At 70.4% G+C, this 57,236-nt stretch carries 54 protein-coding genes (2 of these 54 cut by a window edge); 33 read left to right on the top strand and 21 right to left on the bottom strand.

What is annotated here, in order from left to right:
• A protein-coding gene (locus VF584_10210) for a hypothetical protein (GenBank protein HEX8210537.1) crosses the window boundary here: on the top strand, positions 1-891 show its 3' portion. It extends 3 nt beyond the left edge of the window; 891 of the gene's 894 nt are visible here — the last part of the coding sequence; the start codon falls outside the window, past its left edge; it ends in the stop codon at positions 889-891.
• Between the two features lie 381 nt (positions 892-1,272).
• Here VF584_10210 and VF584_10205 read toward each other — a convergent pair whose 3' ends face one another.
• The gene (locus VF584_10205) at positions 1,273-1,953 is read right to left on the bottom strand and encodes a hypothetical protein (protein HEX8210536.1); all 681 of its coding nucleotides are present in this window, start codon (positions 1,951-1,953) and stop codon (positions 1,273-1,275) included.
• Positions 1,954-2,068: 115 nt separating this feature from the next.
• On the opposite strand from VF584_10205, the gene VF584_10200 reads away from it, so the two are divergent.
• Both VF584_10200 and VF584_10195 read left to right on the top strand, forming a co-directional pair.
• Positions 2,069-3,007: a hypothetical protein gene (locus VF584_10200; GenBank protein HEX8210535.1), complete on the top strand. Its 939-nt coding sequence runs from the start codon at positions 2,069-2,071 to the stop codon at positions 3,005-3,007.
• The gene (locus VF584_10195) at positions 3,004-3,864 is read left to right on the top strand and encodes a metallophosphoesterase (GenBank protein HEX8210534.1); all 861 of its coding nucleotides are present in this window, start codon (positions 3,004-3,006) and stop codon (positions 3,862-3,864) included. The genes VF584_10200 and VF584_10195 overlap by 4 nt, the downstream gene beginning before the upstream one ends.
• Here the strand turns inward: VF584_10195 and VF584_10190 are convergent.
• Entirely contained in the window at positions 3,839-4,846 is a 1,008-nt protein-coding gene (locus tag VF584_10190; GenBank protein HEX8210533.1) for a hypothetical protein, read from the bottom strand. The genes VF584_10195 and VF584_10190 overlap by 26 nt on opposite strands.
• 440 nt (positions 4,847-5,286) lie before the next feature.
• Between VF584_10190 and VF584_10185 the strand changes: the two genes are divergently transcribed.
• Complete coding sequence (locus VF584_10185) at positions 5,287-6,090, top strand: gamma-glutamyl-gamma-aminobutyrate hydrolase family protein (GenBank protein ID HEX8210532.1); 804 nt, start codon at positions 5,287-5,289, stop codon at positions 6,088-6,090.
• A gap of 147 nt (positions 6,091-6,237) precedes the next feature.
• Here VF584_10185 and VF584_10180 read toward each other — a convergent pair whose 3' ends face one another.
• Positions 6,238-6,453 carry a hypothetical protein gene (locus VF584_10180; GenBank protein ID HEX8210531.1) on the bottom strand — a complete coding sequence of 72 codons (216 nt, stop codon included), beginning with the start codon at positions 6,451-6,453 and terminating at the stop codon, positions 6,238-6,240.
• Entirely contained in the window at positions 6,450-7,244 is a 795-nt protein-coding gene (locus VF584_10175; GenBank protein HEX8210530.1) for a hypothetical protein, read from the bottom strand. The genes VF584_10180 and VF584_10175 overlap by 4 nt, the downstream gene beginning before the upstream one ends.
• 158 nt (positions 7,245-7,402) lie before the next feature.
• Here VF584_10175 and VF584_10170 point away from each other — a divergent pair, with 158 nt between their 5' ends.
• The 3 genes from VF584_10170 to VF584_10160 are packed head-to-tail and all read left to right on the top strand — an operon-like array spanning position 7,403 to position 8,867.
• Positions 7,403-8,140, top strand: coding sequence for a DsbA family protein (locus VF584_10170; GenBank protein HEX8210529.1), 738 nt, complete (start codon positions 7,403-7,405; stop codon positions 8,138-8,140).
• On the top strand, positions 8,137-8,625 hold the full coding sequence (locus VF584_10165; GenBank protein ID HEX8210528.1) for a vitamin K epoxide reductase family protein: 489 nt from the start codon (positions 8,137-8,139) through the stop codon (positions 8,623-8,625). Before VF584_10170 ends, VF584_10165 begins: the two co-directional genes overlap by 4 nt.
• Positions 8,626-8,654: 29 nt before the next feature.
• A complete protein-coding gene (locus VF584_10160) occupies positions 8,655-8,867 on the top strand; it encodes a hypothetical protein (protein HEX8210527.1) in 213 nt (70 codons plus the stop codon).
• Positions 8,868-9,034: 167 nt separating this feature from the next.
• Here VF584_10160 and VF584_10155 read toward each other — a convergent pair whose 3' ends face one another.
• The 3 genes from VF584_10155 to thyX are packed head-to-tail and all read right to left on the bottom strand — an operon-like array spanning position 9,035 to position 11,062.
• Positions 9,035-9,733, bottom strand: a complete 699-nt coding sequence (locus VF584_10155; protein ID HEX8210526.1) for a thioredoxin domain-containing protein — start codon at positions 9,731-9,733, stop codon at positions 9,035-9,037.
• An 8-nt stretch (positions 9,734-9,741) separates the two neighbouring features.
• The gene (locus VF584_10150; protein ID HEX8210525.1) at positions 9,742-10,260 is read right to left on the bottom strand and encodes a DUF402 domain-containing protein; all 519 of its coding nucleotides are present in this window, start codon (positions 10,258-10,260) and stop codon (positions 9,742-9,744) included.
• Positions 10,261-10,279: 19 nt separating this feature from the next.
• Positions 10,280-11,062 (bottom strand): FAD-dependent thymidylate synthase, encoded by a 783-nt coding sequence (gene thyX, locus VF584_10145; GenBank protein HEX8210524.1) that lies wholly within the window; start codon positions 11,060-11,062, stop codon positions 10,280-10,282.
• A gap of 353 nt (positions 11,063-11,415) precedes the next feature.
• Between thyX and VF584_10140 the strand changes: the two genes are divergently transcribed.
• The 15 genes from VF584_10140 (at position 11,416) to VF584_10070 (ending at position 30,918) form a co-directional block, all read left to right on the top strand.
• Positions 11,416-12,324 carry an ABC transporter substrate-binding protein gene (locus tag VF584_10140; protein HEX8210523.1) on the top strand — a complete coding sequence of 303 codons (909 nt, stop codon included), beginning with the start codon at positions 11,416-11,418 and terminating at the stop codon, positions 12,322-12,324.
• Positions 12,325-12,397: 73 nt separating this feature from the next.
• A complete protein-coding gene (locus VF584_10135; GenBank protein ID HEX8210522.1) occupies positions 12,398-12,763 on the top strand; it encodes an SPW repeat protein in 366 nt (121 codons plus the stop codon).
• On the top strand, positions 12,741-13,823 hold the full coding sequence (corA, locus tag VF584_10130) for a magnesium/cobalt transporter CorA (protein HEX8210521.1): 1,083 nt from the start codon (positions 12,741-12,743) through the stop codon (positions 13,821-13,823). The genes VF584_10135 and corA overlap by 23 nt, the downstream gene beginning before the upstream one ends.
• Before the next feature lie 33 nt (positions 13,824-13,856).
• Positions 13,857-14,657, top strand: a complete 801-nt coding sequence (locus VF584_10125; GenBank protein ID HEX8210520.1) for a glycoside hydrolase domain-containing protein — start codon at positions 13,857-13,859, stop codon at positions 14,655-14,657.
• Between the two features lie 635 nt (positions 14,658-15,292).
• On the top strand, positions 15,293-15,460 hold the full coding sequence (locus VF584_10120; protein ID HEX8210519.1) for a hypothetical protein: 168 nt from the start codon (positions 15,293-15,295) through the stop codon (positions 15,458-15,460).
• Positions 15,457-17,715: a thioredoxin family protein gene (locus tag VF584_10115; protein ID HEX8210518.1), complete on the top strand. Its 2,259-nt coding sequence runs from the start codon at positions 15,457-15,459 to the stop codon at positions 17,713-17,715. Before VF584_10120 ends, VF584_10115 begins: the two co-directional genes overlap by 4 nt.
• Complete coding sequence (locus VF584_10110) at positions 17,712-18,392, top strand: redoxin domain-containing protein (protein ID HEX8210517.1); 681 nt, start codon at positions 17,712-17,714, stop codon at positions 18,390-18,392. Before VF584_10115 ends, VF584_10110 begins: the two co-directional genes overlap by 4 nt.
• A gap of 91 nt (positions 18,393-18,483) precedes the next feature.
• Positions 18,484-20,664, top strand: coding sequence for a carboxypeptidase-like regulatory domain-containing protein (locus VF584_10105; GenBank protein HEX8210516.1), 2,181 nt, complete (start codon positions 18,484-18,486; stop codon positions 20,662-20,664).
• Between the two features lie 260 nt (positions 20,665-20,924).
• Complete coding sequence (locus tag VF584_10100; GenBank protein HEX8210515.1) at positions 20,925-21,368, top strand: ATP-binding cassette domain-containing protein; 444 nt, start codon at positions 20,925-20,927, stop codon at positions 21,366-21,368.
• Positions 21,335-21,556 carry a hypothetical protein gene (locus VF584_10095; GenBank protein HEX8210514.1) on the top strand — a complete coding sequence of 74 codons (222 nt, stop codon included), beginning with the start codon at positions 21,335-21,337 and terminating at the stop codon, positions 21,554-21,556. The genes VF584_10100 and VF584_10095 overlap by 34 nt, the downstream gene beginning before the upstream one ends.
• 372 nt (positions 21,557-21,928) lie before the next feature.
• The gene (locus tag VF584_10090) at positions 21,929-22,483 is read left to right on the top strand and encodes a GNAT family N-acetyltransferase (GenBank protein HEX8210513.1); all 555 of its coding nucleotides are present in this window, start codon (positions 21,929-21,931) and stop codon (positions 22,481-22,483) included.
• A 746-nt stretch (positions 22,484-23,229) separates the two neighbouring features.
• Positions 23,230-23,559 (top strand): PadR family transcriptional regulator, encoded by a 330-nt coding sequence (locus VF584_10085; GenBank protein HEX8210512.1) that lies wholly within the window; start codon positions 23,230-23,232, stop codon positions 23,557-23,559.
• A gap of 8 nt (positions 23,560-23,567) precedes the next feature.
• Complete coding sequence (locus VF584_10080) at positions 23,568-26,207, top strand: ABC transporter permease (GenBank protein ID HEX8210511.1); 2,640 nt, start codon at positions 23,568-23,570, stop codon at positions 26,205-26,207.
• Between the two features lie 250 nt (positions 26,208-26,457).
• Positions 26,458-28,620: a S9 family peptidase gene (locus VF584_10075; GenBank protein HEX8210510.1), complete on the top strand. Its 2,163-nt coding sequence runs from the start codon at positions 26,458-26,460 to the stop codon at positions 28,618-28,620.
• A 519-nt stretch (positions 28,621-29,139) separates the two neighbouring features.
• Positions 29,140-30,918: a serine hydrolase domain-containing protein gene (locus VF584_10070; protein HEX8210509.1), complete on the top strand. Its 1,779-nt coding sequence runs from the start codon at positions 29,140-29,142 to the stop codon at positions 30,916-30,918.
• Between the two features lie 401 nt (positions 30,919-31,319).
• Here VF584_10070 and VF584_10065 read toward each other — a convergent pair whose 3' ends face one another.
• Positions 31,320-31,793, bottom strand: a complete 474-nt coding sequence (locus VF584_10065) for a hypothetical protein (GenBank protein ID HEX8210508.1) — start codon at positions 31,791-31,793, stop codon at positions 31,320-31,322.
• A 128-nt stretch (positions 31,794-31,921) separates the two neighbouring features.
• Here VF584_10065 and VF584_10060 point away from each other — a divergent pair, with 128 nt between their 5' ends.
• The 3 genes from VF584_10060 to VF584_10050 all read left to right on the top strand — a co-directional run bounded on the left by VF584_10060 (position 31,922) and on the right by VF584_10050 (position 37,739).
• The gene (locus VF584_10060) at positions 31,922-34,900 is read left to right on the top strand and encodes a BTAD domain-containing putative transcriptional regulator (protein HEX8210507.1); all 2,979 of its coding nucleotides are present in this window, start codon (positions 31,922-31,924) and stop codon (positions 34,898-34,900) included.
• Positions 34,897-37,215, top strand: a complete 2,319-nt coding sequence (locus VF584_10055; GenBank protein ID HEX8210506.1) for a prolyl oligopeptidase family serine peptidase — start codon at positions 34,897-34,899, stop codon at positions 37,213-37,215. Before VF584_10060 ends, VF584_10055 begins: the two co-directional genes overlap by 4 nt.
• Before the next feature lie 230 nt (positions 37,216-37,445).
• Positions 37,446-37,739 (top strand): hypothetical protein, encoded by a 294-nt coding sequence (locus VF584_10050; protein ID HEX8210505.1) that lies wholly within the window; start codon positions 37,446-37,448, stop codon positions 37,737-37,739.
• 385 nt (positions 37,740-38,124) lie between these two features.
• On the opposite strand, the gene VF584_10045 is transcribed toward VF584_10050, so the two are convergent.
• Complete coding sequence (locus VF584_10045) at positions 38,125-38,655, bottom strand: LEA type 2 family protein (GenBank protein ID HEX8210504.1); 531 nt, start codon at positions 38,653-38,655, stop codon at positions 38,125-38,127.
• Positions 38,656-38,972: 317 nt separating this feature from the next.
• Between VF584_10045 and VF584_10040 the strand changes: the two genes are divergently transcribed.
• The 3 genes from VF584_10040 (at position 38,973) to VF584_10030 (ending at position 41,813) form a co-directional block, all read left to right on the top strand.
• Complete coding sequence (locus tag VF584_10040) at positions 38,973-39,965, top strand: ferritin-like domain-containing protein (GenBank protein HEX8210503.1); 993 nt, start codon at positions 38,973-38,975, stop codon at positions 39,963-39,965.
• A gap of 12 nt (positions 39,966-39,977) precedes the next feature.
• A complete protein-coding gene (locus VF584_10035) occupies positions 39,978-41,018 on the top strand; it encodes a DUF3618 domain-containing protein (protein ID HEX8210502.1) in 1,041 nt (346 codons plus the stop codon).
• A 288-nt stretch (positions 41,019-41,306) separates the two neighbouring features.
• On the top strand, positions 41,307-41,813 hold the full coding sequence (locus VF584_10030; GenBank protein ID HEX8210501.1) for a DinB family protein: 507 nt from the start codon (positions 41,307-41,309) through the stop codon (positions 41,811-41,813).
• Positions 41,814-41,816: 3 nt separating this feature from the next.
• Here the strand turns inward: VF584_10030 and VF584_10025 are convergent, their stop codons facing one another.
• The 10 genes from VF584_10025 to hemQ all read right to left on the bottom strand — a co-directional run bounded on the left by VF584_10025 (position 41,817) and on the right by hemQ (position 51,005).
• A complete protein-coding gene (locus VF584_10025; GenBank protein HEX8210500.1) occupies positions 41,817-42,203 on the bottom strand; it encodes a hypothetical protein in 387 nt (128 codons plus the stop codon).
• 384 nt (positions 42,204-42,587) lie between these two features.
• Complete coding sequence (locus VF584_10020) at positions 42,588-43,175, bottom strand: 3D domain-containing protein (protein ID HEX8210499.1); 588 nt, start codon at positions 43,173-43,175, stop codon at positions 42,588-42,590.
• Between the two features lie 73 nt (positions 43,176-43,248).
• Complete coding sequence (locus VF584_10015) at positions 43,249-44,547, bottom strand: AI-2E family transporter (protein ID HEX8210498.1); 1,299 nt, start codon at positions 44,545-44,547, stop codon at positions 43,249-43,251.
• A gap of 7 nt (positions 44,548-44,554) precedes the next feature.
• Entirely contained in the window at positions 44,555-45,067 is a 513-nt protein-coding gene (locus VF584_10010) for an NUDIX hydrolase (protein ID HEX8210497.1), read from the bottom strand.
• On the bottom strand, positions 45,060-46,067 hold the full coding sequence (locus VF584_10005; protein ID HEX8210496.1) for an aspartate-semialdehyde dehydrogenase: 1,008 nt from the start codon (positions 46,065-46,067) through the stop codon (positions 45,060-45,062). The genes VF584_10010 and VF584_10005 overlap by 8 nt, the downstream gene beginning before the upstream one ends.
• A complete protein-coding gene (locus tag VF584_10000; protein ID HEX8210495.1) occupies positions 46,067-47,335 on the bottom strand; it encodes an aspartate kinase in 1,269 nt (422 codons plus the stop codon). The genes VF584_10005 and VF584_10000 overlap by 1 nt, the downstream gene beginning before the upstream one ends.
• Before the next feature lie 117 nt (positions 47,336-47,452).
• A complete protein-coding gene (locus tag VF584_09995) occupies positions 47,453-48,550 on the bottom strand; it encodes an MlaD family protein (protein ID HEX8210494.1) in 1,098 nt (365 codons plus the stop codon).
• A complete protein-coding gene (locus VF584_09990; GenBank protein HEX8210493.1) occupies positions 48,547-49,347 on the bottom strand; it encodes an ATP-binding cassette domain-containing protein in 801 nt (266 codons plus the stop codon). The genes VF584_09995 and VF584_09990 overlap by 4 nt, the downstream gene beginning before the upstream one ends.
• The gene (locus tag VF584_09985; GenBank protein HEX8210492.1) at positions 49,344-50,123 is read right to left on the bottom strand and encodes an ABC transporter permease; all 780 of its coding nucleotides are present in this window, start codon (positions 50,121-50,123) and stop codon (positions 49,344-49,346) included. Before VF584_09985 ends, VF584_09990 begins: the two co-directional genes overlap by 4 nt.
• Positions 50,124-50,198: 75 nt before the next feature.
• A complete protein-coding gene (gene hemQ / locus VF584_09980; protein HEX8210491.1) occupies positions 50,199-51,005 on the bottom strand; it encodes a hydrogen peroxide-dependent heme synthase in 807 nt (268 codons plus the stop codon).
• A 282-nt stretch (positions 51,006-51,287) separates the two neighbouring features.
• On the opposite strand from hemQ, the gene VF584_09975 reads away from it, so the two are divergent.
• A complete protein-coding gene (locus tag VF584_09975) occupies positions 51,288-52,772 on the top strand; it encodes a nitronate monooxygenase (protein ID HEX8210490.1) in 1,485 nt (494 codons plus the stop codon).
• 131 nt (positions 52,773-52,903) lie between these two features.
• Here VF584_09975 and VF584_09970 read toward each other — a convergent pair whose 3' ends face one another.
• Positions 52,904-53,083 carry a hypothetical protein gene (locus tag VF584_09970; protein ID HEX8210489.1) on the bottom strand — a complete coding sequence of 60 codons (180 nt, stop codon included), beginning with the start codon at positions 53,081-53,083 and terminating at the stop codon, positions 52,904-52,906.
• Positions 53,076-53,534, bottom strand: coding sequence for a hypothetical protein (locus VF584_09965; protein HEX8210488.1), 459 nt, complete (start codon positions 53,532-53,534; stop codon positions 53,076-53,078). The genes VF584_09970 and VF584_09965 overlap by 8 nt, the downstream gene beginning before the upstream one ends.
• A 190-nt stretch (positions 53,535-53,724) precedes the next feature.
• Between VF584_09965 and VF584_09960 the strand changes: the two genes are divergently transcribed.
• The 4 genes from VF584_09960 to VF584_09945 form a co-directional block, all read left to right on the top strand.
• Entirely contained in the window at positions 53,725-54,465 is a 741-nt protein-coding gene (locus VF584_09960; GenBank protein ID HEX8210487.1) for a cytochrome c biogenesis protein CcdA, read from the top strand.
• A gap of 82 nt (positions 54,466-54,547) precedes the next feature.
• Positions 54,548-55,204 carry a response regulator transcription factor gene (locus tag VF584_09955; protein ID HEX8210486.1) on the top strand — a complete coding sequence of 219 codons (657 nt, stop codon included), beginning with the start codon at positions 54,548-54,550 and terminating at the stop codon, positions 55,202-55,204.
• Between the two features lie 121 nt (positions 55,205-55,325).
• Positions 55,326-56,582 (top strand): beta-ketoacyl-ACP synthase II, encoded by a 1,257-nt coding sequence (gene fabF / locus VF584_09950; GenBank protein HEX8210485.1) that lies wholly within the window; start codon positions 55,326-55,328, stop codon positions 56,580-56,582.
• 126 nt (positions 56,583-56,708) lie between these two features.
• Positions 56,709-57,236, top strand: the 5' end (the start) of a protein-coding gene (locus VF584_09945; protein HEX8210484.1) for an Ig-like domain-containing protein. It continues 1,326 nt past the right edge of the window; the window shows 528 of its 1,854 coding nt (coding positions 1-528); its start codon is at positions 56,709-56,711; the stop codon falls past the right edge of the window.

Below are 57,236 nucleotides of genomic sequence, written 5' to 3'. Positions count from 1 at the left end.
GCGATCTGGGACCGCAACGACGACGGGAACCGCGGCAACATGGGCGGGCGCGCACGCAACCTGGCCGACCGCGCGGGGAACGCGATGCGCCAGGGGATGGACCACATGCACGACCGCGGCAACGGCGGCTACGACCGCATGAACTACCAGGGCCGCCCCAACGGCGGCTGGAACGGCGATTCGTACGGCGCCGGTGGCAACACCATGGGCTCCGGTACGCGCCCCATGGGGAACGAGTACGACCGCGACATGACCTACCGCGGCGTGCCGGGCGGCAACGTCAACGGCGGGATGGGGCGCAACCTGGGATACGGCTACGGCGCCGGCGACCGCGACGAGGCCGGGTTCGCCTCCATGAACTACGACCGCGAGTACGGGATGGGCGGCGGCCGGATGAACACCGGCTACGACCGCGGCTACGGCGCTGGGGGCGGGACGGGGTACGACCGCGGCTTCCAGAGCGCCCGCGACACCGACAACGGCGACCCCTTTGGCGACCGCCAGCAGCAGACCCCCATCCGGGTGATGCGTGGCCGCGAAGGGAACATGGGCGGCGGCAACATGGGGCGCGGCGACTTCGGGGATCGCGGGATGCCGGGGCGCGACCGCGGCGGCTACGACCGGAGCTGGGCCTTCGGCGCGCAGGGGATGGAGCGCACCGAAATCAACCGCGGGGACCGCAACAACCGCCTCTCGTCCGACCGGCTGGACCGCGAGGACGAGTCGTACCGCGCGTACCAGGACTACAGCGGCTACAGCCGCGGCCTGAACTACGAGCCGTATTACAACAGCGGCGAGTTCGGCGCGCAGGGCGGTGAGGTGGGAGACCCGGGGTTTGCGGCGAGGTACGACGCGAACTACCGCAACCGCAGGGATCGCGACTGGTTCTAGCGGGACAGGGAGCGGGGAACGCCCGCCGCGACAGCTGTCGCGGCGGGCTGAGTCGTTTGGGGGGCCCTCACCCGGCAGCTTACAGCTGCCACCCTCTCCCACAAACCGCCGTGGGAGAGGGGACGTGGGGGCGGTGCGGACCGGGGACGACGGTGTGGGGTTGGTGCACGGCGGCCACGCGGGGCCGCCCCTTCGTGGTTCGGCGTGTCAGGCGGAGGTCGAGACGGGGGCGAGGGAGGGCGCGATGAATCGCGCCCCTACCAGGGATGTCGTGGCAGGGGCGCGATTTCCAGCCCCCTCTCCCGATAACAGAGGGCGGAGCCCTCTCCTGTTATCGGGAGAGGGGGCAGTCGAGTGTAACGAGACGGGGGTGAGGGCCCTTCACCCCTGCCCCATCCGCCGCTTCAGCTCGGCGAGCTGGTCGTCGACGCTGGGGCGCGGAGGGGGGGGAGGCGCGCCGGAGAGGTCGTTGAGGGCGTCGGAGTAGGCGTTGTCGGAGGCGATGCGCTCCTCCATGCGCGACATGCTGTCCAGCGGGTCGGAGGGGTCGCGGCGGCCGGCGGCGTCGATGGCGGCGTGGGCCCCGCGGCGGCGGATCTCGGCCACCAGGATGAAGCGGTTCGCGTCCGCCTCCTTGTAGCGCCGCATCATCTCCTCGGATTCGGCGCGGCGAAGCTGGAGCTCGGCGTTGGCGGCGCGCAGCTTCTCCTCCAGCACCACGACGCGCTGGCGGTGGCGGTCCGCGAACTCCTTTGCCACGCGCGCCGTTTCCGCGTCGTTGATGCGCTCGGCCATCCCGCCGCGGCGCACGGTGTCGTCAAGGGCGCGGCGCTCGCGCTCCAGGTCGGCGGTGGTGGCCTGCACGTTCTTCTCGTACAGCGGAAGGGCGGCGCGCGCCTGCACCATCTCGCGGCGCATGGAGGCCAGCAGCCCCGCCACCTCGTCCTCGGGGTCGCGGCGCGCCGTCTCTTCCAGCAGGGCGCTCCAGCTCTGCGCGAACAGTCTCTTCAGGTCGTCCAGCATCGGCGGCGGGGAGCGGGAGGTGGCGATGGCGCGGGCCACGGAATGTCGGGGAGCGGGGGGCACCGGGGCAAGGGGTTGGCGGGGGCCAGCTTGGAGCCTCGTGGGCCTGATCCTTGCCTTGACGCCCCTCCCGACGACCACCCGAGGATTCCCAATGGCCAAGACCGAACCGGTTCCCATCCGCCTCCCCCGCATGGGGAACCTGTCCAAGGAAGAGCAGAAGTCCATCACCCACGGCGGCTTCTGGATCCAAGAGGCGGAGCGGGAGATCTACAAGCGGGCCCTGGCGGCGCTGAACGAGGCCGGGGTCCCGTACGTGGTCGCCGGCGCGTACGCCATCTACGAGCACACCGGCATCTACCGGCAGACCAAGGACCTGGACCTCTTCTGCGAGCCGGAGGCGGTGATGCAGGCGATGGAGGTCCTTCGCAAGGTGGGCTTCCGCAGCCGGCTGGAGCAGGGACACTGGCTGGCCAAGGCGCTCGACGACCCGTACTTCATCGACGTCATCTACGGAATGGGGAACGGGCTGGCGCTGATCGACCATGACTGGTTCCAGCACTCGTCGCCCGCCATCCTCGCCGCGACGCCCGTACGCGTGGCGCCGGTGGAGGAGCTGATCTGGCACCGGCTCTTCATCAGCGAGCGGCACCGGCACGACATGGCGGACATCGCGCACCTGATCCTGTGCAAGGGGCACCAGATGGACTGGCGCCGCCTGGTGGACAAGACGGGCGAGCACTGGCCGCTGCTCCTGTCGCAGGTGATGATGTTCCGGTACGTGTATCCCGGCTACAGCGACCAGGTGCCCGCGTGGGTGCTGGACGAGCTGCTGGAGAACGCGCGCTCCGCCGCCAGGAACCGCCCGGCCGAGGGCGACGCGCACGACGTGACGCGCGGCACCCTGATCTCGCGCTTCTCCTTCACCATCGACGTGAACGAGTGGGGCTTCCACGACCAGCGCGAGGAGCTGATCCGCCGCATGGAGCAGCACCCCTCCGTCACCGCGCTGGTGGCGAGCGACGTTTGGGACGAGCGCGCGTCGGCCGAGAAGAACGAGGCACACGACGACGCGGAGGAGGGCGACGGATGACGGCTCCGGCTACACCCGACTCCAACGGGCGTCCCGCGGAGCGGAGGCGCAGGACCGATCCGCGTCCTGGAGTCGTGCGCATCGCCGCCGTCGGCGACTTCCACTGCGGCGAGGAGGACGTGGGGAAGTACCGCGAGCACTTCGCGCGCGTCAACGAGGACGCCGACGTCCTGCTGCTGGCCGGCGACCTGACGCGGCGCGGCACCCCGCCCGAGATCAAGGTGGTGCTGGGCGAGCTCGCGGACGTACGCATCCCCATCCTGGCCGTCCTGGGGAACCACGACCACGAGAGCGGCCGCGTGGAGGAGGCGAGGGCGCTCCTCCGCTCGCGCGAGGGGCTGCACCTGCTGGACGAAGAGCCCTTCCAGCTCAATCCCCACGTGGGGATCGCGGGGGTGAAGGGCTTCATGGGCGGCTTCGGGCGGTGGACGCTGACCGCGTTCGGCGAGGCGGCCACCAAGGAGTTCGTGGGCACCACCATCGAGGAAGCACAGACGCTGGAGTTCGCGCTGCGCCGACTGTCGACACCGATTCGCGTGGTGCTTCTCCACTACTCGCCCACGGTGGACACGGTCATGGGCGAGCCGGAGACGATCCACGCCTTTCTAGGCAACGACCGCCTGGCGGAGCCGATCGACCGCTTCGGCGCCTCGGTGGTGTTCCACGGGCACGCGCACCACGGCACCTTTCGCGGCAAGACGGCGGGCGGCGTGCCGGTGTTCAACGTGTCGCTGTCGCTGGTGCGACAGGAGGGTGTGGGCGAGATGTACTTCGTGTACGAGATCGCCCTGCCGCAGGACGCCGCGGAGGAGATGGAGCCCGCCCCTGCTGCTAGCGGCGCTCCAGAAAGCGCATGAGCGCGGCCTCTTCCGCGTAGAAGCGCCCCGGCAGGCTCGCCTCGCCGGGGCGCATCTCTTTGCGCATCAGAGGCGCGATGGTCAGCCCGCGCTCGTACCGCTCGAAGACGGCGGGGTGGATGTACGAGCTGCGGCACACCGCCGGCGTGTTTCCCAGGTCCGCCGAGACCAGCTTGCAGGCGAGGAGGGTGTTCTTCTTTGCCTCCGTGGCGTTCTTGGGCGGCCCGAGCTCCGCCAGCACGACGGCCGCGCGCACGGTGCCGCCCCACGTCCGCAGGTCCTTGGACGTGAAGCGCTTCCCCACGATCTCCTTCACGTACTCGTTGACGTCGCGCGACGTCACGGGGTGCGCCTTTCCCTCGTCGTCCCGGTACTTGAAGAGGCGCGGTCCGGGGATCTCCAGGATCTCGCGCATCACCTCCACCAGCGGCGTGTCCGCCACCACCTGCCGCTGGTGGACGGCTTTCTTGCCGCGGTACTTGAAGACGAGGTTGTTCCCCTCGATGCGCAGGTGGTTCTTGCGCAGCGTGGCGAGGCCGAAGGTCTTGTTCTCGGTGGCGTAGCGCTCGCTCCCCACGCGGAAGGCGCCGCGCATCATCAGCCGCACGATGGTGGCCAGCACGCGCTCGCGCCCGACGCCTTCGCGCCCCAGGTGCTCGTCCGTGACCTCGCGCAGGTGCGGGATGCAGCGCGCCAGGTCGAGCAGCTTGCGGTACTTGCCGCGGGAGCGCTTGGCGGTGAACTCGGCGTTGTAGCGGTACTGCTTGCGCCCCGCCTTGTCGATCCCGGTGACCTGCACCTTGGCCTCGGGATCGGGCGAGATCTCCACGTCCGTCCACGCCGGCGGGATCACCAGCTTGCGGATGCGCTCCAGCGCCGCCTTGCTCTTGAGCGGCGCGCCGTCGCCTCGCAGGTAGCTGAACCCCGTCTCGGGGGTGCCGACCCTGCGCCAGGGCCGCTCTTTGGTTGCTTTCTTGGGCATTTGGCGGGTTGATGGATACAAGGAGCGGGCCGTGGGCCCTCACCCCCGGCTCGTTACACTCGCCTGCCCCCTCTCCCAATAACAGGAGAGGGCTGCGCCCTCGCTGTTATCATGAGAGGGGGCTTGGATACGCCGACATCACGCAGACGCCCTCGTAGGGGCGCGATTCATCGCGCCCGTGCCCGGCGCCGCTCCGCCACCCCGCGCGCACACCGATCCTGGTAGGGGCCGCCCCACGTGGCTGCCCGTGCCCACCCCCGCGCCGCCACATGCACCCCGCACAGATGCATGCGTGCGCCCCTCCCCCAGGTTGTTTTGGGGGAGGGGCAGCGAGGTGACGAGCGGGGAGGGGGCCTGCCACCGCCATCCCGGCCCCGTGTTTGCGCCAGTCATACCGCGTCGAACATCGTGCCGCCTGAAGAACCCGAAGAGAACAAGCCGTGGAAGACACAGATCTGTTGCTGAACCCGGAACGTCCGCTGATCGCCGTAACCACCTCGCTCGCGCCCGTGGGGGCGCACGGGCTGCCGGGGGTGAAGCTGAACGCGCAGTACATCGCATCGGTGGAGGGGCCCGGGGGCGCCACCCTGCTGCTGACCCCGGCGCACGACCTGGCCTCGGTGGAGCAGATCGTGGGAGTGGCGCACGGGCTGATGCTCACCGGCGGCGAGGACGTGGACCCGGCGCGCTACGGCCAGTCGCCGCACCCCACCGTCACCTCCGTGAACCCGGCGCGCGACGCGGTGGAGCTGGCGGCGCTGGCGGCGGCGGTGCGGCGCGGCATTCCGGTGCTCGGCATCTGCCGCGGGATGCAGGTGCTGAACGTGGGGCTCGGCGGCACGCTGATCCAGGACATCCCCTCGCAGCGCACCGGCGGCCTCCTCCACGAGCAGTCCGCGCCGGTGGACAAGGAGTGGCACCACGCCACCGTCGAAGAGGGGAGCGGGCTGGCCGCGATCTTTGGCACGCGCGCCCTCTTCATCAACTCCTTCCACCACCAGGCCGTGGACGCGCTGGGCGAGGGCCTGCGCGCATCCGCCTGGGCCGAGGACGGCGTGGTGGAGGGCGTGGAGGGGACCGGCGACACGTGGATCTGCGGCGTCCAGTGGCACCCCGAGCGCGGCGAGGCCGAGGCCCCGCAGGACCAGCGCGATCCCAACCGGCGGCTGTTCTGGGCGTTCGTCCAGGCCGCCCGCGAATTCGCCGCCGGGGCGGCGCGACCGGTGGGTGCGGCGGCGGGGTGAACTGCGGGGAATGGGGAATGGGGAATGGGGAATGGGGAATGGGGAGCGAAGGGACGGTGCGCCCCGCACGGATGCATGCAAACGCCCCTCCCCCAGGTAGTTATTGGGGGAGGGGCGGCGAGTGTAACGAGCGGGGAGGGGGCCCCTTCAGTCCAGCACCTCGAAGCTCTCCACCTCGTCCAGCGGAAACTCGTCGGACTCGCCGGTGGCGATGCGGCGGGCGCGGAGGATGTCGCGGCCGAAGCGGGCGCGCACGTCCTCCGGCACCACGATCAGCTCCGTGCCCCGCCGGTAGAGCTGCACCCGGGTGCCATCCATGATCGCGCGCTCCAGGCGGTCCAGGTCGTCCGGCGTCCACCTCATGGAGGGGGCGCCCGCCCGCTGTCCGGCGGCGGGAACTCGGCCGGCGGCGGCGGGCCCTGCGCCGGGGACGGCGCCGTCGTCTGCGTAGGTGGTGCGACCGGCGCATCGGGCGAGCTCTTCTCCGGGACCGGGTCGCGCGGGGGCGGCGGCGGGGTGCGCGGAGCGGCGCGCGCCGGGCGCGGCGCGGGGGCGGCGGGCGCGGGGATCAGGCCGCCGGGCAGCCCCTCGGGTCGCACCGAGATGTAGTAGTCGCGGATGAATAGCGAGTCGATCCGGACGAAGCCGCTGTCCGGCAGGTCGCCGAACTTCACCCCTGGCGCGGGGCGCGGCAGGTACACGTCCAGCGAGTCGATCCAGGCGTCGAACTCCGCGCGCGAGATCTTCTGCAGGTAGCCCTGCACGTCCACCCCGCTCCCGGGGTAGAAGGGGCGGATCGCCTGGCCTTTCGGCACCGGCTCCACGCGCACCAGGATCCAACGGCGCGGGTTCTGGGTGCGCACCCACACGGCGTTGCGCACCGTGCGGCTCTCCGCGATGCCGGTGAGGCGCAGCCGGCGGCCCAGCTCGCGGTCCTCCAGCGGGAGCGCGGACTCGAATGCCTCGCTCTGCATGGGAACCACCTGGGCGCGCTCGCCGCCGAAGTTGGCCTTGGCGCCCACCTGCTTCCCGGTGCTCATGGTGGCGTCGCCCAGGACGAAGGCCGAGCCCCACGCGATCAGGCAGAGGGTGACGATCGCCATCGTCCAAACCCAGAGCCGCTGGTTGCGGCCTCGTACGAGCCGGATGTCCATCGTGGTCCGCCGAAGGTTGCAGGGAGGCGCCGGAACCGGCGATCCGCCCCTGGTTTACAAGGCGCGTCGGCTTGCTCTGCCGCGCGCCGATCCGTTATCATGGACCGCCGCCGACGGCGGCCCATCGTATCATCGGACAATCCCACGGAGGAAGAAGCGTGCCCCGACCCGCCCCGGCGGCCAAGAAGCGCTCGCCGCTCACGCCGCTGTACCTGCTCCTGGGCCTCATCGTCGTAGCCGGCGCCGGGGTCCTGTTCACCCAGATGCGCAAGGGCGGCGAAGCTGCCCGGGCGCCCGTCGAGGTCGCCATCAGCCCGGCCGAGCTCCAGCGCCTCCCCGGGATGAGCATCGGCCGCCCGGACGCGCCGCTCACCATCCTGGAGTTCGCGGATTTTCAGTGCCCCGGCTGCCAGGGGTGGGCCACCTTCATGGAGCCGCTGATCAAGGAGCGCCTGGTGAACACGGGGCGCGCCCGCTACGTCTTCTACGACTTCCCGCTGGCGATGCACGCGAACGGCTTCATCGCCTCGCGGGCCGGCCGCTGCGCCAACGAGCAGGGGAAGTTCTGGGAGTACCACTCCGCACTCTTCCAGAACCAGGGGAAGTGGGCGTTCGAGGAAGACCCCGTCCCGCTCTTCACGGAGTACGCCGCGAGCGTCGGTGCGGACGAGGACCGCTTCGAGGAGTGCATCCGCTCGGAGCGTTTCGCCAAGGAAGTCTCGGAGAGCGTCAAGCTGGGCGAGTCGCTCGGGGTGGGGGGCACGCCCACCATCTTCGTGAACGGTCAGCGCCTGCAGGACATCCCAGGCAACTACAGCCAGTTCGCCGCCGAGCTTGAGAAGATCGCCCCGGGCTCCACCGGCGCCGCGGCGCCGGCCGACAGCGCGGCGCGGTGACGACCTCCGAGGCGGCGCGTCCGGAGGTGTACGGCGACGACTTCGCCGGCGCCTCCCCGCGCCCGCCGGTGGCGCGGATGGGGATCGCCGTGCTGTCGCTGCTGGGGATCTTCGTGGCGCTCTACCTGTCGATGTACAAGTGGGGGATGATGGGCCCCATCCAGTGCAAAATCGGCGGGTGCGAGACGGTGCAGAACTCGCCCTGGTCCGTGCTCTTTGGGCAGCCGGTGGCGGTGTGGGGGCTGGGCGCCTACATCACCCTGCTGGTGGTTTCGATGCTGGGGCTGCAGCCGCGCTTCGCCGATGCGCGGTGGGTGGCGCTGGCGCTCTTTGGGATCTCGGGCGTGGGGGTGCTCTTCTCCGCGTACCTGACGTACCTGGAGGCGGCGGTGATCCACGCGTGGTGCCAGTGGTGCGTGATCTCCGCGATCCTCATCACGCTGATCTTTCTCCTGTCGGTCCCGGGCCTGAAGAGGGCCCGGTGAGCGGCCTCGATCCAACCGCTGGAGGCATGATGCCGGAAGCGCCGGGCCCCACCGTTCCCGTCCGCCTTGTCTTCGCGGACAAGGGCACCTTTCACGCGGAGACGGTGCACGTGCAGCAGAGCGCCCTCAGCCGCTACGACCGGCTGATCGACCTGCTCCGCGAGGAGGACAGCGTGACGCAGCACATGTACCTCGACATGCAGCGCCTCGTCTCCGCCTACGTCGTCGGCGAAGAGCACTGATCCTCCTGCCGTCCGCAAACGCCCGCACCTGAGCGCAGGTGCGGGCGTTTGTGCATCCGCCAACAGCGATCTCACACAGAGACACAGAGGAAAACGGAAAGAAGGGACAGAGGATACCTTGTCGTTCCCTCTTGCAGTACCCTCTGTGTCTCTGTGTGAGGCCCTTTTCAGTTCGACGGCGCCGGCGCGGGACTCGCTAGCGCGGCGTCGAGCTCGGCCTTCATCTGGTCGAACGTGACGGCGCCGCCCAGGAACCGGGTGCCGTTGATGACGAACGCGGGCGTCCCGCTGATCCCGCCGCCCGACGCCTTCAGCGCGTCGCCGATGATGAGCTGCGCCACGCGGTCGTTGGCGGTGCAGTCGCGGTAGCCCGCCATGTCGAGGCCGATCTCCGTGGCGAGTGCATCGAAGCGCCGCGCCGCGTCGGCCATCCCGCTCCACTCGCGCTGCGTGGCGAAGAGGCGGTCGTGCATCGGCCAGAACTTCCCCTGCGCCCCGGCGCACATCGCGGCCTCGGATGCCGCGTAGGCGCGCGGGTGGTTGGGCAGCGGGTAGTTGATGAACACCATCCTCGCCTTGCCCGTGCGGATGTACGCGCTGTCGAACTGCCGGTACGTGGTCTCCGTCCACTGGCGGCAGAACGGGCACTGGAAGTCGGAGACCTCCACCACCGTCAGCGGCGCTCCCTGCACGCCCTTGGCGCGGTCCCGGTCGGCGCGCGGGAGCACGGAGTCCACGTCGGCGGGCACGGGGGCCGCCGCCGCGCCCGCGGAGGGAGCCGGCGGCCGGGCGCACGCGGCGCTCCCCGCCAGCGTGAGCGCGATGGCGGCCGCGAGGGCGCGGCGAAGTGCGTCGTTGCGATTCATGGGAGCCTTCATGTGGGTTGGGTGGCGGCGCGTGCGCGCTCCAGCGGCCAGTCACGGACCTTCGCGGGGGGCCAGCGCCCTTCCCTCGCCCGCTCCACCAGACCGGCGGCCTCATCGCGGGCGCGCGCGGCGGTCTCCGCGGTGGCCCAGCCGTGTCGCTCCGCCTCGGCCAGCTCGTCCTCGTCCAGCACCTGCACCCCGCCGTCCGCGCCCAGCCAGACGTCCAGGCAGAGGTCGGTCGTGCGCCAGCGGTCCCCCTCCATCTCCACCGGGGTGAGGACGTTGGCGTAGAAGCCGGTAAAGGTGCCGTCGCGCAGGTGGAAGCGGCCGATGTCGTGCCAGAGGCCGCGAAAGGTGAACCAGACCACGGGCGCTCCCGGTTCCAGGATCACCCGCGTCCCCGCTTTGACGGGCTTCGGGAGCTCGGCGGCTTCCAGAAAGGTGACGACGCACTCCCCGTCATCCTCCAGCACCCGCTGGCTGAAGCGCTGCTCGCGGTCAGGGAGGCGCCGGTATTCGATCTCCACCCAGCGCTCCCCCGCCACGTCAGACCTTGCTGTTGGGTGTCTCGACCGTCGCGGTGCCGTCGTTGTGCGGCACCAGGTGCATGTCGCCGAAGATGTGCGGCGCTTCGTCGCGCAGGCGGCTGAGCACGGCGCCGGCCAGGCGGCGGATCTCCACGTCGGCGGTGGCGCTGCCGCGCATCTCCACGAAGTGGCGCCAGGCGCGGGCGTTCCCCGTCATCACCAGCTTCGTCTCCGCGCAGTTGGGGAGGACGGCGCGGGCGGCCTGGCGCGCGCGCTTCTTTCGCATCGTCGCGGGCCCGCTGTCGCCCACCATCTCCGTCATCTCGTCCAGCAGCCGGCGGTACGCCTGCAGCGACCCCTCGCACGCCTGCTCCCACGCGCGGTACGCCTCCGTGCCCTCGTCGATCTCCGGGGGGATCACGAACGCGATGTCCGACTCGTCCACGTATCTCTGACTTAGCTGACTGTATGACATGCCGGCTCTGTGTCGGACGAGCTCGTGCGTAAGCGAGCGGCTCACCCCTTCGATAAGGAAGGTGAAGACCGCGTGCTCCAGAACGCTCCCGTGCTTCACCTGCAGGATGTTCCCCAGGTACGCCTCGTTCGTCGTGCGCCCGGCGATGGTGCGGTGTCCTCCTTCGAGGCCACTGTCCTCTCCGAAGGACAAATAGCAAAGCCGTCCCGCGAACTCCGCAAGCGCCTCGCCCGGCACGTCGCTGTCGCTCTCCCAGCGGATGTGTGGTGGCGGGATGAACTGCTGGCGCGCGATCAGAGTCACGCGCGGCGCGCGGATGATGTGCATCGGGGGAACCGGTGTCTCGGGGGTCGTCGCGGGCGAGCGCGACAAGGTAGGCGGGCGGGCGCGGAGCGTCAAACGGGTGCGCACCCGGCGGCGTGATAGCCACCAACGGTGCGGGCGGCGGTGCGGCGACGGGCACGGGCGGCCACGCGGGGCCGCCCCTACGGGTTTGGTGCGCAGAAGCGCAGACCGAGGTGGGCGGGCGGCGGGCAGACACGCAGGTCCCCCCTACGGCATCGGTGCGAACGGCAGGAGGTCGAGGCGGGGCGTTGGAGGGCGCGATGAATCGCGCCCCTACGACGGCATCGCGGTTCCGCCGAGGTGACGAGCGGGGGTGAGGGCCTTACCTTTCCCCCATGCGAATCGCCTCCCTTCTTTCCAGCGCGACCGAGATCGTGTACGAGCTGGGGCTCCAGGAGCACCTGGTCGCCATCTCGCACGAGTGCGACTACCCGCCCGAGGCGCTGCGGCTGCCCAGGGCCAGCCGCGTGCGCTTTGAGCCGGCGGGGCTCACCAGCGGCGAGATCGACGCGGAGGTGCGGCGCTGCATGATGGAGTTCGGCAGCGTGTACGCCGTGGACGTGGACGCCCTCCGCCAGGCGAAGCCCGACGTCATCCTCACCCAGGCCGTCTGCGAGGTGTGCGCCGTACCCACCGCCTCCGTCCACCAGGCGGTGGACGCGCTGCCGTCGCGGCCCACGGTGCTCTCGCTGGATGCGCACACGCTGGAGGAGATCCTCGACACCGTGGCACAGGTAGCGGAGGCGGCGGGCGACGCGCGGCGCGGCGCGGAGACGGTCAGGAGGCTGCGCGGGCGGCTGGACCGCGTGGCGGAGGCGGTCGCGGGGAGACCCCGGCCGCGCACGCTGGCGCTGGAGTGGCTCGATCCGCCTTTCGCGCCGGGGCACTGGATCCCGGAGATGATCGAGCACGCGGGCGCCGAGTCGCTGCTGGGGACGGCGGGCGGGCACTCTGTGGAGATCCCCTGGGCGCAGGCGGAGGGGCTGGACCCCGAGCGCCTCCTCCTGATCCCCTGCGGCTACGACCTTCCAGCCACGCGGGCGGACGCGGAGCGCTCACGGCCCAGGCTGGAGGCGCTCGCCCCGCGCGCGCTGGCGGAGGGTCGCGCGGCGATCGGGCACAGCGCCTTCTTCAGCCGCTCCGGCCCGCGCGTGGTGGGCGGCATCGAAGCGCTCGCCGCGTGGCTCCACCCCGGCACCCTGCCCGCGAGCGCCGCCGAGGGGCGGCTGGAGCGGTGGGCGTAGGGCGCGCCGCTTGCACACCGCGCGAACGCAGTGACGGGCATCATCCAACGAAACCACCGCCGGAGGCCGTGCCATGCGCATCCCCACCCGCGTACACGGGGTGCTGGACTACCTGATGGGCGCACTTCTCATCGCGGCGCCCTGGCTGCTGGGCTTCGCCACGGGCGGGCCGGAGCAGTGGGTGCCGGTCGGCGTGGGCGCCGGCGCCATCCTGTACTCCCTCTTCACCGACTACGAGCTTGGCGTGGTGAAGCGCATCCAGGTGCCCATGCACCTGCTGCTGGACGGGATCGCGGGGGTGGCGCTGATCGCGTCGCCGTGGGTGCTGGGCTTCGACGACAAGGTGTGGATCCCCCACGTGGCCGCGGGGGCGCTGGAGGTGGTCACCGCCTTCTTCACCAACACCATCCCCGCCTATGAGCGCCGACGCGCCCGCTGAGCCCGGCGAGGGCGGGCTGGACCTGTACGGGATGGACGTGGAGGAGGTCCGCGCCCGCTCCCGCATCATGATCTACGCGGACGAGGGCGAGGGGGTGCACGCGGTCCGCATGGATCGCGGCATCGAGCTCTACGCGCGCTGCCAGGCCGCCGCCTCGCCCACCGACGAGAGCACGCCGCTGGTGTGGGTGGACGTCGCGGCCCCCGGCGAGGACGAGGCGCGCTTTCTCCGCGAGACGCTCGGCTTCCACCCGCTGGCGGTGGAGGACACCGTCCGCGGCCGCCAGCGCCCCAAGCTGGACCGCTACCCGGGCTACTTCTTCCTCGTATTCTACTCCGCCGCCATCAACCCCGGGCGGGGGAGAATGGCGCTGCACGAGGTGCACGTCTTCATCGGGCGCCGCTTCATCGTGACGGTGCACGACCACGACATCTCGCCGCTCAGCGAGGTGCTGGTTCGGTGGCGCGCCAACGAGGCCGGCTTCCGCAACGTGGGGGCGCTGGCGCACGCCATCGTGGACACCATCGTCGACGGCTACTTTCCCGTGCTCGACCACTTCGCGGACCGGGTGGACGAGATGGAGAGCCGCATCTACTCCAACGCAAACGCGGGGCAGATCGCCTCGCTGGAGGAGGTGCTGGGGATGCGCCGCGAGCTCACCACGCTGCGCCGCGTGCTCGGCCCCGGGCGCGAGGTGCTGGGGACGCTGGTGCGGCGCGAGCTTCCCTTCCTCTCCCCCGACCTGATGCTGTACTTCCAGGACGTGTACGACCACTCCATCCGCGTGGTGGAAGAGACCGAGGCGCTGCGCGACCGCCTGGGGATGGCGATCGAGGCGCAGATGACCGTCTCCTCCAACCAGCTCAACCAGACGATGCGGCTGATGGCCGCCTGGTCCATCATCCTGATGGCGATGGCGTGGGTGGCGGGCGTGTACGGGATGAACTTCCGCGTGATGCCCGAGCTCCAGTGGCGCTACGGCTACTGGTGGGCGCTGGGGACGATGGTGGCGCTCGGCACCCTCATCTTCCTGTACTTCCGCCGCAAGCGCTGGGTCTGAAAGATGGGCGCCGTTTTTGCGCCGCCGGGCCGCATGCGAAACTACCTTGCTCCCGTCCTGGTGATCCTCGCGGGCGCCTGCGCCTCCGCGCCGTCCGCCGCGCCCACCACCGGCACGGGCCCGGCACCCGCGGCCCCGCGCACGGCATCGCCCAACCACCCCGGCTTCGACATCGGCCGCTACCCCGGCGACGACGCGCTGCGGGCGTGGCGCGGCGCCGCGCCGTACGAGTGGGTCGGCTACTACCTCCCCGCGCCGTGCCATCGCGATGCGTCGTGGAGCGGCAAGCGCGCGGCGCTCCAGGCGATGGGCTACGGCTTCGCGGTGATCTACGTGGGCCAGCAGCAGTTCGAGGGCGACACCGCCACCGCTGCCCCGGGCGCGCCGATCATCTGCTCGCGCACTCTCCTGACCGCCGAGCGTGGCCGCACGGACGGCGCGGATGCCATCGCCCGCACGGCGGCGGAGGGATTCCCGCCGGGAACGGCGATCTTCCTGGATGTGGAGCGCGTCTCGACCCTCACCCCGGAGATGTCCGCGTACGTCGGCGCGTGGACGAGCGAGCTGCGCCGCGATGGCCGCTTCCGCCCGGCCATCTACGCCCACCGCGACAACGCCGTGGCGCTGCGCGGGGTTGTGCAGGGAGCGGCAGATGCGCCCGTCCCGTTCTGGGTCGCCGGCGGCCAGGGCTTCGCTCTCGACCGCGCCCCGCGCGAGAGCGGCATCGACTTCGCCACCGTCTGGCAGGGCCTCCCCGCCCCGCGCACCTGGGCCGGCGTCACCCTGACCGTCGACGAGAACGTATCCACCACCGCCTCGCCGTCAGCGCCGTAGCTGGCCTCAACTGCAGCAAAGCGGCCCCGGTCTCATGGTAGACCGGGGCCGCGCGCATATACACTCGGGAAGCTCGTCACCCGGCACCGGCTCGCGGTTCGCTCCCGCGCGCCGAAGCACCTCCAGCGCGGCCGGAAGGTCGGCGCGCTCGGCCCGTTCGCGGAAACGACTAAAGCGGCACTGTCCGATAAGGGGATGACGAAATCCCAAAAACGAACGGTTCCACCCCCGCTCCCCGGGCGCCAGGGGGACGTAAACGATTCGCTGGCAAACACCTGAAGGTACTGCGGGCGTATGGCATTGACGGTGCCATGAGAGAGGGGGAGTTGGCGACCTGCCCCTGCCCGTGCCAGCAACTTCAGGGGCTCCCACAGGGGCACAGAGAGAACTACTTCCTGCCTTTCCTCCCTGGCTCTGTGTCTCCGCGTGAGATCGTTGTTCTGTTTTCCTCTGGGCCGCTGCGCTCGATCGCGATTGGTGCCGCGCACTGGACGCCGAGGAGCGCCCGTGAACCTTGACACCCCACCCAGTGCGCGGGTACCATGCACATGTGCTATTTTTTTAGCAGTCCGCGTCGCCCCGCCACGACGCCAGGCGCGGGAGAGCAGCGTCCCCACCACCTGCGTCGGTGAGCGATGAACGATCCTAACGGCCGGATTGGACGGAGAGACGCCCTCACGATGACGCTGGGCGCGAATGCCGGTCTCGCGCTGCGTCCCGGTAACCTCTGGCCCCACGGGGCGGGGTGGGACGACTTCCAGGCCACGAGGCTCGTCACCGATTCGACGAGCGGCAGCCAATGATCCGCAACCGTATTCTCCTCGCCGTCCTCGCGGCGGCGATGCTCCCGGTCTCGGCCCTGGCGCAGTCGCCGCCATCGCTGGTGCCCGCCGGACGCGGACGTCCCGTCGAGGTCGAGCTCCGGAGCGCCGCCCGGGCGGTGGCGCCGGGCGACACGATCGCCGTGGCGATCCGGCTGCGCCCGAACCGGGGGTGGCACACCTACTGGCGTCACGCGGGCGACGTCGGCAGCGCGCCGGTCGTCACCTGGCGCCTGCCGGACGGCTTCACCGCCGCGCCGCTCCGCTGGCCCACGCCGGAACGGATCGAGGCGCCGCCGCTCACCTCGTACGGCTACGAGCGCGAGGTGCACCTGCTGGGCACGGTGCACGTGCCGTCGTCCGCTCGCGTGGGATCGGCCGCGAAGCTCCAGGCAGCCCTCACGTGGGTGGTGTGCGCGGTGGAGTGCGTCGCCGGGGACGTCGACGTCGCGCTCACCGTGCCCGTCGCCGCCAGGACGATCGCCGACGAGCCAGTCGCCCGCGCGTTCGCCGCGGAGGCGGCGCGCATTCCGGCGCGGCGTGACGGCTGGACCTTCCGCGCGGCGGCCGATTCCACCCGCGTGCTGCTGCACGCGTACCCGCCCCAGGAAGCCGCGCTCGCCCCGGGGCGCACCCCGCCGCGCGCGCAGTTCTTCATCGACTCGGCGGGGGTGATCGACCACGCCGCGCAACCCCGGGTTCGCACGGTGCCGGCCGGCCTGGAGCTGCAGATAGGCCGCTCCGCGTTCGCGGCCGGGACGCCATCGCGGATCACGGGGGTGCTGGCGATCGATACCGCCGCCCGGGCGGGCGGCGGGGCGCCCCGCATGGTGCTGGAAGTCGATGCGCCCGTGGTCGCCATGGCGCGGCTCGCCGCCATCGCGCCGCCTGCCTCTGGCGCCGCCGCGGGATGGATGGCGCTGGCCGCCGCCGGGCTGCTGGCGCTGCTCGGCGGCACGCTGCTGAACCTGATGCCATGCGTGCTGCCCGTGCTCTCCATCAAGACGCTGGGGATCGCCGAAGCGGCCGCACACGACTCGCGAACGGCGCGGCGGCACGTGGCGTTGTTCGGGGCCGGCGTGCTGGTGTCGATGTGGGCGCTCGTGGGCGTACTGCTCGCCCTCCGCGCCGCCGGCACGGAAGTCGGATGGGGCTACCAGCTGCAGAATCCCGCTGTGGTCGGCGCACTCGCCCTCGTCATCTTCGCGGCGGGGCTCAACATGTCCGGCGTGTTCGACCTGGTGCCCGTGGGCGGGAGTCTCTCCGCCGCGGCGCACCGGGCGCCCCGCGGCGTGGAAGCCTTCCTGAGCGGCGTGCTCGTCACCGCGCTGGCGACACCATGCTCCGCCCCGTTCCTGGCGGCGGCGGTCGCGTACGCGGTCACGGCGGGGGTGGCCGAGTCGTTCGTGGTGTTCACCGCGCTGGGTCTCGGGCTCATCTGGCCGCTCGCGATGGTAGCCGCGGTGCCGCGCCTGCGCGCCTGGCTGCCCAGGCCAGGCGCGTGGATGGTCACGCTGCGCCAGGTGCTCGCCTTTCCGCTCTTCGCCACTGTCGTGTGGCTTGCCTGGGTGCTCGGCCGGCAGGCCGGGGTGAACGCGCTGGTCGCGCTGCTCGCCGCGTGCACCCTGCTGGCGTTCGGGCTGTGGGCGCTCGGCCGGTTCGGCACCCTGGCGGCGAGCGCGCGCCGCCGACGGTTCGCTCAGGTGCTGGCGATCGCCTCGGCCGCCGGCGCGCTGGCGCTCGTCACGGGTGCACGCGCGCAGGGTGCACCGGCGCCGGGCGCGGCGCGGGCGGGCAGCGAGGGCGCGCTTGCCTGGCGGCCTTACAGCGCGGAGCTGCTGGAGGCGCAGCGCGACAGCGGCCGCATCGTCCTGCTCGATTTCACGGCCGACTGGTGCCTCACGTGCAAGGTCAACGAGCGCGTCGCGCTGGGATCGCAGGCGGTTCGCGGGGCGATCCGCGACCGCGACGTCGCGCTGCTGCGTGCCGACTGGACCACGCGCGACCCCGTCGTGACGCGCGCGCTCGCGGCATTCGGGCGCAACAGCGTGCCGTTCGTCGTCATCTACCCCCGGGCGCGCGATGCGGCGCCCATCGTCATGCCTACACTGCTTACCTCCGGCCTGGTGACCGGCGCCCTGGAGCGCGCCGCGGCGTCACCGTCCCGAGTCCAGGCATCGGCCGCGTTCGCGAGCGGCCGAATCGTACCATCACCCACCCCCGGAGCAACTCCATGACCACGCGCAGATCCCCCAGGGTTCGCATCCTCGCCGGCGCCGCCGGACTCGCCGTACTTGGCGGCGCCGCACTGCTGCTGGCCAGCGGCGCCGCCGCGGGCCCTTCCGCCCCCCTGCCGGACCCCCTTACCCCCGGCGGCCCCGCACCCGCGTTCACGGCGGCCGACACGCGGGGCGGCTCGCACTCGCTCGCCGGCTACCGCGGCAAGTGGGTCGTGCTGGAGTGGTTCAACCATGACTGCCCGTATACCAGGAAGCACTACACCCGGGTGAGCGGTGGCACGGGGAACACGCAGGCGATGCAGCAGGAATACACGAGGCGCGGGGTGGTCTGGCTCTCGATCGTGTCGTCGGCCCGCGGCAAGCAAGGGTACACCACCGCGGTGGAGGCCGACCGCCTGACCCGCGAAAAGGGAGCGGCACCGACCGCCGTGATTCGCGACACGGCGGGCGTGATCGGACGGCTCTACGGCGCCCGCAACACCCCGCAGTTCGCCATCATCGACCCGGCCGGCGTGCTTCGCTACTCCGGCGCGATCGACGACCGGCGGACGTCGAGCGTCAGGGACATCCCGGGAGCCACCAACTACGCCCGCGCCGCGCTGGACGCGGGCCTGGCAGGCCGGCCGATCGCGGTCGCCCAGACACAGCCCTACGGCTGCGACGTGAAGTATTGAGCGCCCGGCGGACGGCGGTCTGTTCGCGGCGGGCCAGCCCCGCCTGGAGTGGCGGCGGCCGCGTCTGGAACATCATCAAGGGAGCTGGCAGATGAAGACGACGAAGGCACTCTTCGCGGCCACGGCGGTGGCGGCCTCCGCGCTGCTCTGGGCGGCGTGCACGCACACCGCGCAGCTCGCCGGCGGCGGTGCGACGATGGACCGCGACGACATCGCGGGGGTGGTGACGGGGGCGAGCGGCCCCGAGGCGGGGGTGTGGGTGATCGCCGAGACCTCCGGCCTGCCGACGAAGCTCGCCAAGATCGTGGTGACCGACGACCAGGGGCGCTACCTCCTGCCCGACCTCCCGCAGGCGAAGTACGACGTCTGGGTGCGTGGGTACGGGCTGGTGGACTCGCCGAAGCAGCGGGCGGAGCCCGGGACGACGCTGAACCTGCGGGCGACCCCCGCGCCCAATCCGCGCGCCGCGGCGGAGTACTACCCGGCCGGGTACTGGTTCTCGCTGATCCGGGTGCCGGCGGAGAGCGAGTTCCCCGGCACCGGGCCGCAGGGGAACGGGATCCACCCGAACATCAGGAGCCAGGCGGAGTACCTCCGCCCGCTGAAGAGCGGCGCCTGCACGGGCTGCCACCAGATGGGGAGCAAGGGCACGCGCGAGCTGCACCCCGCGCTCGGCACCTTTGAGTCTTCCGAGAAGGCGTGGGAGCGGCGGCTGCATGCCGGCCAGGCGGGAGGGGCGATGGTGGGAACGCTGAACTCGATGGGAGCCCCGCGCACGCTGCGGATGTTCGCCGACTGGAGCGACCGGATCGCGGCGGGCGAGGTCCCGCCCGCACCGCCCCGCCCGCAGGGGATCGAGCGGAACGTCGTCATCACCCTGTGGGATTGGGCGGACCCCAGGGTGTACCTGCACGACCTGGTCTCCACCGACCGCCGCAATCCCACCGTCAACGCCGGCGGTCCGCTCTACGCCGTGCTCGAGGCGAGCGCCGACTACATGCCGGTGCTCGACCCGAAGACCCATACGGCGACCCGTATCCCTGTCACGCTCCGCGACTCGAGCGCCGGGCCTGCGTCGCCGCAGCAGGTCGCGGGCCCCTCGCCGTACTGGGGGACCGAGGCGATCTGGACCAGCCGGGCGAACGCGCACAACCCGATGCTCGACGATAAGGCGCGCGTCTGGATCACCTCCAGGGTGCGCGCGCCGGACAACCCGGCATTCTGCAAGGCGGGGTCGAGCCATCCGTCCGCCCGCCTCTTCCCGCTCAACACGGCGGGCCGCCACCTGGCGGTGTACGATCCGCGCACGAAGGAGATGAAGCACGTCTCCACCTGCTTCGGCACGCACCACCTGATGTTCGCCGAGGACACCAGCAACACCCTCTGGACGAGCGGCGGCGGGCCGGTGGTGGGGTGGCTGAACACGAAATTGTGGGACCAGACGGGCGACGAGGAGAGGGCGCAGGGATGGACCGCGCTGATCGTGGACACCAACGGAAACGGCCGCCGCGACGAGTACGTGGAGCCGAACGCGCCCCTGGATCCCACCCGGGACAAGCGCGTTCAACCGGGGCAGTACGGCGGCGGTCCATACGCGCTGGCACCGGCGCCGGACGGAACGGTGTGGGGAACGATGTTCGGCTTCCCCGGCGCGATATTCCGGCTGACTCCCGGCTCCAACCCGCCGCACACCGCGCTCACCGAGGTGTTCGAGGTGCCGTGGAACAACCCGGCCGTCGCCAACCAGGGCTTCTCCCCGCGCGGCGGCGACGTGGACCGCAACGGCGTGTACTGGGCCGCCCTCGCGAGCGGGCACATGGCCAGCTTCGACCGGCGCAAGTGCCGCGGGCCGCTGAACGGCCCCACCGCCACCGGCCAGCACTGTCCGGAGGGGTGGACCTTCTACGCCGAGCCCCTCCCGCAGCTCGGCAACGTCACCAGCCCGGGGAGCGGTGAAGGGAGCTACTACACCTGGGTGGACCAGTTCAACACGCTCGGGCTGGGGGAGAACGTGCCGATCAACACCGGCAACCAGTCCGAGGGGCTCCTCGTCCTCAAGGATGGGAAGTGGGTGGTCCTGCGCGTCCCCTACCCGATGGGGTTCTACACCAAGTGGGTGGACGGCCGCATCGACGACCCGGCCGCCGGCTGGAAGGGCCGCGGTCTCTGGGCCGCCATCAGCACCCGCACCCCCTACCACATGGAAGGCGGCAAGGGGACCACCAGCAAGGCGATCCGGTTCCAGCTCCGGCCGCATCCGCTGGCCAGGTAGGCCGAAGGCGACCGCAACCCGAAGGACGAAGACGGCAACGGTGGCATCGTTGCCGTCTTCGTTCGTGCCGCTCGTCGCCAGAACGATCCGCTCGCCGCCGATTTGCGCCGCCCGCCGGCTGCGTCATCGCATCCCCGTCTCTCGCATGCAACCTTGTGGGTCGAGCTCCAACGCTCGGCACCTTCTCTCCTGCGACCCTTCCCGATGTCGAACGCGCATTCGGATGGAGCCGCCCACCACGTAAGGCCGGAGGTCACGCCGTGCTGAGCCTCCAGCACGTCGGCCACGTCTACGCCGACGGCACCCGCGCCCTCGAGGGCGTGACGCTTTCCATCCCGCGCGCCATGTACGGGCTGCTCGGGCCGAATGGCGCCGGCAAGTCGACGCTGATGCGGATGATCGCCACGCTGCAGACCCCGACGGAGGGGACGATCCGCTTCGGCGACATCGACGTCGTCGCTGAGCCCGAGCGGCTGCGGCGCACCCTGGGCTACCTGCCGCAGGACTTCGGCGTCTACCCGCGCATCTCCGCGGAAGGCATGCTCGACCACATGGCGGTGCTCAAAGGCATCGCCTCGAAGGCGGACCGCGGCGCGAGCGTCGAGACGCTCCTCCAGCAGACCAACTCTGGAGCGTCCGGAAGATGGCGCTCGCCGGATTCTCGGGCGGCATGCGCCAGCGGTTCGGCATCGCGCAGGCACTGATCGGGAACCCCGGGCTGATCATCGTGGACGAGCCCACCGCCGGTCTCGATCCGGAGGAGCGGAACCGGTTCCTGAACCTCCTCGCCGAGATCGGCGAGAACGTGGTCGTGATCCTCTCCACGACGGCTTCGCGGCGGCCGACGCGGGCCTGGAGGACGTCTACTTCTCCACGCTGGTGCGCGGCCTGAGGCACTCCGGGCGGCCTCCTGAAGAACGCGGCGTACGCGACGCTGCGGAACTACGTGATGCTCTCGGTCCTGTTCATGTTCGTGACGACGTCGTTCGTCGCCAACGCCGTCCTCCGCGACGGCGAGACCGGGTACGGCCCGATCATCCGCTGTCGCTCCTCCGCTGGACTCCGCCTCCCCTTTCACCGGAGGCGCCAAGTTCGCATCGAACTTGCACCGGCCACTCAATGAGTTTGCATCAGCCGCGCCTGACGCGCCTGCTTGTCGCGGCAAGGACCCTCTGTCTCGAACGAGGCGGCCGAGCGCGCACGCGACCATACCACCGGCGAACCCCACCACCGCCCGAGCATGCCCGGACACGAACAACCCTCCGTGCCTCTTCTGGAACCGAACTCGATATACCTTCCTGACCTGCACGAGCACCGCGTCCAACGCCTGTCCCCGATGGATGCGGGTGCCCTCCAGCTGCTTTACGAGCGTTGCAGCGATTATCACGAGGAGCACGAGGGCATCCCCACTCGTCCCACCGCCGCCGCTGAGGAGCTCGCCGCGCTGCCGCCGGGGAAGGCGCCCGCGGACAAGTTCTCGTTCGGCATCTATTCACCTGACGATGAGATGGTCGGGTACCTAGACATGGTGCGAGACTTTCCGTCTGCGGGCGAGTGGCAGATTGGCCTTCTCATGCTCGATCCCGCCGTGCGAGGCGCGGGGTTAGGGGCGCGCATCTTCCGGGCGGCGGCGGTCTGGGTTAGGGAGCAGGGCGGATGCACGATGTCTCTCGGTGTGCTGGAGCACGCGGCCGGTGCCGAGCGGTTCTGGCGCCGGATGGGTCTCAAGGAGGTGGCGCGGCAGCCGTATGCCTCGGAAACCGGCCGCAAGCAATCCCAGATCATCTTCATGCGTCGTGGTCTGGCTGATCTCCAATGAATGACACGGGGCACCACTTTGGGGATCGGCGGGCCCGTTCGTCCTTCACATAGCCCGCCAGCTCATCCGCCTTCCACCGTTCAGCGGGTGTCCACCGGGAGGGTGATCGTACCGATGCCGACACCAGCTTCAGGTCGCCGCGGGTGACGCTCGCGTAGGCCCCGCGCTCATTACTCCACACCCGCACCGGCCAATCACACCCGGCACGGCGTAACACCCGGTGGGCGGCACGGGAGAGAGGAAGGGGCCCACTCGGTCGCGGTCGGTTGCGGCGCTCAGCGCCACCCCCCGAATTCCGCTCAAGGATTCACTTCTGGGGCTTCGCAGGATTTAGGGGACTGCGCGAAGGCGCGGAGTTCCGGATCCAAGGCGTGCTTGGCAGCCCGGTACCAGAGCCGGTCCATAGTTTTCCTCTTGGGCCATCGTGACGGGTCCTGCCGGGGGAGCGCTTCTCCTCAGCTCACCGCGGTCGCGCGCCTTCTTTGGGCATGAGGTAGCGCACGGCTGGATGCACCCTACCGGATGGGGGCGACACTACTTGTCCGAAAGCTGGGCAACTTTCGACGAAGCGCGCATCACCCCATCCCATGACTCAGGCTCGAAGGGCAGAGTTGCGGGGCCGACCCGCCGCCGCTCCGCTCCACTTTTCTGTGTGGCTCTGTGGCTCCGTCGGCTGTTGTTGACTGCCGACACCAGTTGTGTGTAAACTGGTGTCGATAGCCGACACTCGATACAAAGGGGCGCACGTGGGGGGATCTAGAGACTCACTATACGGAACGCTGGACCTGCTCATCCTCAAGGCGCTGTCGCTGGAGCCGATGCACGGCTGGGCGGTTGCGCAGCGGCTGGAGCAGCTGTCCCACGACGCGTTGCGGGTCGGGCAGGGCTCACTCTACCCCGCGCTGCAGCGGCTGGAGGAAAGGGGGTGCGTGGAGAGCGAGTGGAAGGCAACCGAGCAGAACCGGCGCGCCAAGTACTACGCCCTCACTCCCACGGGCCGCCGCGCGCTGGGCGACGAGGCGGAGATCTGGCGCGACTACGTGAGCATGGTGGAATCCATTCTCCGGACCACCTGAGAGCCCTCATGCGCTGGACGGAACGCTGGAGGAAGCGGCTGCGTGTGCTGGCCCGCCGGGACGCGGTAGAGCGTGAACTTGACGAGGAGCTCGCCTTCCATCTGGAGATGGAGACGCAGAAGAACCTGCGTGCCGGCCTGCCCCCACCTGAGGCGCGGCGGCAAGCGGCGCTCGCCTTTGGTGCGGTGGAGAAGTACAAGGAGGAGGTGCGTGACGCCCGCACCTTCGGGTGGGTGAGCGGCGCGTCGCTAGACTTCAAGCTGGGCACCCGCTTGCTGGTGCGCTACCCGGGGCTCAACCTTGCGGGCGGACTCGCGCTGGCCTTTGCCATGGCGATGTCGGCGGCCATCTTCGAAGGCGTCACGCAGACGCTGCACCCCCGCATTCCGCTGCACGAGGGTGACCGCCTGGTGGCCATCATCACCACCAACCTGGCGGAGCGCAGGATTGAGGACCAAGTGGCGTCCGACCTGGAGGTGTGGCGCCGCGACCTGCGTTCCGTGCGGGAGTTGGGCGCGTACGCCCTTGCGCGCCGCAACCTGATCATCCCCGGCGGGAGCGGCGAGCCGGTGGCGATGGCCGAGATCTCGGCGGCCGGCCTGCGCACCACACGCGTCCCCCCGCTGCTGGGGCGCACCCTGCGCGATGAGGATGAGCGCCCCGGCGCCACCGCGGTGGCTGTAATTGGGCACCGGCTGTGGCGCGCCCGCTTCGTTGGCGACCCGCGGGTCGTGGGGCGCGTCGTGCAGCTGAACGGCATGCCGCACGTCGTGGTTGGGGTGATGCCGGAAGATTTCTCCTTTCCGACCACGCAGCAGCTGTGGGTACCGCTGCGCCGGGATGCGGTCCCGTCCCTGGGTGGGGGACCACGGCTAGGCGTATTTGGCCGATTGGCGCCAGGTGTTTCCATCAAGCAGGCGCAGGCGGAGCTGGCCGCACTGTCACACCGCGGGGCGGCCGACGGGCCGGATATGCAACGGCAGCTGCGTTCGCGGGTGATCTCGTTCCCCGACCTCGTGTTCGAGGGGCAGCGCACCGCGGTCCAGATGCAGAGCTACGCCACCAACGCGGCCGTGCTGGCCTTCCTCCTCCTGGTGTGCGCCAACGTGGCCACGCTGGTGTTCGCGCGCACGGCGGCGCGAGAGAAAGAGCTGGTGGTGCGCACGGCGCTGGGAGCCACCCGGCGGCGCATCGTGCTGCAGCTTTTCGCCGAGTCACTGGTGCTGGCCGCGGTCGCGGGCGTCGTAGGGATGGCGGCCGCGGCCGTGGGGCTGCCCTGGGCGATGGCTGTGTTCGAGGCGCAGATGGGGGAACTCCCCTTCTGGTTCCATGACACGCTCTCCCCGCGCACCATTCTCTACACCGCGTTCCTGGCCGTGCTGGCGGCGGCCGTGGCTGGAGTGGTGCCGGCGCTCAAGATGACAGGGCGCAGCGGCGAGGCACGCCTGCGCCAGGCCGTGGTCGGTGGAAGCAGCGTCCGCTTCGGGCGACTCTGGACCGGGATCATCGTCACCCAGGTGGCGCTCGCGGCGTTCGCTGCCCCCTTGATCGGTGATGCCGTACTCGACATCCGCGAGCTTGCCGGGGCCGAGCTGGGAGTGGCCGCGGGGGAGTTCCTCGCTGCCCGCGCAACGCCTGAAGGGGAGGACCTGCAAGCAGGCGCGCGGATCCATGCCACCCTCGCCGAGTTGGAACGCCGGCTGGAGGCGGACCCCGCCGTCGCCGGCGTCACCATGGCGGAGCAGCTTCCCGGGACCTATCACCCGCGCAACTGGGTGGAGGTGGAGGGGCTCCCCACCCCCGGTGACGAGGCCGGGAACCGAGCGCAGGTGGTGGCTGTGGCACCCGACTTCTTCACCACCCTGGGCGCCCGCATTGCGCTGGGCCGCGGCTTCATGCCGGGGGACCGGGACGCGCGGGCCGTGGTGGTCAACGAGGACTTCGTGCGGGAGCTCGCCCAAGGCCGCAGCCCGGTGGGGCTGCGGCTGCGGTACCGGGAGGAGGAGGAGGCTACCCCTGGCCCCTGGTATGAGGTCGTGGGCGTGGTGCGCCAGATCGGGATGACGCTGGACCCCGACCTGCCGCATGCCGCGGGCATCTACCACTCCCTCGCCCGCGATGCCGCGGCCGTTCACCTGGCTGTGCGCTTGCGCGGCGACCCGGCGGAGTTCGCGCCGCGGCTGCGTACCCTGACGACGGCCGTGGACCCGACGCTGCAGCTGGACGCCGTGCGCCCCTTGGAGTCGGTGCGCGATCAGGAGCTGCGCGCCTACCGCTTCTGGGGCGGCCTGGCGCTGGGCGGGCTGGGTGTGGTGCTCCTGCTGACCTCGCTAGGCATCTACTCGGTAATGGCGTTCACCGTGTCCCGCCGCACCCGCGAAATCGGCATCCGCGTAGCGCTGGGCGCGCGCCGGCGGCGCCTGCTGGCCTCCATCCTCGCACGCGCCTTCGGGCAGGTGGGGATGGGGATCGCACTGGGCATTCTCCTCCTGCTGCCGGCTGCCGGCGGCATCGGGTCGATCAAGTTCGCGGGGCTTCTGACGGGTAGCGCGCTACTGGTGATTGGGGCCTCCGTGGTCGCCTGCATCGTTCCCGCGCGCCAGGCGCTGGCCGTGCAGCCCACCGAAGCGATGCGCGCGGATGTTTGATGAGGGATATCCTCTCGTGAGGTGCAACGAAGTCAATACAGATGTATTCCCAAATGCCCTTTAGTAGAACCTGCGCAAAGGAAACCAGGTCATGATCGTACCCACTCTAGCTCACAACAGACCCACTGCTCCCGGCCGCGCCAGGATCTCGATGACTCTTCTCCGAACCGCGGGGCTCGCGCTCGGGCTGACAACTCTCTCGACAGCCCTGGGCGCGCAGGACACTACCGCCGGCGCTGCAAAGCGTTCAATGTCGTTCGTCGACATGTACACGATGCGCACCGCGGCAAACCCGTCGGTCAGCCCGGACCGGAAGTGGATGGCCTACCAATACACCACCCCGAATTGGCTGACCGCAAGAGGTTTCAGCGACATCTATGTTGCCTCACTTGAGCGCGGCGTGTCGTCTACACGACGCGTTACGTTCACCGATGACCAGCAGGAGGCGCGTCCGCGGTGGACGCCCGACGGCCAGTGGATCGTGTATGCGTCCAACCCGGGTGGGTCGAGCCAGCTTTATATAACTCGCCCGGACAGCACAGCACCCCGGCAAATTACGGCATCGCCAACGTCGGTAGGTGTGTTCGAGTTTAGCCCCGACGGGCAGTGGCTTGTGTACCGCACAGGACGTTCGGCGATCGGCCAACAGCTCCATGCGCTTCCCGTCGCAGACATCGTCGCCGGTCGCGCGGTCGTGGCGCAGCAGCTCACACAGCACCCCACTGGGATCGGGGAGTGGGAGTTCTCCCCTGATTCGAAGCGGATCTACTTCACGACTACGGCGCTCCCTGTCGCAGATGAGCGCGCGCGTCGTGAGAAGGGCTTCACCGCGGAGATTCGGCACACCCTGGCACCAGCGTCGCACCTCCTCGCGTTCGACGTAGCCTCACGCACGACGGTGCGCCTCGACTCTGGCGCCTCGCGCAGCGTCGTCGACTTCACGTTGTCCAAAAACGGCCGCTGGATCGGTTATCGCACCTTGCCGAATGACCGGTACCGGCGGACCGGCGATCTGGATCAGCTGCTCCACATGGATCTGCACCTTCTGGAGACGGCGACAGGAAGAGTCGAACGGCTGACGAACAACCAGGACGCGCAGGAGAGCCCCGTGAGCTTCTCCCCCAACGGTGATTGGCTCGCCTACACCGCCTCCGATGACACGACCAGGTTCACTGTCACCAACTCCCGCGTATACCTGCGCCGTACAGCCGCGGCCGCCGGTTCCAAGCGGAAGTTAGGAACCGCCTTCGACGGCGACGTGCGCACCGGGTTCTGGTCGGAGGACGGACGTAAGATCTACTTCAGCACTGGGCACGGCGCCACAACGCAGCTCTTCGCCCTCGGGATTGAGGATGGGCGCGTACGGCAGCTCTCGCACGTGAAAGGCACCGTCGGCGCGACACCGATTGAAGGCTCGTCGAAGGTGATGGTCCAGTACTCAGATCCCCTCACGCCGCCGACGATGTACGTCGTGTCGTCGATCGAGCGCCTGGGCAACCGCGCTACCTGGCTCCAGCTCACCAACACGAACCCGCAGCTCGCCACTACCGCCCTGGGCGAGACGGAGGAGATCACATGGACTTCACGCGATGGTACGCGCGTCGGTGGCGTCCTTGTGAAACCGGTGGGCTACCAGCCCGGCCGGCTCTACCCTTTGATCGTCATGCTGCACGGCGGCCCGCACTCGGCTGAGGTGATGCAATTCAACGGCGACGACAATGACGCGCCGCAGGTGTACGCCGGCGTGGGATACGTCGTGTTTGCCCCCAACTATCGAGGCTCCAGCAACTACGGCGAGCGCTTCAAGGCGGGGCTGGTCGGCGACTACTTCGGGAAATCGTTCGCCGACGTGATGTCGGGTGTCGACTTCTTGATCCAACAGGGGCTCGTCGACTCCACAAAGATGGGCGTGCTCGGCCACAGCGCTGGTGGCAGTCTCACGCACTGGATCGTGACGCAGACCAACCGGTTCAAGGCGGCGAGCGCGGGTGCCGGTGTGTCGAACTGGTTCTCGATGTACGCGGGCAGCGACTACAAGCGTCCGCGCTTGGCCTGGTTTAACGGACGCCTGCCATGGGAGGACCCGGCCATGTACTGGGCGCAGTCGCCGGTCCGCTATGCGAACGTGGTGAAGACGCCGACCTTCCTCTATGGCACGCAAGACGACCCACGAGTACCGATAGGCCAACAGATCGAGATGTATACCGCCCTCCAGTCGCTGGGTGTGGCGACGGAGTTGTTCATCTACCCGGGTGACCAGCACGGCACACCGGGTGTCCGCAATCGCCTAGCCAACAGCATGGCGCAACTGATGTGGATGGACTTCTACGTTCGTGGCATCGGCCGGAAATTCTCCTGGCGCGACGTACTGCGCACGCTCGACGCCCCGGCGACCGCTGCGGTAACGCGGTGACTGCCCGAGGCGCTGCAACGCTCGTGCATCGGAAAGCACAAGTATGGAAGGGGAGGGCTGGTCACCCGGAGCGCGCACTGGGAGAACTTCCCACTTAGCGGCAACCGGCGCCGCTACAGGGCTGCCATGTTACGTTCAGCTGGTCATGTGGGCCTGCCTGCTGGCTCTGCTCCCCGCCCTGATCCCGTGGTCGCGAGCGGTGCGGCGCGCCTTGGAGCATCGCCTCGTCGTGAGGAGCACCGCGCCAGCCGCCGCGGCCTCGCCGCGCTTTACGGCGGAGGCCCCACGGATCACTTCCTCGCTCTCGATCCTGGACGAGGTCGATCTTGCCCGCGGCGGCCTCGCGATGATCTTCCTTCCTTTGTTAGAGAAGGGTCGCTGGTGCCGCCCCGTGACTCAGCGACGGACTGCTTCCTTCCTCTCCAGGTCACTTTGCGAGTTCCCAACATGAGACCTGTTGCCGTCGTGTTGATCTGCCTCACATCGGCATGTACTTCGGTCCTGCCTTTCACGCGACGCGTGCCCCTGCTTGAGAGGCAGGTTTCGCGCACCGCGGACGAGCCATTGCTCCGCGCTTGTCGTGAGTTCTACCGGGCGCGCGGCCGCCCCGGGCCTGAACAGCTCACTGGACCGCGGATCGATGACGCGCGCGAGCACCTCCGCCGCGCAGAAGCATTCGGCTTCTCCGGTGGCCTTGGCATCGTCCAGGACGGCCGTGTCGTCGTCGCTGAGGGATTCGGGAGAGCAGATCGCGGTCGCAACGTCGAAATGTCCTCCACTACGGTGTTCGACATCGGCTCCGTCGCCAAGCAGTTCACCGCCGCGGCGATCCTCGAGCTCGAGGCGCTGGGGAAGTTGCGGACGACCGATTCGATCTCCAGGTTCTTTCCTGAGGTGCCCCCCGACAAACACGGGATCACGATCCACCACCTGCTGACGTCCACTGCGGGCTTTCCGCACGACGTCGGCCACCGGCTGGAGAAGCTGTCTCGCGACGACGCCATCCGTCGCGTTCTTTCCGCGAAACTGCTCTTTCCTCCGGGCGAGCGACACTCGTACTCCAACGCGGGCTACGCGCTCGCCGCTGCCATCGTGGAGATCGCGTCGGGAGAGACGTACGAGGGGTTCCTCCTGCGCCACCTGTGGAAGCCCATGGGCCTCCAGCGGACCGGAGCGGTGCTGAGTGGGTTGCCAGCGCTGCCCAAGGCGGAGGCATACACGGTCGACGGGGTCGTGCAGGGCGCGCAACGACCGGAGCGTTGGCTCGCCGACGGCGTGACCTGGCTGGCGCGAGGTAGTGGGTACACCTGGTCGACGATCGATGACCTCGCCAGATGGGGAGAGGCGCTCCGAAGTGGGAGGGTGCTCCCAGACGCCCAGCGATCGAAGTTGTTCTGGCCGCACGTATCGGAGGGCTTGAGCCAGCCTTCGTACTACGCGTACGGGTGGAGCCTGACCCCCGCGGCCGATGGCTCGTGCCTCGTCTCCCACGACGGGAGTAGCGGACTGCACTTCACGCTGCTCGGCTTTGCTCCCGAACGGCAAACTGCGTACGTCGTCTTTACGTCGCAGATGGATGGCTACTGGGGAGAGGGCTTCGCCAATCAGGTGCCGGCGATCCTCTTTGGACGTGATACGAGCAGCCTGCCCGCGGTGGGGAGCAATGTCCGCGTTCCCTTCTCGGAACTTACGGGGCGCTACGCCCTGCCCACGGGCGAGACATTGAGCGTCGCACGGCAAGGGGATCGTCTGCTGGTGCCGATGCGTGGAGCTGCCACACAGCGCGTCTTCAGTCTCCTCCCCGCAACACGCGAAGCGAGCACTCCGTCCACGGCTCGCGATCGGTCAATCGCTACCGCGATGGCCGATATCCGGCAGGGTAACTTCGATTCCCTGCTGTCGCGCGTGCGACTCCCCGCGAGCACGTCGCCGCAGCGAGAGCGTCGATTCTGGGAGAACATCCGCGTGGATTGGGAACGAACCTTCGGGCGCATGATCGACTTCTCGACCCTCAAGCAGGTAGACGAGCGCGGCATTCCTCGTTCGCTCGTGTTCGTGCGATTCGAGCGGGGAGAGAGGCTGCTCCTCTTTACGCACTACGATGACGGGAAGCTCTACATCGACGCGACGGTGCCGATGCTGGAGACCTTCCTCGCCTCCGTCGCCGAGCGTGAATTCGTCACGTACCACCCGCGCACGAAGCACTCCGTCCGCGTGCGCTTCGAAACCGCCGGGCCAGATCGCTACATGATCGTCCAGAATGGCCCCGAGACCTTCCGGGCGAAGCGACTACCCTGATCGACGTCGTAGTAGGCGCGAGCGTCGCGGTAGTGCCGGTCGTTCCGGGTGAAGATCGGCGCTTCGCTCTTTCCGGGGGTCATCGCAACATCCGTGGCGGGGTGGCTGATCCGCCCGAGGTAGGGCCTGAACGAGCCCTGCGGGAGGGGTTCTGTCCCAACCCACGCCCCAATAGCCGGGGGGCGGGACCGCGGCGGCGACCACGCGCGATGGTCCCAACCTGAAGCTCTGGTTGCACTTGCAAGCGCCGGGCAGAGGGCCGGAATTACAACGGCCCCGGTCCAGAGCGGACCAGGGCCGTTGTCGCATCCCGTGAGGTACGTGTGGGGGGCCGGCGGGGTGAGACTGCGGAATCCGAGGAGGTGGGGCGTGGGGCGGGAAGCGGGATGCGTCGGGGTGGATCAGGGACGCGAGAAGCGGATGGACACGCCGTTGCCCAGGCCGATGGCGCCGCTGAACTGCGAGCCGTTGTCCGGCGCGCGGTTGCCGGCGCCGTCCGTGGTGCCGCTGGGGGAGACGATGCGCACCTTGTCCGCCGACGCCTCGATGTTGCCGTAGTCGTCGTCCATGTAGAACGTGCCGTCCGCGGTGAAGCGCGCTTCGTAGTTGTCCAGCCTGCGCAGGACGGCGCTCACGTAGCCCTTCAGCTCGCCGTAGCTGCTCCAGCGCCCGCCGTACAGGTGGATGTTGCACTCGCCGCTCTCGTGGCGGCCGTTGGCCTCGCGGCCCCGGCGCATCTCGGCGGTGACCTCGCGGATGGCGCGGCTCACCCAGGGATCGCGGCAGGGGCCGTTCTGCGCGGCGGCGGGGGCGGCCGCGGCGAGCGCGGCGACGGCGACTGCGGAGGCGAAGATCGTGTGACGGATGCTCTGCATGGTCTCGCTGGTCGTGTGCTGGAGGGGATCTGCCGTGAACCTGCGCAACACTATACATTTCCGCCGTCACCGCCCCGTGATCTGGGCGTGATTCCCCGGTATCGCTCGGTTTTTCCCATCCCGACGGCATGATCCGAATTCGTACCCTGGGCTCGCTCGACCTCCGCTCGGCGGAGGATGGCGAGCTTCGGCAGGTGCTCGCCCAGCCCAAGCGGTTCGCCCTGCTCGTGTACCTGGTGGTGGCCGGGCGCGGCTCCTTTCACCGCCGCGACACCCTCTTCACCCTCTTCTGGCCGGAGTCGGACGCGGAGCGCGCGCGCAGCTCGCTGAGGACCGGCCTCCACTTTCTTCGCCGCGCGCTGGGCCCAGGGGTGATCGCGGGGCGCGGAACCGAGGAGGTCGGCATCGCGCCGGGGGCGGTGTGGTGCGACGCGCTCGCCTTCGAGGAGGAGCTGGACGCAGGCCGCGCCGCCGAGGCGCTGGAGCTGTACCGGGGGCCCTTGCTGGCCGGCTTCAACCTGGCCGGGATGGCGGATTGGGAGCGCTGGCTGAGCGGCGAGCGCGAGCGGCTGCGGCGCCGCGCCGTGGAGGCCGCCGAGTCGCTGGCCGCGCGCGCGGAGGAGGAGGGGGATGCGCCCGCCGTGTTGCGGTGGTCGCGCCGTGCGGCCGCGCTGGACCCGGACGACGAGGGCTCGCTGCGCCGCCTGATGCAGCGCCTGGCCGCGCACGGCGACCGGGCGGGGGCCATCTACGCCTACGAGGAGTTCTCGAAACGCCTGCGTGCGGACTACGAAGCCGAGCCGTCGCGCCAGACGCGCGCCCTCGCCGACGACATCCGCCGCGGCGCCGCCGATCCCGAGCCGCCCGCGCGCCCGGTTCCCGCGCCGCGTGTCGAGCCCGCGCCCGCGTCCGTCGCGGAGCGCGCGCCGTCCGCCGAGCCTGCGCCTGCTCTGGCGGCTGAGATCGCGCCCGCCGCGGATGCGGCGCCGCCGCCGATCACGAACCACATTCCGGCGCGTCCGCGAACCCGGCGGCGGTGGATGGCGGCGCTGGTGGCGGTCGTTCTCTGCGCGGCGATGGCCGGCATCTGGCGCTCCCGCGAACCGGCGGCGCGGACCGCGACAGGCGCGGCGCCCGAGGAGCTCGTGGCGGTCCTCCCCTTTGCGGTGTACGGGCGGGGGGAGATGGCGTACCTGCGGGAGGGGATGGTGGACCTCCTCTCCACCAAGCTGGACGGCGCGGGCGACCTGCGCAGCGTGGATGCGCGCGCGCTCCTCGCATCGCTGGGCTCGGTCGCCGCCGGGCCGGGCGCGGGCGGGGATGCGGCAGCGAAGGTGGGCGCGAAGCTGTTCGTGATGGGGAGCGTGGTGGAGGCGGGGCCGCACCTCCAGCTCCGCGCCGCCCTCTATCGCCAGACCCCGGACGGACCCTTGCCGCAGTCCGACGCGGCGGTGGAGGGAGCGCGCGACTCGCTGCCCCGTCTGGTGGACCGGCTGGTCGCGCAATTGCTGGCCGGGCGCCTCAGCGGGCCACGCGCGCGGCTCCAGCGTACGGCGGTGCTCACCACGCCCTCCGTACCCGCGCTCAAGGCGTACCTGCAGGGGGAGAGCGCCCTGCGCGCCGGCCATTACGATGCGGCCAAGGCGGCCCTCCAGCGCGCGGTGGAGGAGGACACCACCTTTGCCCTCGCCTGGTACCGCCTCTCGGTGGCGGTCGCGGGCTCCGGGGAGCGCACCGGAGCGGCCGCCCGGCAGGCGGTGCGCTACGCCGGACGGCTGGAGCCGCACGACCGGCTCCTCCTGCAGGCGTGGCTCGCGTCGTGGGAGTTCCGCTACGCGGACGCGGAGCGGATGTATCGCCAGGCCGTCGCCGCACGCCCGGACGACGTGGAGGCGTGGAGCCAGCTTGCCCACGTGCTCTTCCACGGCGCCGCGCCGCGCGGCCACTCCACCGCCGAGTCGCGCCCGGCGTGGCAGCGTGTCCTGGCGCTGGAGCCGGACAACGTGGACGCCATGGGCTACCTGGCCCGCATCGCCATGGCGGAGCGGCGGCTGGAGGATGCGGACACCCTGCTGGCCCGCGCCCTGGCGCTGAATCCCGAAGGCGACCGCGCGCTGGTGTGGCGGGGCTACCGCGGCATCCTGCTGGACGACCGCGCGGCGCTGGATGCGGCAGTGGCGGGGATGCGCCGCGTGAGCGACCTTGCGGCGTGGGTGATCGCGTGGCGGATGGTGGAGGACACGCGCGACCCGCTCCGCGCCCGGCCGATGGTGGAGACGCTCCTCGATCCCGTGCGCCCGGCCCGCATCCGCGCCAGCGGCCGCGTGCTCCTGGCGCACACCGAAGTCGCGCGCGGCCGTTGGCGAGCGGCCCGCGCCCAGCTCGACTCCGCGGCCGAGCTGGACCCCGCGATGGCGATGCAGGCGCGCACCCTTTTCGCCGTCCTCCCCTTCGTCCCCGTGGAGCGGACGGAGGTGGAGCGTGTGAGGGCCGCGCTTCTCACCCGGAGCGCGGGGATTGCGGATGCGCCGCCGGGAGTCGAGCCGCAGGGGGCGTCCACGCCGTACACGGAGCTCCAGCTGCACGCGCTGGGGCTGCTGGAGGCGCGGCGCGGCGACCTCTCGGCGGCTCTGGAGTATGCGCGTCGGCTGGATGGCTTCGACCCGCCCACGGCCGGGATGCGCATTCGCGGGCCGCTGCTGGCGGATGGAGTGCGGGCGCACGTGGCGTGGCTGGGCGGGAAGCCGGCGGAGGGGCTGGCGGTGATCGACAGCGCATGGCAGGAGGTCGATCGCAAGCCCGAGGTCTTCCCGTACCTCCTGGACTCCGGGCACCCGCGCTTCCTTCGCGCCGAGCTGCTGCGCATGGCGGGGCGGCACCGCGAGGCGCTGGCGTGGTACGGATCGGTGACGGAGCACTTCGACAAGAGCATCGTGTACGCGGCCCCGGTGCACCTGCGCACCGCCGAGATCCTGGACCGCCTGGGCCGCCCCGCCGAAGCCGCCGCGCACTACCGGCGCTTCGTGGAGCTGTGGCGGGAGTGTGACCCCGTGCTGCGCCCGCGAGTGGAGCGGGCGCGCCGACGACTTCAACAATTGCAGCCATGACCATCCCGATCCGCGCCCTCGCGGCGCCTCTCCTCGTCGCGGCCGTGCAGGCCGTGTACGCCCCCGCCGCCGCCCAGACGACCGCGCCCGTGCGCCGCGATTCCGCCTTCGACCTGAGCGTGCGCAACATCATGCGCGGCGAGGGGCTGGTGGGCCGCTCGCCAGACGAGGTACGGTGGTCGGAGGACTCGCGCACCGTCTACTTCCGCTGGCGCGGCCCGGAGTCGCGCGACACCACCACGCACGTCTTCCGCGTTCGCGCGGCGGGCGGCGCGCCGGAGATGGTGCCGGACAGCCTGGCGTACCGCGTCGCCCCCGCGCAGCAAGGCGACTGGAACCCGGAGCGCACCCGCCGGGCGTCGGAGCGCGGCGGCGACATCTTCGTGGTGGACGCCACCGGCCGCGAGCACCGCATCACCGACACGCCCCAGCGCGAGCGGTCGCCGCACCTCTCGGCGGACGGGCGCATGGTCTACTTCCTCCAGGGCAACAATGTCTTCGCCATGGAGGTGGATGGCGGATTCCTGCGCCAGATCACCGACCTGCGCATGGAGGCCGCGCCCGCCCGCGACACGGCCCGGGGCCAGCGCCGCTTCCTGGAGAACCAGCAGCGCGAGCTCCTGGATGCCGTGCGCGACCGCCGCGAGGAGCGCCTCCACCGCGCCCGCCTGGACTCGCTTCGCGCCAGCGTCCCGCCCGTCTATCTGGGCAAGGACGTCACGCTGCAGGGCGCCGAGGTGTCGCCGTCCGGCCGCTATCTTCTGCTGACCACCAACACGCGGGTCGATGGGCAGAAGACCACTATCGTCCCCAACTACGTCACGGAAAGCGGCTTCACCGAGGACATCTCCTCCCGCACCAAGGTTGGCGACGCGCAGGCGGGTGGCCGCGTGGGCATCCTGGAGCTGGCGACGGGCAAGGTGTCGTGGGTGGAGGCGGAGAAGGAGCGCCGCCCGTCCATCGCCGCGCTGGGGTGGGCGCCGCGGGCGGACCGGGCGCTCCTCATGTCGGTACCCGAGAACTTCAAGGATCGCTGGATCTACGTGGCGACGCCCGATGCGCGCACCACGCTCATCGAGCACCTGCACAACGACGCCTGGGTGGGCGGACCCGCCTTCTTCTCCGGCGGCTGGACGGGCGACGACCGCGTCTGGTTCATCTCGGAGAAGACGGGCTACTCGCACCTCTACACCGCCCCCGCCACCGGCGGCGCCATCACCGCGCTGACGCAGGGCAACTGGGAGGTGACGGAGGTGCAGCCCTCGGCGGACGGGCGCCGCTTCCACATCACGACCAGCGAGACGCACCCCGGCGAGCGCAACCTGTACGCGGTGGGCATCGACGGCGGCCCGCGCAGCCGCCTTACGTCGCTGGATGGATGGATGGACGCCCGCGTGTCACCGGACGGACGCTGGGCCGCCCTACTCCACTCCGTCGCCGACGCGCCGGCGGAGCTGTACCTGATGCCCGTGGGCCGCGGCGCCGCGCCCCGCCGCGTGACGACCTCGACCACGGCGGAGTTCCGGCGCGGGCCCTGGATCAAGCCCGAAGTGGTGACCTTCCGCGCGCAGGACGGGGCCATGGTGTACGCGCGCATCTACCGTCCGCGCGACCTGGGCGCCGCATCCAACGGTGCGGGCGTCCTCTTCGTGCACGGCGCGGGGTACCTCCAGAACGCGCACCGCGGATGGAGCACGTACTACCGCGAGTACATGTTCAACCACCTGCTCGCATCGCGCGGGTACACGGTGATGGACGTGGACTACCGTGGCTCGGCGGGGTACGGCGGCGCGTGGCGCACGGGGATCTACCGCCACATGGGCGGCAAGGACCTCTCCGACCACGTGGACGCCGCGCGCTGGATGGTGGCGAACGAGGGCGTGGACTCCAAGCGCGTGGGCCTCTACGGCGGATCGTACGGCGGCTTCATCACGCTGATGGGGCTGTTCACGGAGCCGGACGTCTTCCGCTCCGGCGCCGCGCTGCGCTCCGTGACGGACTGGGCGCACTACAACCATCCGTACACCGCGCGCATCCTCAACCAGCCGCAGGACGACACCCTGGCGTACCGCCGCTCGTCGCCCATCTACTTCGCCGAAGGTCTGCGCGGCGACCTGCTGATGGCGCACGGGATGGTGGACACCAACGTGCACTTCCAGGACATCGTGCGCCTCAGCCAGCGCCTGATCGAGCTGGGGAAGACGAACTGGGAGCTGGCCGTGTACCCGGTGGAGGACCACGCCTTCACCCGCCCCGAGTCGTGGGCCGACGAGTACCGGCGCATATACGAGCTGTTCGAGCGGACGTTGAGGTGAGGGGCTGAACCGCGCCCTGCCGCGACTGTCCCTGGTCCCGGGCACTTTCGGCCCGGACCTTGCCCATTCACCACGTGGCGGAGCAGTCCGTGGGATAGCAAGCTTCGTAAGCGTTTGTCTGTTATACGGTTCGGCACGTGCGTTGCATTTGAGGAGCGACACGGGGGACAGGTCAGCATGCAGGCGGAGCGACGGAGGGCCGGCGCGCCGCAGACACCCAGGAGGGACCCATGAACCGCATCGACCGTGAGCTTTCCGACGCGCTTCCGCAGCCCAAGGGCCCATTCACGGACGCCGAAGCGCTGGAGCTCCTGATGGCGTACCGAAAGGATCCCTCCAACGTCCCCTGCCCCATGTGCGGCCCTGGGAACATCGAGGTCCTCGCCTTCATCGAGCCGCAGATCGACCCGAACGGCTTCGCCTCCGTCACGGACCCCGAGGGCGAGTACGCCGCCGCGCTCTACTGCCACAAGTGCTTCCGCGCCGTAGGCATCCTGGCCGGCGTCGGGCGCGAAGAAGGGTGATCCCGCGCCCCTCCCGCAGGGGCTGCCAGACACGCTGATCTTCCCGACGAGGGTCCCCGGAGCGGAGCGCACCACGTGCGCTCCGCTTCTGTTTGAGGGCCCTCTCCCCCGCCTGCAGGGGCGCAGGGCGGGCGAGGGGGAGAAATCGTTTGTGGCGCGCAGATCAGTAGGGGCGCGATTCATCGCGCCCACCCTCGCCCTTCCTCGACACCCGCCCGACGCACCAATTCCGTAGGGGCCGCCCCACGTGGCTGCCCGTGCCCTCCCCCGAACCGCCCCACGCTTCCTGCGCCGTTTCTCTCCGCGTGAGACCTGGGACACACGAAAGCGGGGGGCGCGGCCGATGAAGCCGCGCCCCCCGCCACCGTCTCCCGAACCGCGATCCCTACCGCGTGACGCGCGTGCTCCCCGAGAGCAGCGCCATGGGCCCAAAAGTGGGGCGTCCGAGCGGGCCGGCATCCACGCCGACGGTGCCGTTCAGGCGATAGGCGATCGAGCGGCCGGTGAGGGCGTTCATGATCACGCCCCCGAGCGAGGGGACATCGCTGAAGCTGATCGCGATGTCGAGCGGCACCACCGTCTGGCCGCCTGCGGCGAGGGGGACGCCCAGAGGGAAGTTCACCTCCGCGGCCTGGCGCCCCTCCAGCTCCAGCTGGCCCGCGAGAGTGCTCAGCGTGAGCGCCAGCGGGTTGGGGTTGGTGACGCGCGCGTAAAGGCGGATCGCCGCGCCGCCGGCGGGGCGCCCGGGGCCCGGAGGGAGGAGGCGGAGCTGCGCCTGCTGGTTCTGGTCCACCTGGAAGGTCGGGGCGCTCAGAAAGGCGCCCAGGTTGCCCATCGAAGCGCAGCCGGAAAGCACCGCCAGGAATGGCAGGAGCAGCGCCTGGCGCCGGAACGGGATCATGCGTCGCGTATACATCTTCTTTCGCCTCATGGAGATGCGCCACCTTGGGGCCGCCGCGGCGGCCACACGCGCCTCCACCTGTGCAAGAGCGGAGCCCCACCTGCGGGCGTCCCGCCTGGAAGCGCGGAAAAGCGGCGCGGCTGCACGCGTCGGGGGCGTTCCGGCTGGAATGGAAGGTGCATGGGGACGCGGGTCGCGAAACCGGGGGGCGCCCGCCGCAGGGGACAGTCGGCGGCGAATCCGGGGGACGGACACGACGGGGGAACGGGCGGCGCCGCACGGCGCGGCTACAGGCGAACGGACATCACGAGGAGGGAGCGGTGGACACGGACATGACGCAGCCCGGAGGCGGGATGGCACCGCCGGTGCCGGTGTCGGACATCATCGACGGGCTCAACGACCTGCTCCAGCTCGACCACGACGCGATCGGCGCGTACGACGTCGCCATCGAGAAGCTGGCGGACCGCGATCACGCCAATCAGATCCTGGGCTTCCGGCGCGACCACGAGCGCCACATCCAGGAGCTGAACGAGCTGATCGCGGCGCTGGGCGGCGAGGCGAAGAACCAGCCCCACCTTACCGGGCCGTTCAAGCAGGCGCTCCAGAGCCTCGGCGCCGTCGGCGGCGATCGCGGGGTGCTCGCCGCTTTCCGGCAGAACGAGCTGCAGGTGCGCAGCAAGTACGAGCTGTACGCGGCCAAGGCCAACCACTGGCCGCAGAACTTGAAGCGCGCCATCGACCGCAACGCGCTGGACGAGGAGCGGCACTACCGCTGGGTGGCCGAGGCGATGCAGGCGATGGGCGTGGGGATGGGTGAAGGCCCCGAGATCGACGCCGCGACCGCCGCGCGCGAGCGCACGCTGGTGACCGGCACCACGGTGGAACACGCCGTGGAGGCCATCGTGGACGCGGCCGGGGTGGCGCGCGAGCGCATCGCGGACGCGGCGGGCACCGCGCGCGAGCGGCTGGCCGACGTGACGGGAACGGCGCGGGAGCGGGCCACCGAACTCGCAGGTACCGCGCGCGAGCGGGCGACGGAGCTGGCCGGCACCGCCCGCGAGCGCGTCAGCGGCCTGGCCGAGACGGTGCGCGGCGGCGTGGCGGAGGGAACCGCCGGGGCCGGCAACCGCATCTCCGGGCTGCTGGACATGGAAGAAGGGCCGCTCGCCGCGCCGGTGGGCCGGGTGCGCGGCGGAGTGGGAACCGCCCGCCAGGGCGCGGTGGACGCGACCTCCACGCTGGAAGCGCGCATCCGCGAGAAACCGGTGCAGATGCTGCTCATGGCGGGGGTGGCTGGATTCGTCGTCGGACGTCTACTTCGATAGGAGCAACGATCCATGGATGAGACTCGTGATCCGTTCGGGGAAGACCGGACGATGAACGATGCGGACCGCCTTCCGGCTGGGCACGCGCTTCCCGGCGCCGACGTGCGCGCCGGGGATTCGACCGTCTACAACACCGGCTCCGAGGTGGGTGGCGGCGCCGGCGCGACGGGCGGAACCACGGGTGGCGCCGCCGCACCCGCCGATCCGGACGCCACGCGCGCCGAGATCGAGCAGACGCGCGCCCGCATGTCGGAGACGATCGACGAGATCGAGGAGCAGCTCCTGCGCCGCAAGCAGACGCTGGAGGAGAAGCTGGACGTGAAGGCGCAGGTGCGCGAGCGCCTCGCCCCCGTGCGCGAGCGGCTGGCGCCCATCCAGGAAGAGGTGCACCGCCGGCCCCTCCTGGTATTCGGCGGCGTCTTCGGCACGGGGCTCCTCCTCGGCTACCTCACCGGCGGCGACGACGACGACCGGCCGCGCCGCTCCGGGGGCGACGCGGAGTACGATGGCGGGACGGACGTGCGCGCCCGCCGCTGGGAAGAGCAGTCGCGCCGGCTGATGCGGCAGAACAGCGAGCAGGAGGAGGAGCTTCGCCGCCTCCGCGCCCGCCTGGAGGAGGCCGAGCGCCGCGCCGCCCGCGACCAGGAGCGCCAGGAACGCGGCGGCGGATGGCGCAGCTCGCTTGGCAGCGCCATCGGCGGGATCTTCGGCGGCCTCCTGGGCCAGATCCGCGGCCGTCCCGAAGAGGAGGAGGAGTACGACGTGGAGGTGGAGGTCCGCGCCACCGGCGGCTCGTACGACAACTATTCGCCGTCCACCTCGTACGAGACGGGCGCCTACCCGCGCCGATACGGCACGGGGTACAGCGAGAGCGAGTACGGCGGCACCGGCTATTCGAGCGGCGCCTCGCTCGGCGGCGACGACTATCCGCAGCGCGGCTTCAACCAGGGTGCCCACTACGACAGCGGCCTGGAGGATGGCGGCTACGAGTCTTCCACCGACTACCGCGCGCGCAGCGAGTACGACCAGGGCGACGGCTTCGGCAACGGCTGACCGGAGCCCTGCACGGATTGAAAACGGGGGCGGCGCCTTTGCGCGCCGCCCCCGCTCGCGTCCCTGGGCCCTAAACCCGCCATCCTGGTAGGGCCCGCGATTCATCGCGCCCGTGCCCTCCCCCGCACCGCCCCACCGCCACCCGGAACCGCCATTCCTGTAGCGCCGCCCCATGTGGCTGCCCGTGCCCGCCCGGTCACAACCGCCCGCTTCCCGCCTCGCGCACAACCCCGCGCCGCCCCTAAATTCCTCCTACCAACTTCCCCCACACCTTCCCGAGACACGAAAATGCCGATCGCCCAAGCCCTGCTCCCTGAATTCGACCAGGAGATGGCCATCACGCGCACCCTCCTGGAGCGCGTCCCCTCCGACCGCGCCGACTGGAAGCCGCACCCGAAGTCCACCGCGCTGGGCGCCCTCGCTCAGCACCTGGCGACGATCCCGTCGCTCGGCCTGCGCGCCATCACGCTGACCGAGGTCGACATGAACCCGCCGGGCAGCCCGCCCCGCACCCCGCCGCGGTTCGAATCCCTGGAAGCGCTCCTCGCCACCTTCGACGCCAACGTGCAGGAGACCCGCGCCGCCATCGCGGCCGCGAGCGACGAGGAGCTGGGCGTCACCTGGTCGCTCAAGAACGCGGGGCACACCATCTTCGCCCTCCCGCGCGCGGCGGTGCTGCGGACGATGATGATCAGCCACATCATCCATCATCGCGGCCAGCTCAGCGTCTACCTGCGCCTCAACGACGTGCCGCTCCCCTCCATCTACGGCCCGTCCGCGGACACGCCGATGTGAGGCTCAGACGGGCGGGGCGGCCGCGCGCACCTGCCGGAGCGGCGCGCGCGGCAACAGCCAGACGAGGGCGGCCGCCGCGTACACCGGCCGTCCCCACCCCGCCAGCGCCGGCCCCACCAGCAGCGCCACCCACAGCACCGAGACGGCAAGCTGCCTGAGGCGGGTTCGGCGCAGCGCGGTCCTCTGGTCGCGCCGCTCGGCAAGCCCGGTGAGGTCGCCGCGGCGGGCGCTGGCCTCCGCCATCCCGGCCGCGGCGGTCTCCTCGGCCACGGTGATCCCCACGCGCAGCATCGACCTCCCGAGCCGCGCGAGGATGGCGAGCACGCCCGCAACGGCGAGGATGCCCAGGAGCGGCTCGGGCAGCGAAACGGAGGCGAGGGAGAGGTTCACGGCAGCATTTTCGCCCGTTCCCCGGCCGTTCGCAACCCGCGCGGGGGTCGTGGTTCGCGGGGATTCGATCCGGGACGCGATCCGGGACGTGATCCGGGGGCTAAAGCCCCCGGCTGGAACGACGGGAAGGCGGCTGAAGCCGGCTCGTGAGCGGCAGACATTGCGCGCGGGGGGCCGGCATCGGCGCAGCGCAGGACACGGGCAGCCACGCGGGGCAGCCCCTACGGGATTGGTGATTGGTCCGCGGGGCGGCGGCGGAGCGGCCCGTGACACGGGCGCGATAAATCGCGCCCCTACCACGACGTTTGCGGCGGAGGCATGAATTCTCCCCCTCACCCGCCCTGCGCCCCCGCAGGCGGGGGAGGGGGTCGGGGGGAGGGGGCTCTATGAGCGCCCGATCGCCAGCACCTCCGCCACCACCGCCCTGCGCCCCCAGTCCGTCGCCTCGCGGCAGGAATCCATGTAGATGTCGATCTTGTTGCCGCGCACGGCGCCGCCCGTGTCCATCACCACGAAGACGCCGATGGGGCGGCCGTCCGGGTGCGACACGCGGACCACGGAGCCCAGCGGCAGGACGCGCGGGTCCGCCGCCGCCATTCCGTCGCGGGTACGCACGCCGGTGCGCATCAGGCCCTTGAGGCAATAGGCCGTGGAGCTCATCTCGATATGATCGCGCACCTCGAACGCCCTGGAGGCGGCGCGCGGGAGCGCGGCGGCGTGCTCCGCGCGGTGCTCCGCCTCCACCTGGGCACGGATGCGCGCCTCGATCGAGCGCACCAGTTCCGGGCTCGGCTCGGAGGGCGGGACGGGGACGGCGGCGGCGGGGAGGTAGTTCGTAGGCGCTGGCACGGGCGGGGCCGCGATGGCGCGCGGCGCGCACGCCCACACGCCCACCACCGCGGCGAGCACCAGCCCCGCGGCGACCACGGTGAAAGTCCGGGATATCGGGGCGCGGTGGGAGAAAGAACTCATGGCGGGGGTTCTCGCGGGGGGAATCCCGGCGCGATGGTAGCGCCGCCAGGGATAAAGGCGGCGTCCGGCGCGGTCAGGACATGGGCAGGGCGCGCTCGTCACCCAGGTACAGGCGCGAGCGGCGGTAGCGAACAAGAGCGTGGGTCAGCACCAACTTTAGCAGCACCGCCAGCGGAACGGCAAGGAGAAGCCCCACGAAGCCGAAGAAGAAGCCGAACACCGAGAGCGCCAGGATCACCCACACCGGGTGGAGGTTCACGCTTTCGCCCACGATGTTGGGGGAGAGAACGGCGCCGTCCAGTAGCTGCACCACCACGAATACGCCGAGCGCCTTCCCCAGCCCGACCACCGGGTCAGGCGTGAAGAGCGCGATCACCAGCGCCGGGATAAGCGTCAGGATCAGCCCCACGTAGGGGATGATGTTGAACACCGCCGCCATGATCCCCAGCAGCAGCGCGTAGGGGAAGCCCAGCAGGAACAGCCCGATGAAGGTGAGGAACCCCACCACCGCCGAGGACGTCACGTTGCCGCGCAGGAAGCCGGAGAGGAGCCGGTCGTACCCCCGCGCGAACTCCAGCACCGCGGGGCGCCGCTTGACCGGGACCATCTCCCCCAGGCGCGCGGTGATGTCGGGCCAGTCGCGCAGGAGGTAATAGGTGAGGATCGGAGTCAAAAAGATGTAGCTGAGGATGCTCAGGATGGTCCCCACGCCGCGCCCGAGGCCCAGCACGCCGGCCCACGCCGCCCCCGCGATGGCGGATTGGCGCTGCTGGAGATACGCCACCATCTGCTCCGGCTTGATCGCGCGGAGGCGCGCCACGAGCGCTTCCTCGTCTACGCCGGGGATGTCGCGCCGCATCACCTGTGCCTGCAGGCCCTCTACCCAGACGGTGGCGCGCTGCAGGTACTTCGGGGAGTCGTTGATGAAGTCCGCGATCTGCCCGCCCAGTGCCGGAATCGCCACGAAGAAGAGCAGCCCCAGGATCACCAGCGTGGGGATCGCCATAATCAGCGTCCCCCACTTTCGCGGGATCTTCCGCCGCTCCATCCGCGTCACCAGCGGGTTCTGGATGTAGGAGAAGGCGAGCGCCAGGAGAAAGGGCGCCAGCAGGAACCCCGTGGCGTTCAGCGCCCAGATCAGCGTGAGCATCGCGGCCGCGCTTACGATCAGCACGTAGATCCGCGTCCCCTGCAGCGGCGCCGTCACGAAGAGCAGGAGAAGGAAGACCAGGAACGGGCTGAGTATCCCGCGCACCGTGTACAGAAAGATCCCGAGCACCACGACGACGATCACCGAATGGACGATCTGCCAGTCGAGCGGCTTTTGCGCGGAGGGCGCGGGCGTATGGATGGGGTGGGATGGCTGCTTCACGGCTGGCCTATTCGGAGTGCACGTCGCCGCCGGTCCGCGGCGCGTGGGGGGGCGCCCCCCGCAGTTGGGTGGCCGCCAGGCGCAGCACCTCGCGCGCGTTGTCGTACGAGATGGAGGAGATCGCCTCGTCCAGCGGGAGCCACACGCACTCGGTGATCCCCTCCTCGGCCTGCGGGCAGGTGTCGCCGGCGGGGCACTCGATCAGGTAAAAGTGGCAGTACTTGTGGATCAGGCGCCCGCGGAAGCGAAAGAACCAGTCGATGGTGTGCAGCCGCGGCCCCAGGCGGAGCTGCGTGAGGCCGGTCTCCTCGGCCACCTCGCGCAGCGCCGCGTCGGCGGCGGTCTCCGCGCCCTCCAGGTGCCCCTTGGGGAAGCCCCAGTGGTGATAGCGGTCGCGGATCAGGAGGACGTGCGGGTCGGTGCCGCACCAGCGGTAGATGACGCCGCCGGCGCTCGTCTCCACCACCGGCCGCACCGGGCCGGCGGCGCAGTCGCCCCTTCCGCGCCGCCGCTTACCCACCGCGCAGCCCCTGCACGATCTGCACGGCGTTCGTGGCGGCCCCCTTCCGCAGGTTGTCCGCCACCACCCACAGGTGCAGCGTGTTGGGGACGACCGGGTCCTTGCGGATGCGCCCCACGAACACGGCGTCGCGCCCGGCCGCCTCCCACGGCGTGGGGTACGACTCGGCACCGCCCTGCAGCAGGATACCGGGGAAGAGTGCCAGTGCCCGCCGCGCCCCCTCCGCCGAGAGCTCGCGCTCCGTTTCCACCATCAGCTGCACGGAGTGGCCCACCTCCACGGGGACGCGCACGCAGGTGGCCGCGACGGCGAGATCGGGCAGGCCCATGATCTTGCGCGTCTCGTCCATCATCTTGCGCTCCTCGCCCGTCCACCCCTCGCCATCGAAATCGCCGATCTGGGGGATGACGTTGCCCGAGATGCGGCGCATGAAGGGGGAGCCCTCCACGGGCTGCGCCACCCGCGGCAGCGTGAGCCCCTCGCCCGCGTTCTCACGGCGCAGGGTGTCGCGCCCCGTCTCCCCCGCGCCGCTCACCGACTGGCAGGTGGTGGCCACCACGCGCCGCAGGCCCCCCGCCCGGTGCAGCGCCTGCAGCGCGACGACCATCTGGATGGTGGAGCAGTTGGGGTTGGCGACGATGCCGCGCGGCCGGTGCTGCGCCGCCGCCATGTTCACCTCGGGCACCACGAGCGGGACGTCGGGGTCCATCCGCCAGGCGGAGGAGTTGTCGACGACCACGGCGCCCTCGTCCGCGGCGCGCGGCCCCCACTCGCGCGAGCGGTCCGCGCCGGCGGAGAAGAGCGCGAAGTCCACCCCGCGGAACGATCCGGAGCGCGGAACCTCCACCTTCCACTCGCGTCCGCCCCACTCCACACGCTGCCCGGCGGAGCGCTCGGAGGCCAGCAGCGTCAGCCGCTCCACGGGGATGCCGCGCTCGGCCAGCACGCCGAGCATGGTGCGCCCCACCGCGCCGGTGGCCCCCAGGATGGCGACGTTCATCAGCGCTCCGCCACGTGCTCGGCGTCGCCCGCCATCTCCAGCGCGAACGCGTCGTGCAGGGCGCGCAGCGAGTCGTCCTCGTGCTCCGCTGTGACCAGCAGGGAGATCGAGATGGACGAAGTGGACACGCCGTGCACCTCCACGCCGGCCGCGTGCAGAGTGCGATAGGCGCGGGCGTACACCCCCGGCCGCCCCGTCATCCCGCTCCCCACCAGCGTGATGCGGGTGAGCCCGTCGCGCGCCTCCACCGTGCCGCTCCCCAGCCGCGCGATCACCTCGCCTGCCAGGCCACGTGCCCGCTCGAGCACGTCGGCGGCCACGGTGAGCTGCACCTGCATCGTCCCCTGCGCCTCGATCGACTCGGCCACCATGTCCACGCTGACGCCGGCGTCGGCCAGCGTGCCCAGCAGCTCGGTGGAGGTCGCCATACCGGCGGGAAGTCCGCGCAGGATCAGCTTCGCATGCGAGCCGGAGGATGCGAGGCCGGTGAGTACGAGGTCTTCCATCGCGCGGGGCATCGAGGTGATCAGCGTGCCAGAAGGAGTGTCGTCGTCGGAAAAGGAGGAGAGGACGCGGATGTCCACGCCGAAGCGCGCCCCGATGTCCACGGCGCGCGCATGCATCACCTGGGCGCCGGCGGATGCCATCTCCAGCATCTCCGCGTGCGAGATCTCGCGGATGACGCGCGCGCCCGGCACCCGCCGCGGGTCGGCCGTGTAGACCCCGTCCACGTCGGTGAAGATCTCGCAACGGTCCGCCTTGAGCGCCGCCGCCAGGGCCACCGCGCTGGTGTCCGACCCGCCGCGCCCCAGCGTGGTGATCTCGCGCCCGGTGCTCACCCCCTGGAACCCGGCCACGATGGCGACCCTCCCTTCGGCGAGCGCCTCGCGCACGCGGTCGCCGCGGATCTCGCGGATGCGGGCGGCGGTGTGCTGCCCGTCGGTGATGATCGCCGCCTGGCTCCCGGTAAAGGAGCGCGCCTCCGCCCCCTCCTCCGTGATCGCCATGGTGAGCAGCGCCGCGGCGATCCGCTCCCCCGCCGTCAGCAGCATGTCCATCTCCCGCGGATGCCGGCTCCCGGCGCGCTCCAGCCCCGTGACCTGCGCGGCGAGCTCGGTGAGCTCGTCGGTCGTGTGTCCCATCGCCGAGACCACCACCACCAGGTCGTCGCCGCGCGCCCGGGCCCGCGCCACCCGCCGCGCCACGGCCCTGATCCGCTCGGGCGAGCCGACGGAGGTGCCACCGAACTTCTGGACGACCAGGGGCATGGAGGGAAGTGCGTTAGTGCGTTAGTGCGGAAGTGCGCTGGTGCGGGGAGCGCATCGGTCCGTGAGCAGCCGCGCCTCACTCACGCACTAACGCACTCACGCACTCACGCACTAACGTTAAAATACCTGCACCTGCCCGATGTACTTCGCCGGGTTCTGCTGGATGTCCGCCATCAACCGGCGCAGCGTCTCGATGGCGCGCTGCATTTCTTCGTAGAGCGCCGGGTCGGTCGCCAGGCGGCCCAGGGTGCCGTTGCCCTGCTGGATGGCGCCGACGGCGGTGCTCAGCGTCGTCATCGCGCGGCGCGCCTCCACCATGGTGGGGCCCACCTCCGCCATCGCGGGCTGCAGGGCGCCGATCGTCTGGTTCAGCGCCCTGGCCGTCGCGCCGAATGCGGCCACCGTGGAGTCCACCTGCGTGATGACCCCCGGGATGCCGCCCGTGGATGCGCTGAGCTGCGAGCTCAGCGCCTCCAGGTTGGCGCTCGCGCGGCGGGCGTTGGCCAGAATCGCCTGCACGTCGCCGCGGTTGATGGTGGTGCGGATGTCCGTGGCGGTGAGCGACGCGGTCGCCGTGGCGTTGCGCACGTTGGCGGTGGACTCCAGCACGTTCTTCGACACCGCGTCGTAGGTGCGCGTCTGCTGCCCGATGAAGCCCTCCAGCTGGTCGCTCACCTCGCCCACGTTCTCCAGCGTCTGCCGGATGGTGAGCGCCGTCTCCTCGGTGAAGGCCAGCTGGATGCGGGCGGAGAGCGTCTCGATGTCGCTGGAGATGCGCGCCGCCACCGCCGTCAGCTCCGAGATGTCGGGGAGCGATGCGCCGGGGAGCACGCGGCCCCGCTGCGCCGCCACGAACTCCAGGTCCGGGTACTGGCCGCGCGACACGATCTGCGCCATCCAATCGCCGAACAGGGATTCGCTGGCCAGCAGCACGCCGGCGTCGCTTGGCATCGCGATGTCCGGGCGCACCGTCATGTTCACGAACACGCCGTCGCCGCGCTCGGAAAGGCGGATCTCCGTCACGCGGCCCACGTTCACGCCGCGCAGCTTCACGGGGTTCCCCACCTCCAGCGCGCCCACGCCGCGAAAGGTGGCGGTGATCGTGCGCTCCTCGCCGCTCCACGACTTGCCGCTCAGCCACACGGCCCCCGCCAGAGCGGTCAGGATCCCGGCGATCACCACCAGGCCCACCAGCGCCTCGTTCTTCCACTTCATCGCTTCCTCCCTTTGCCAACGGCACCCTCCCCGCCCATCGGCAGGGGGTCCTCCGCGTCGTGCTTCAGCCCGGGCTCGCCCTCCACGAAGGCGCGCACGATCGGGTTGCGCGACTCCTGGAACTCCTTCGGCGTCCCCACCTCCACCAGCCGTCCCTCGTACAGCATCCCGATGCGGTCGCTGATGGCGTACGCGCTCTTCATGTCGTGCGTGATCACCAGCGAGGTGACCCCCAGCTCCTCCTTCATCCGCAGCACCAGCCGGTCGATGACCGTGGTGGTGACGGGGTCCAGTCCGCTGGTGGGCTCGTCGTAGAGCAGGTACTTGGGGCGGTACGCGATCGCCCGCGCCAGCCCCGCGCGCTTCTGCTGCCCGCCGGACATCTCCTGCGGAAAGCGCGTCGAGAACCCCGCCAGGTCCACCAGCGCCAGCGACTCCTCCACCCGGTCGCGGATCTGCGCCGGCGTCATCCCCCCCTTCTTGCGCAGCCCCATGGCGACGTTCTCGCCGATCGTCATGGAGTCGAAGAGGGCGGCGAACTGGAAGACGTACCCCATGTCCAGCCGCAGCTTGAAGAGCTTCTCGCGCGGCAGGGTGGGCACCTCCTGCCCGTCCACGTGCACCGTGCCCGCGTCAGGCTTCATCAGCCCGACGATGTGCTTGAGCGTGAGCGACTTGCCGGCGCCGGAGAAGCCCACCAGCGACATCGTCTCCCCCTCGTCCACGTCCAGGTCCAGGCCGCGGAGGATCTTCTTGGCCCCGAACCCCTTGTGGATGCCGCGCAGCTGGATGCTCACTGGAGGAGCACCAGCGCCCAGAAGGCGTCCAGCACCAGGATCATCATGCTGGCCAGCACCACGGCGCGGGTGGTGGCGATCCCCACGCCCTCTGCGCCGCCGCGGGTGTTGAACCCCTGGTAGCACCCCAGCACCGTGATCGTCAGCCCAAAGGAGGTCGACTTGATGACGCAGTAGACGATGTCGAACGAATCGTAGAAGAGCCGCGAGCCCCGCACGAACTGGGCGCTGGTCATGTCCAGCACGTTCATGGAGGTGATCCACCCGGAGGCGATCCCCAGCACGTTCGAGAAGATGACCAGCAGCGGCACCATGATCGTACCCGCCAGCACGCGCGGCACCACCAGGTACGCGATGGGGTTGTAGGCCATCGTCTCCAGCGCGTCGATCTGCTCGGACACGCGCATCGTCCCCAGCTCGGCGGCGATGTTGGCGCCCACGCGGCCGGAAAGGGCGAGCCCCGTGAGCACCGGGCCCAGCTCCAGGATCATCGTCTTGGTCACCAGCGCGCCCACGAAGTATAGCGGGATTGCGCCGGTGAAGGTGTACGACGCCTGCAGCGCCAGCACGATTCCGGTGAAGCACGATAGGAAGAGCGCGATGGGGAGCGAGTCCACCCCCAGCCGTCGCATCTGCCCAACGGTGAGCGGGCCCCAGGTGCGGATGTCCGTCAGCGCTCGGATCAGGTCCCCCACGAAGCGGGAGAACTGGCCGAAGGAGGACAGCAGCCCCAGGATGGAGCCGCCGATGATGGCAAAGGGGGTAGACAGGTTCATGCAGTCAAGATACGAGCGAACCCCGCGCCGGGCCAGCACGCAATTGCCCGGACGGGGTTAGGAGAGCGTCTCGCGTCACGCGGAGCCCGCTCCGAGGATCCCTTCCCACTCCTCGGGAGCAAGACGAATGCCGGTGAAGAAGCGCCCGAACTCGCCGTACAGCGCGCTCGCCTCGTCGTACCTCATCTCCGTGACGATGCGCTTGAACTCCAGCGGATCCCGCGCAAAGAGCGTCACGCCCCACTCCCACTCGTCGAAGCCCACCGAGCCGGTGATGACCTGGAATACGCGCCCGGCGTACTGCCGTCCCGTCATCCCATGGTCGCGCATCAGCCGGCTGCGCTCCGCCACGTCCAGCGTGTACCAGTTCTCCGCACCGGTGCGCCGCTTGGTCATGGGGTAGAAGGAGAGGTAGCGCATCCCCTGCGGCACTTCGGGGTACAGCCTGGAGCGCACGTGCGCCGAGGCGAGCTCCTCGGCCTTCGCCGTTTCGAGCGCCGCCCTGAACTCCGGCGTCCCCGCGCCGTGCTCACGCGCCGCCTGCGCCGTTGCATGGTACAGCCCCGCCTCGGTCACCGAGAGGTAGTCGTACACGGTGCGCAGGTAGGGGCCGAGCGCGGACGCCTTTACGCGGGTCTGCACCGCCGCGACCTCGTCCAGCGTGGGGCGGAAGTGCGCGAGCAGCAGGTCCGCCCCGTCGCCCGCGGCGATGCGAAAGGCGTCGCTCCACCCCTCGCCGGCGGGAGCCAGCTCCTCCATCAGCCGGCGCGCGGCGGTGGCGAGCGCGGGCGCATCGGCGGCGCGCAGGGCGGCCCAGTCCAGGGCGAACACCTGGTGGAGGGCGTACCAGCCTTCTAGGGTGGCGGGCGGAATCGCGGGCATTTCGGGGAGATGATGCGGGGAACGGGAGCGGGATTCCCCTGCTCCGGGGCCCGCCACGAGCCCGAAGATACCCGCGGCGGCGCCCGCCGGGCAACGCCTCCGCGACAATGGCATCGGGCGTGCAAATCCTCAAGTGGGATGCGCGTGCGCGGGTTCGGCGTGGGTGAGCCGCACTCATTTTCGGGGCGCGAAATGCGTAACCCGTTGCACATCCGGCACTTTCGCGGTAGATTCAGTGACCAAACCACACAACGGTCACGCAACCTGTTACCCCGCAAGCGCATGAACGAAGCCGCGCTCTCCCATCCGCTGATCATTCAGGGCGGAATGGGCGTCGGAGTCTCCAACTGGGTCCTCGCCAAGGCAGTCGCCATGCGGGGGCAGATGGGCGTGGTCTCCGGAACGTGCATCGACTCCCTCCTGGTGCGGCGCCTGCAGGACGGCGACATCGGCGGGCACATCCGGCGCGCGATGGAGCACTTCCCCCTTCCGGAAGTCAGCGCGGCGGTGCTCAAGAGCTACTTCCTCCCCGACGGGCGCGCGCCGGGCGAGCCGTACAAGGCCGTCCCCATGTACCGGCAGATGGTGAGCAGGGTGCGCGAGCAGCTCACCGTGCTCTCGTCGTTCGTGGAGGTGTGGCTGGCCAAGGAAGGGCACGACGGCGTGGTGGGGATCAACCTCCTCACCAAGGTGCAGATGCCCAACCTTGCGACGCTGTACGGCGCCATGCTCGCGGGCGTCGACTACGTGCTGATGGGCGCCGGCATCCCCAAGGAGATCCCGGGCGTGCTGGACCGCTTCGCCCGCCACGAGCCCGCGTCGATGAAGTTCGAGGTCGAGGGGCTGGGGCGCGACGAGACGGAGCTCCTGCACTTCGACCCGCGCGTGCACTCCGAGGCGCCGCCGGTGGAGATCACGCGTCCGTTCTTCCTGCCGATCATCGCCTCCAACTCGCTGGCCACCATGCTGGCGCGCAAGGCGAGCGGCCGGGTGGATGGCTTCATCATCGAGGCTCCCACGGCCGGCGGGCACAATGCCCCGCCCCGCGGCGAGATCGTCTACAACGAGCGCGGCGAGCCGATCTACGGCCAGCGCGACGTGGTGGATCTGGAGAAGATGAAGGACCACGGCCTCCCCTTCTGGCTCGCGGGCGGCTCCGGCAGCCCGGAGAAGCTGGCCGAGGCGCTGGACGCCGGCGCGGCGGGGATCCAGGTGGGCACCCTCTTCGCCTACGCGGAGGAGAGCGGCGTAACCTCCGAGCTGAAGCGCAACGTGATTCGCCAGGCGCAGGAGGACACCATCGACGTGGTGACCGACTCGCGCGCCTCCCCCACGGGCTTCCCGTTCAAGGTGGCGCAGGTGCCGGGTACGCTGTCGCAGCTCCCCGTCTACCAGCAGCGCGAGCGCGTGTGCGACCTGGGCTACCTGCGCGAGTCGTACCGGGACGACCGCGGCCGGGTCAACTATCGCTGCGCCGCCGAGCCGGTGGACACCTACCTCAAGAAGGGCGGCAAGGTGGAGGACACGGTGGGCCGCAAGTGCCTGTGCAACGCCCTCTTCGCCACCATCGGCCACGCGCAGCTGCGCGACGAGGGCGTGGAAGAGGCCCCGCTGATCACCAGCGGCGACGAGCTCAAGAACATCCGCCGCTTCATCGGCTCGGACCGCACCGGCTACACCGCCGGCGAGGTGGTGGACTACCTCCTGACCGGCGTGCAGCGCCTCGTCCCCGGCTTCTCCTACGGCCGCCAGACCGCTAACACCTGACCTTTGGCGCAGGTGGAGGGGGAACGAAGAGAGGGCCCCGGGATTCGTCCCGGGGCCCTCTCTCGTTATGGCGTGCTCCACGCTTTTTCGGCTTGCGCAACGTCCTGAAGGCCCTTCGTCTTCGCCCGAACTCAGGCGGTCTTCCGAGCCTCATCCGGAGGACGCGCCGGATTCTCGCTCCGGTATTTCGCCGCTTCTTCTCGGATCCAGCGTATCCTTTCCTCCGAGGTGAGGCCGGCGAGCGCACGGTTCACGCGTTCCTGCAACTCATCCTTGAGACGCAGCGCGTCGATCGGCTCGTAATTATCCATGGCGAACCACCTCCTCTGGAGACTTGATGACGAGAGGCCAGTACCCCTCACTCGCATTCACCGCGTTGTAGCCGCGAACCCGCACTGGGTTGACAATGTCCCTAAAGTCCCAGGACGCGAGCAGATCCACGCGATGAACTGTCGCACTTGCTACGTGGAGCGCGTCGGCGTGCCTCGCGCCCCCGATCACGCCCTTCTCGACGTAGCGGATCGCGAGAGACTCCGCTTCCGGGCTGACAAGCACGTATTCCCGCGTCAAGGATACGTCGTCCACAAGCGCGCGCACCGGACTGGGCGCGAGTGCAAGTTCCGTTTTCAGGAGATCTGACGTGACCATGACCATGCTCCCGTCGCGGAAGCGCTGGAAGAGCTGCATCGATGCCACCCGGAACTCCAGGTCCAGGCACCCGCCCACGACGGACGTATCGATATACACGCGCAACGGTTTCATGGTGTCAAGGCTAACGCACACCCGCAGGGCCACACCAGCCACAAATCGGAGCGCGCAGATGCGGCCTGGCGCCTAGCGGGTGCGTGCGGCGGGGGGCGCTTGGAGGACGGGCAGGCACAATCGGGCGCTGCGGTGTATCTTGGTGCGCGGCGCGCAGGGGCGCGCCGATCCGACTCCGTGCGCGAGCTCCATGGAACCGCAATCTCTCGGGCTGCTGGTGGCCTTCTCGGCCGGGCTGCTGAGCTTCCTTTCGCCGTGCGTGCTGCCGCTGGTGCCGAGCTACGTCACGTTCATTACCGGGATGAGCCTGGACGAGCTGCGCGACGCGGAGACGGCGCGCACGCGGCGGGCGGTGCTGGTGCACGGGGTGCTCTTCGTGCTCGGCTTCACCCTGGTGTTCATGATCCTGGGCGCGTCGGCCACCTTCCTCGGCTCGCTGCTGGCGTACACGAGCCGGTGGGTGGAGCGTGTGGGCGGGGTGCTGCTGATCCTCTTCGGCCTCTACCTGCTGGGGGTGCTGCGGCTTCCCGGCGCGGGCCGCGAGTGGCGGATGCACCTGGCGGACAAGCCCGTAGGCTACCTGGGGACGCTGCTGGTGGGGATCACCTTCGGCGCGGGGTGGACGCCGTGCATCGGCCCGGTGCTGGGCGGCATCCTGACGCTGGCCGCCACGCGCGGGAGCATGATGGAGGGAATGGGGCTGCTGGCGGTGTACTCCGCCGGCCTGGCGATCCCGTTCCTCCTGTCCACGGTGCTCATCGAGCGCTTCCTGACCACCTTCAAACGCATCCGCCAGTGGCTCCCGTGGATCAACCGCGTGAGTGGGGCGATGCTGCTGGTGCTTGGGGTGCTTCTTTTCACGGGCTCGTTCTCGACGCTGTCGGCGATGCTGTCGCGGTGGACGCCGGAGTGGCTGTCGACGCGGCTGTGACGGGAAAAGTGCGTTCGCTTGCGCCCGACCCGCACCCTGGGCAGATTCCGCCGCCACAGCGCACCCGAACCCCCGCCCGTCCATGCCCGACACCGTTCGCATCCTGCTGGTGGACGACCACGCCGTGCTGCGCGCGGGCCTGCGCGCGCTGCTGGAGGCGGAGCCCGGCTTCCAGGTGGTGGGCGAAGCGGGGACAGGGGAGGAGGGCGTGCGCCTCGCCGGGCAGACGCGGCCGGACGTGGTGGTGATGGACCTCTCCATGCCCGGGATGGGCGGGCTGGAAGCCGTCCGCCAGATCGCCGCGCTGGACCAGGGGGCGCGCGTGCTGGTGCTGACGATGCACGGCGAGGAGGAGCACCTCCTTCCCGTGCTGGAGGCGGGGGGGAGCGGGTACGTGACTAAAAAGAGCGCGGACGAGGAGCTGATCGAGGCGATCCACACCGTTGCGCGCGGCGACGTCTTCCTCTACCCAAGCGGCGCGAAGCTCCTCCTCCGCGGCCTCAAAGCCAAGGCGGAGCCCGGCGAGGACGACCCGCTGGACCGCCTTACCGAGCGCGAGCGCGAGGTGCTGTCGCACACCGTGGAGGGATTCAGCTCCAGCGAGATCGGCAAGAAGCTCTTCATCTCGCCAAAAACGGTGGACACCTACCGCGCGCGCATCATGGAGAAGCTGAACCTGCGGCACCGCAGCGAGCTGGTGCGCTTCGCGCTGCGCAAGGGGCTGCTGAAGGCGGAATGATGAACTGCAGGGATTAGGGATCGGGGATCAGGGAATAGGAACAGCGGGCCGCACAGGGGCGCCCGCACTGCTCCGTCCTACCAATCCCTGTTCCCTGGTCCCTATTCCCTAAGGAGGTACCGTGTCACGCAGGGTCGTCGTCACCGGCATCGGGATGGTCACGCCGCTGGGGTGCTCCACGCCCGAAACGTGGGCGGGGCTGCTCGCCGGCAGGAGCGGCGTGGGGCCGCTCACCAAGTGCGCGCTCCCGGGGCTGGCGCCCGAGGTCTCGATCGCGGCCGAGGTGAAGGGGTTCAGCCCCGATCCGGTGATCGACCGCAAGGAGGCGCGCCGGATGGACACCTTCATCCAGTACGCCGTCGTCGCGGCCGACGAGGCGATGCGGAGCGCCGGGCTGGGCGGCATCGGCACCGTGCCGGATCCCGAGAACACCGGCGTCATCATCGGCTCCGGGATGGGCGGGCTCGTCAGCATCATGGAGACCCGCGACCTGATGGAGGAGAAGGGGATGGGGCGCGTGTCGCCCTTTTTCATCCCCGCCAGCATCATCAACCTGGCCGCGGGGCAGGTGGCGATCCGCACCGGCGCGCAGGGGCCCAGCTACGCCCCCGTCTCCGCCTGCGCCAGCAGCAACCACGCGATCGGCGAGGCATTCCACGCCATCAAGCGCGGCGACGCGGACATGATGCTCGCCGGCGGCACCGAGGCGTGCCTGACGCCCATCTCCTTCGCCGGCTTCGCGGCGGCGCGGGCGCTGGCCACCACCTACGACACCCCGGAAACCGCCAGCCGTCCCTTCGACGAAACGCGCAGCGGCTTCGTGCATGGGGAGGGCGGGGCCGTGCTGGTGATGGAGGAGCTGGAGTGCGCCCGGCGCCGGGGCGCGCCCATCGTGGCGGAGGTGATCGGCTTCGGGATGAGCGCCGACGCGTACCACATCACCGCGCCGCCCGAGAACGGCCAGGGCGCCGCGCTGGCCATGCGCCGCGCCCTGCGCAGCGCCGGCATCGCGCCCGAGGACGTGGACTACATCAACGCGCACGGCACATCCACCCCAGTGGGTGACCTGGCGGAGACGCGCGCCATCCGCAGCGTCTTCGGCGAGCACGCGGACCGGCTGGCGGTATCCTCCACCAAGTCGATGCTGGGCCACGCCCTGGGCGGGAGCGCCGCCATCGAGGCGGGGGTCACCGCCCTCGCCCTGCGCGAGGGGATGCTGCCCCCCACCATCAACCTGCGCCAGCAGGACCCCGCCTGCGACCTGGACTACGTGCCCAACACCGCGCGCCAAGCCGACATCGAGGTCGCCATCTCCAACTCGTTCGGCTTCGGCGGGGCCAACACATCGCTGGTCATGCGCCGCTGGAGCGAAGACTGAGGAGGCGGCTTTCAGCGCGAACGGCGGACCTCCTCCTTGTACCGGGGGCCTGTGCGCGCTGTCGCACTTGCGCCTCGTGAAACGTTTGACGGTTTCCACTCGCTCCACCCCTTCTCGCATAAGCTCATGAGACGTTTTTTTCTCCGCGCGCTTTCCGGGCTCGCCGCGGCCATCCTGCTCGCGGCGTGCGAAGACTCGGGCACCGGCTCGGTTCGCGTGGCTTCGGTGCACGTGAGCGCCCCGGCCGATTCGGTGGCCGCGGGCACGACGCTGCAGCTCGGCGCGCAGCTGCGCGATGCGGGCGGGGTGGAGCTGTCCGGCCGGACGGTGGAGTGGCAGAGCGACAACCCGGCCGTCGCCGAAGTGGACGCCAGCGGCGTGGTCTCCGCGCGCGCGCCGGGCACGGTGACGATCAGCGCCCGCTCGGATGGGATGACGGGCGTGCGCACGCTCAAGGTGGTGCCGCTGCGCGTGGTGCCGGGTTCGTTGCACGCCTTCCTGGCTCCGGGCCAGAGCGCGCAGCTCGCCGTGCGCGTGCTCGACGCATCTGGGCAGCCGGTGGAGGGGCGCGCCGTGAGGTGGACCGCCTCCGACCCCACGCTGGTGGAGGTGAGCGCGACCGGCCGGGTGACCGCGTTGCGCGCCGGGCACGGC

It is taken from the genome of Longimicrobium sp. (assembly GCA_036389135.1).
GTDB lineage: Bacteria > Gemmatimonadota > Gemmatimonadetes > Longimicrobiales > Longimicrobiaceae > Longimicrobium.
This window is presented reverse-complemented; position numbering and strand designations above follow the sequence as displayed.

Coding starts and splice junctions, on each gene's coding strand:
- VF584_10080 (HEX8210511.1), top strand. CDS start 23,568: ATGCGCTGGACGGAACGCTGGAGGAAGCGGCTGCGTGTGCTGGCCCGC.
- VF584_09955 (HEX8210486.1), top strand. CDS start 54,548: ATGCCCGACACCGTTCGCATCCTGCTGGTGGACGACCACGCCGTGCTG.
- VF584_10160 (HEX8210527.1), top strand. CDS start 8,655: ATGCCGGAAGCGCCGGGCCCCACCGTTCCCGTCCGCCTTGTCTTCGCG.
- VF584_09965 (HEX8210488.1), bottom strand. CDS start 53,534: ATGAAACCGTTGCGCGTGTATATCGATACGTCCGTCGTGGGCGGGTGC.
- hemQ (HEX8210491.1), bottom strand. CDS start 51,005: ATGCCCGCGATTCCGCCCGCCACCCTAGAAGGCTGGTACGCCCTCCAC.
- VF584_10135 (HEX8210522.1), top strand. CDS start 12,398: ATGCGCATCCCCACCCGCGTACACGGGGTGCTGGACTACCTGATGGGC.
- VF584_09995 (HEX8210494.1), bottom strand. CDS start 48,550: ATGAAGTGGAAGAACGAGGCGCTGGTGGGCCTGGTGGTGATCGCCGGG.
- thyX (HEX8210524.1), bottom strand. CDS start 11,062: ATGCACATCATCCGCGCGCCGCGCGTGACTCTGATCGCGCGCCAGCAG.
- VF584_10200 (HEX8210535.1), top strand. CDS start 2,069: ATGGCCAAGACCGAACCGGTTCCCATCCGCCTCCCCCGCATGGGGAAC.
- VF584_10045 (HEX8210504.1), bottom strand. CDS start 38,655: ATGTATACGCGACGCATGATCCCGTTCCGGCGCCAGGCGCTGCTCCTG.
- VF584_10125 (HEX8210520.1), top strand. CDS start 13,857: ATGCGAAACTACCTTGCTCCCGTCCTGGTGATCCTCGCGGGCGCCTGC.
- VF584_10110 (HEX8210517.1), top strand. CDS start 17,712: ATGACCACGCGCAGATCCCCCAGGGTTCGCATCCTCGCCGGCGCCGCC.
- VF584_10020 (HEX8210499.1), bottom strand. CDS start 43,175: ATGAGTTCTTTCTCCCACCGCGCCCCGATATCCCGGACTTTCACCGTG.
- VF584_09975 (HEX8210490.1), top strand. CDS start 51,288: ATGAACGAAGCCGCGCTCTCCCATCCGCTGATCATTCAGGGCGGAATG.
- VF584_09985 (HEX8210492.1), bottom strand. CDS start 50,123: ATGAACCTGTCTACCCCCTTTGCCATCATCGGCGGCTCCATCCTGGGG.
- VF584_10155 (HEX8210526.1), bottom strand. CDS start 9,733: ATGAATCGCAACGACGCACTTCGCCGCGCCCTCGCGGCCGCCATCGCG.
- VF584_09970 (HEX8210489.1), bottom strand. CDS start 53,083: ATGGATAATTACGAGCCGATCGACGCGCTGCGTCTCAAGGATGAGTTG.
- VF584_10180 (HEX8210531.1), bottom strand. CDS start 6,453: ATGAGGTGGACGCCGGACGACCTGGACCGCCTGGAGCGCGCGATCATG.
- VF584_09960 (HEX8210487.1), top strand. CDS start 53,725: ATGGAACCGCAATCTCTCGGGCTGCTGGTGGCCTTCTCGGCCGGGCTG.
- VF584_10075 (HEX8210510.1), top strand. CDS start 26,458: ATGTCGTTCGTCGACATGTACACGATGCGCACCGCGGCAAACCCGTCG.
- corA (HEX8210521.1), top strand. CDS start 12,741: ATGAGCGCCGACGCGCCCGCTGAGCCCGGCGAGGGCGGGCTGGACCTG.
- VF584_10175 (HEX8210530.1), bottom strand. CDS start 7,244: ATGGACATCCGGCTCGTACGAGGCCGCAACCAGCGGCTCTGGGTTTGG.
- VF584_10055 (HEX8210506.1), top strand. CDS start 34,897: ATGACCATCCCGATCCGCGCCCTCGCGGCGCCTCTCCTCGTCGCGGCC.
- VF584_10035 (HEX8210502.1), top strand. CDS start 39,978: ATGGATGAGACTCGTGATCCGTTCGGGGAAGACCGGACGATGAACGAT.
- VF584_10115 (HEX8210518.1), top strand. CDS start 15,457: ATGATCCGCAACCGTATTCTCCTCGCCGTCCTCGCGGCGGCGATGCTC.
- VF584_10095 (HEX8210514.1), top strand. CDS start 21,335: ATGCGCCAGCGGTTCGGCATCGCGCAGGCACTGATCGGGAACCCCGGG.
- VF584_10120 (HEX8210519.1), top strand. CDS start 15,293: ATGAACGATCCTAACGGCCGGATTGGACGGAGAGACGCCCTCACGATG.
- VF584_10040 (HEX8210503.1), top strand. CDS start 38,973: ATGACGCAGCCCGGAGGCGGGATGGCACCGCCGGTGCCGGTGTCGGAC.
- VF584_10030 (HEX8210501.1), top strand. CDS start 41,307: ATGCCGATCGCCCAAGCCCTGCTCCCTGAATTCGACCAGGAGATGGCC.
- VF584_10140 (HEX8210523.1), top strand. CDS start 11,416: ATGCGAATCGCCTCCCTTCTTTCCAGCGCGACCGAGATCGTGTACGAG.
- VF584_10195 (HEX8210534.1), top strand. CDS start 3,004: ATGACGGCTCCGGCTACACCCGACTCCAACGGGCGTCCCGCGGAGCGG.
- VF584_10065 (HEX8210508.1), bottom strand. CDS start 31,793: ATGCAGAGCATCCGTCACACGATCTTCGCCTCCGCAGTCGCCGTCGCC.
- VF584_10105 (HEX8210516.1), top strand. CDS start 18,484: ATGAAGACGACGAAGGCACTCTTCGCGGCCACGGCGGTGGCGGCCTCC.
- VF584_10060 (HEX8210507.1), top strand. CDS start 31,922: ATGATCCGAATTCGTACCCTGGGCTCGCTCGACCTCCGCTCGGCGGAG.
- VF584_10050 (HEX8210505.1), top strand. CDS start 37,446: ATGAACCGCATCGACCGTGAGCTTTCCGACGCGCTTCCGCAGCCCAAG.
- VF584_10000 (HEX8210495.1), bottom strand. CDS start 47,335: ATGCCCCTGGTCGTCCAGAAGTTCGGTGGCACCTCCGTCGGCTCGCCC.
- VF584_10005 (HEX8210496.1), bottom strand. CDS start 46,067: ATGAACGTCGCCATCCTGGGGGCCACCGGCGCGGTGGGGCGCACCATG.
- VF584_10190 (HEX8210533.1), bottom strand. CDS start 4,846: ATGCCCAAGAAAGCAACCAAAGAGCGGCCCTGGCGCAGGGTCGGCACC.